The organism is Natronococcus sp. A-GB7, assembly GCF_029688865.1.
Taxonomy (GTDB): domain Archaea; phylum Halobacteriota; class Halobacteria; order Halobacteriales; family Natrialbaceae; genus Natronococcus.
Genome location: NZ_JARUKV010000018.1, coordinates 1 through 55,605, shown reverse-complemented (window position 1 = coordinate 55,605; position 55,605 = coordinate 1). Strand labels below are relative to the sequence as shown.

The 55,605-nt window shown below is 65.4% G+C and carries 56 protein-coding genes and 1 tRNA gene (1 of these 57 only partly in view); 27 read left to right on the top strand and 30 right to left on the bottom strand.

What is annotated here, in order from left to right:
• Positions 1-406, top strand: the 3' portion of a protein-coding gene (locus QA609_RS16180; RefSeq protein WP_278303642.1) for a hypothetical protein. Its footprint begins 245 nt before the window's first position; 406 of the gene's 651 nt are visible here — the last part of the coding sequence; its start codon lies off the left edge, out of view; it ends in the stop codon at positions 404-406.
• A 275-nt stretch (positions 407-681) separates the two neighbouring features.
• On the opposite strand, the gene QA609_RS16175 is transcribed toward QA609_RS16180, so the two are convergent.
• Positions 682-1,230 carry a tRNA (cytidine(56)-2'-O)-methyltransferase gene (locus QA609_RS16175; RefSeq protein WP_278303640.1) on the bottom strand — a complete coding sequence of 183 codons (549 nt, stop codon included), beginning with the start codon at positions 1,228-1,230 and terminating at the stop codon, positions 682-684.
• A gap of 103 nt (positions 1,231-1,333) precedes the next feature.
• On the opposite strand from QA609_RS16175, the gene QA609_RS16170 reads away from it, so the two are divergent.
• The gene (locus tag QA609_RS16170) at positions 1,334-1,549 is read left to right on the top strand and encodes a hypothetical protein (protein WP_278303639.1); all 216 of its coding nucleotides are present in this window, start codon (positions 1,334-1,336) and stop codon (positions 1,547-1,549) included.
• A 38-nt stretch (positions 1,550-1,587) separates the two neighbouring features.
• Here the strand turns inward: QA609_RS16170 and QA609_RS16165 are convergent, their stop codons facing one another.
• From QA609_RS16165 to QA609_RS16125, 9 genes are all read right to left on the bottom strand, one after another.
• Positions 1,588-2,043, bottom strand: coding sequence for a universal stress protein (locus QA609_RS16165; protein WP_278303637.1), 456 nt, complete (start codon positions 2,041-2,043; stop codon positions 1,588-1,590).
• 2 nt (positions 2,044-2,045) lie between these two features.
• Complete coding sequence (locus QA609_RS16160; RefSeq protein WP_278303636.1) at positions 2,046-3,710, bottom strand: cation acetate symporter; 1,665 nt, start codon at positions 3,708-3,710, stop codon at positions 2,046-2,048.
• Positions 3,707-4,114, bottom strand: a complete 408-nt coding sequence (locus QA609_RS16155) for a DUF4212 domain-containing protein (RefSeq protein ID WP_278303635.1) — start codon at positions 4,112-4,114, stop codon at positions 3,707-3,709. Before QA609_RS16155 ends, QA609_RS16160 begins: the two co-directional genes overlap by 4 nt.
• Positions 4,115-4,169: 55 nt before the next feature.
• Positions 4,170-6,140 carry an acetate--CoA ligase gene (gene acs / locus QA609_RS16150; RefSeq protein ID WP_278303634.1) on the bottom strand — a complete coding sequence of 657 codons (1,971 nt, stop codon included), beginning with the start codon at positions 6,138-6,140 and terminating at the stop codon, positions 4,170-4,172.
• Between the two features lie 260 nt (positions 6,141-6,400).
• Complete coding sequence (locus QA609_RS16145) at positions 6,401-8,659, bottom strand: bacterio-opsin activator domain-containing protein (RefSeq protein ID WP_278303633.1); 2,259 nt, start codon at positions 8,657-8,659, stop codon at positions 6,401-6,403.
• 128 nt (positions 8,660-8,787) lie between these two features.
• Entirely contained in the window at positions 8,788-10,764 is a 1,977-nt protein-coding gene (acs, locus tag QA609_RS16140) for an acetate--CoA ligase (protein ID WP_278303632.1), read from the bottom strand.
• 97 nt (positions 10,765-10,861) lie between these two features.
• Positions 10,862-11,350: a universal stress protein gene (locus QA609_RS16135; RefSeq protein WP_278303631.1), complete on the bottom strand. Its 489-nt coding sequence runs from the start codon at positions 11,348-11,350 to the stop codon at positions 10,862-10,864.
• Between the two features lie 540 nt (positions 11,351-11,890).
• Positions 11,891-12,352 carry a MaoC/PaaZ C-terminal domain-containing protein gene (locus QA609_RS16130; protein ID WP_278303630.1) on the bottom strand — a complete coding sequence of 154 codons (462 nt, stop codon included), beginning with the start codon at positions 12,350-12,352 and terminating at the stop codon, positions 11,891-11,893.
• A gap of 108 nt (positions 12,353-12,460) precedes the next feature.
• Positions 12,461-13,099, bottom strand: a complete 639-nt coding sequence (locus tag QA609_RS16125; protein WP_278303629.1) for a helix-turn-helix domain-containing protein — start codon at positions 13,097-13,099, stop codon at positions 12,461-12,463.
• 93 nt (positions 13,100-13,192) lie between these two features.
• Between QA609_RS16125 and paaA the strand changes: the two genes are divergently transcribed.
• The 7 genes from paaA to QA609_RS16090 all read left to right on the top strand — a co-directional run bounded on the left by paaA (position 13,193) and on the right by QA609_RS16090 (position 17,734).
• Positions 13,193-14,134: a 1,2-phenylacetyl-CoA epoxidase subunit PaaA gene (gene paaA, locus QA609_RS16120; RefSeq protein WP_278303628.1), complete on the top strand. Its 942-nt coding sequence runs from the start codon at positions 13,193-13,195 to the stop codon at positions 14,132-14,134.
• 2 nt (positions 14,135-14,136) lie between these two features.
• Complete coding sequence (paaB, locus tag QA609_RS16115) at positions 14,137-14,454, top strand: 1,2-phenylacetyl-CoA epoxidase subunit PaaB (RefSeq protein ID WP_278303627.1); 318 nt, start codon at positions 14,137-14,139, stop codon at positions 14,452-14,454.
• A complete protein-coding gene (gene paaC, locus QA609_RS16110; RefSeq protein WP_278303626.1) occupies positions 14,454-15,308 on the top strand; it encodes a 1,2-phenylacetyl-CoA epoxidase subunit PaaC in 855 nt (284 codons plus the stop codon). The genes paaB and paaC overlap by 1 nt, the downstream gene beginning before the upstream one ends.
• Positions 15,305-15,724 (top strand): 1,2-phenylacetyl-CoA epoxidase subunit PaaD, encoded by a 420-nt coding sequence (gene paaD, locus QA609_RS16105; RefSeq protein WP_278303625.1) that lies wholly within the window; start codon positions 15,305-15,307, stop codon positions 15,722-15,724. Before paaC ends, paaD begins: the two co-directional genes overlap by 4 nt.
• Positions 15,721-15,891, top strand: a complete 171-nt coding sequence (gene paaE, locus QA609_RS16100; RefSeq protein ID WP_005556097.1) for a 1,2-phenylacetyl-CoA epoxidase subunit PaaE — start codon at positions 15,721-15,723, stop codon at positions 15,889-15,891. The genes paaD and paaE overlap by 4 nt, the downstream gene beginning before the upstream one ends.
• Before the next feature lie 106 nt (positions 15,892-15,997).
• Positions 15,998-17,281, top strand: coding sequence for a phenylacetate--CoA ligase PaaK (gene paaK, locus QA609_RS16095; protein WP_278303624.1), 1,284 nt, complete (start codon positions 15,998-16,000; stop codon positions 17,279-17,281).
• A gap of 66 nt (positions 17,282-17,347) precedes the next feature.
• Positions 17,348-17,734 carry a PaaI family thioesterase gene (locus QA609_RS16090; RefSeq protein WP_278303623.1) on the top strand — a complete coding sequence of 129 codons (387 nt, stop codon included), beginning with the start codon at positions 17,348-17,350 and terminating at the stop codon, positions 17,732-17,734.
• A gap of 27 nt (positions 17,735-17,761) precedes the next feature.
• Here QA609_RS16090 and QA609_RS16085 read toward each other — a convergent pair whose 3' ends face one another.
• Complete coding sequence (locus QA609_RS16085; RefSeq protein ID WP_278303622.1) at positions 17,762-18,769, bottom strand: LLM class flavin-dependent oxidoreductase; 1,008 nt, start codon at positions 18,767-18,769, stop codon at positions 17,762-17,764.
• Positions 18,770-18,925: 156 nt separating this feature from the next.
• Positions 18,926-20,200, bottom strand: a complete 1,275-nt coding sequence (locus QA609_RS16080) for a M24 family metallopeptidase (RefSeq protein WP_278303621.1) — start codon at positions 20,198-20,200, stop codon at positions 18,926-18,928.
• A 97-nt stretch (positions 20,201-20,297) separates the two neighbouring features.
• Between QA609_RS16080 and QA609_RS16075 the strand changes: the two genes are divergently transcribed.
• Complete coding sequence (locus QA609_RS16075) at positions 20,298-20,501, top strand: hypothetical protein (protein WP_278303620.1); 204 nt, start codon at positions 20,298-20,300, stop codon at positions 20,499-20,501.
• Positions 20,502-20,512: 11 nt separating this feature from the next.
• Here the strand turns inward: QA609_RS16075 and QA609_RS16070 are convergent, their stop codons facing one another.
• The 4 genes from QA609_RS16070 to QA609_RS16055 form a co-directional block, all read right to left on the bottom strand.
• Positions 20,513-22,540 (bottom strand): primary-amine oxidase, encoded by a 2,028-nt coding sequence (locus QA609_RS16070; RefSeq protein ID WP_278303619.1) that lies wholly within the window; start codon positions 22,538-22,540, stop codon positions 20,513-20,515.
• A 135-nt stretch (positions 22,541-22,675) separates the two neighbouring features.
• Positions 22,676-23,644 (bottom strand): NAD(P)-dependent oxidoreductase, encoded by a 969-nt coding sequence (locus QA609_RS16065; RefSeq protein ID WP_278303618.1) that lies wholly within the window; start codon positions 23,642-23,644, stop codon positions 22,676-22,678.
• Positions 23,645-23,699: 55 nt separating this feature from the next.
• Entirely contained in the window at positions 23,700-25,397 is a 1,698-nt protein-coding gene (locus tag QA609_RS16060; protein ID WP_278303617.1) for a thiamine pyrophosphate-binding protein, read from the bottom strand.
• Positions 25,394-25,714: an EthD family reductase gene (locus QA609_RS16055; protein ID WP_278303616.1), complete on the bottom strand. Its 321-nt coding sequence runs from the start codon at positions 25,712-25,714 to the stop codon at positions 25,394-25,396. The genes QA609_RS16060 and QA609_RS16055 overlap by 4 nt, the downstream gene beginning before the upstream one ends.
• A 118-nt stretch (positions 25,715-25,832) precedes the next feature.
• Here QA609_RS16055 and QA609_RS16050 point away from each other — a divergent pair, with 118 nt between their 5' ends.
• The 4 genes from QA609_RS16050 to QA609_RS16035 all read left to right on the top strand — a co-directional run bounded on the left by QA609_RS16050 (position 25,833) and on the right by QA609_RS16035 (position 28,514).
• Positions 25,833-26,300 carry a VOC family protein gene (locus QA609_RS16050; RefSeq protein WP_278303615.1) on the top strand — a complete coding sequence of 156 codons (468 nt, stop codon included), beginning with the start codon at positions 25,833-25,835 and terminating at the stop codon, positions 26,298-26,300.
• A gap of 63 nt (positions 26,301-26,363) precedes the next feature.
• Positions 26,364-27,086: an EthD domain-containing protein gene (locus QA609_RS16045; protein WP_278303614.1), complete on the top strand. Its 723-nt coding sequence runs from the start codon at positions 26,364-26,366 to the stop codon at positions 27,084-27,086.
• A gap of 5 nt (positions 27,087-27,091) precedes the next feature.
• Entirely contained in the window at positions 27,092-27,685 is a 594-nt protein-coding gene (locus QA609_RS16040; RefSeq protein ID WP_278303613.1) for an HD domain-containing protein, read from the top strand.
• A gap of 61 nt (positions 27,686-27,746) precedes the next feature.
• Entirely contained in the window at positions 27,747-28,514 is a 768-nt protein-coding gene (locus tag QA609_RS16035) for an IclR family transcriptional regulator (RefSeq protein ID WP_278303612.1), read from the top strand.
• A 580-nt stretch (positions 28,515-29,094) separates the two neighbouring features.
• Here the strand turns inward: QA609_RS16035 and gfo6 are convergent.
• From gfo6 to QA609_RS15990, 9 genes are all read right to left on the bottom strand, one after another.
• Entirely contained in the window at positions 29,095-30,165 is a 1,071-nt protein-coding gene (gfo6, locus tag QA609_RS16030) for a D-xylose 1-dehydrogenase Gfo6 (protein ID WP_278303611.1), read from the bottom strand.
• Positions 30,166-30,200: 35 nt separating this feature from the next.
• A complete protein-coding gene (locus QA609_RS16025) occupies positions 30,201-30,629 on the bottom strand; it encodes a universal stress protein (protein WP_278303610.1) in 429 nt (142 codons plus the stop codon).
• A gap of 47 nt (positions 30,630-30,676) precedes the next feature.
• The gene (locus tag QA609_RS16020; protein WP_278303609.1) at positions 30,677-31,642 is read right to left on the bottom strand and encodes a hypothetical protein; all 966 of its coding nucleotides are present in this window, start codon (positions 31,640-31,642) and stop codon (positions 30,677-30,679) included.
• A gap of 47 nt (positions 31,643-31,689) precedes the next feature.
• Positions 31,690-32,439, bottom strand: coding sequence for a hypothetical protein (locus tag QA609_RS16015; RefSeq protein WP_278303608.1), 750 nt, complete (start codon positions 32,437-32,439; stop codon positions 31,690-31,692).
• A gap of 45 nt (positions 32,440-32,484) precedes the next feature.
• Positions 32,485-32,895 carry a hypothetical protein gene (locus tag QA609_RS16010; protein WP_278303607.1) on the bottom strand — a complete coding sequence of 137 codons (411 nt, stop codon included), beginning with the start codon at positions 32,893-32,895 and terminating at the stop codon, positions 32,485-32,487.
• Between the two features lie 2 nt (positions 32,896-32,897).
• Positions 32,898-33,959 (bottom strand): hypothetical protein, encoded by a 1,062-nt coding sequence (locus tag QA609_RS16005; RefSeq protein WP_278303606.1) that lies wholly within the window; start codon positions 33,957-33,959, stop codon positions 32,898-32,900.
• A gap of 117 nt (positions 33,960-34,076) precedes the next feature.
• Positions 34,077-35,387, bottom strand: a complete 1,311-nt coding sequence (locus QA609_RS16000; RefSeq protein ID WP_278303605.1) for a PQQ-binding-like beta-propeller repeat protein — start codon at positions 35,385-35,387, stop codon at positions 34,077-34,079.
• 381 nt (positions 35,388-35,768) lie between these two features.
• Entirely contained in the window at positions 35,769-36,695 is a 927-nt protein-coding gene (locus QA609_RS15995; protein WP_278303604.1) for a glycosyltransferase, read from the bottom strand.
• 64 nt (positions 36,696-36,759) lie between these two features.
• Positions 36,760-38,076: a cobyrinic acid a,c-diamide synthase gene (locus QA609_RS15990; RefSeq protein WP_278303603.1), complete on the bottom strand. Its 1,317-nt coding sequence runs from the start codon at positions 38,074-38,076 to the stop codon at positions 36,760-36,762.
• A gap of 530 nt (positions 38,077-38,606) precedes the next feature.
• Here QA609_RS15990 and QA609_RS15985 point away from each other — a divergent pair.
• From QA609_RS15985 to QA609_RS15960, 6 genes are all read left to right on the top strand, one after another.
• On the top strand, positions 38,607-39,836 hold the full coding sequence (locus QA609_RS15985; protein ID WP_278303602.1) for a transposase: 1,230 nt from the start codon (positions 38,607-38,609) through the stop codon (positions 39,834-39,836).
• A gap of 49 nt (positions 39,837-39,885) precedes the next feature.
• Complete coding sequence (locus tag QA609_RS15980; RefSeq protein WP_278303601.1) at positions 39,886-40,050, top strand: hypothetical protein; 165 nt, start codon at positions 39,886-39,888, stop codon at positions 40,048-40,050.
• Between the two features lie 84 nt (positions 40,051-40,134).
• The gene (locus QA609_RS15975) at positions 40,135-40,365 is read left to right on the top strand and encodes a hypothetical protein (RefSeq protein WP_278303600.1); all 231 of its coding nucleotides are present in this window, start codon (positions 40,135-40,137) and stop codon (positions 40,363-40,365) included.
• Between the two features lie 135 nt (positions 40,366-40,500).
• The gene (locus QA609_RS15970) at positions 40,501-42,084 is read left to right on the top strand and encodes a solute carrier family 23 protein (RefSeq protein WP_278303599.1); all 1,584 of its coding nucleotides are present in this window, start codon (positions 40,501-40,503) and stop codon (positions 42,082-42,084) included.
• Between the two features lie 134 nt (positions 42,085-42,218).
• Positions 42,219-43,046 (top strand): alpha/beta hydrolase, encoded by an 828-nt coding sequence (locus QA609_RS15965; protein ID WP_278303598.1) that lies wholly within the window; start codon positions 42,219-42,221, stop codon positions 43,044-43,046.
• A gap of 89 nt (positions 43,047-43,135) precedes the next feature.
• On the top strand, positions 43,136-43,759 hold the full coding sequence (locus QA609_RS15960; protein WP_278303597.1) for a MaoC family dehydratase: 624 nt from the start codon (positions 43,136-43,138) through the stop codon (positions 43,757-43,759).
• Positions 43,760-43,783: 24 nt separating this feature from the next.
• Here QA609_RS15960 and QA609_RS15955 read toward each other — a convergent pair whose 3' ends face one another.
• Positions 43,784-44,419: a hypothetical protein gene (locus QA609_RS15955; protein ID WP_278303596.1), complete on the bottom strand. Its 636-nt coding sequence runs from the start codon at positions 44,417-44,419 to the stop codon at positions 43,784-43,786.
• A gap of 109 nt (positions 44,420-44,528) precedes the next feature.
• Positions 44,529-45,587, bottom strand: coding sequence for a Gfo/Idh/MocA family oxidoreductase (locus QA609_RS15950; RefSeq protein ID WP_278303595.1), 1,059 nt, complete (start codon positions 45,585-45,587; stop codon positions 44,529-44,531).
• Between the two features lie 1,101 nt (positions 45,588-46,688).
• Between QA609_RS15950 and QA609_RS15945 the strand changes: the two genes are divergently transcribed.
• Together QA609_RS15945 and QA609_RS15940 are read left to right on the top strand one after the other, a co-directional pair.
• Positions 46,689-49,547, top strand: a complete 2,859-nt coding sequence (locus tag QA609_RS15945) for a M14 family zinc carboxypeptidase (protein ID WP_278303594.1) — start codon at positions 46,689-46,691, stop codon at positions 49,545-49,547.
• Positions 49,548-49,743: 196 nt separating this feature from the next.
• On the top strand, positions 49,744-50,934 hold the full coding sequence (locus tag QA609_RS15940) for a M14 family zinc carboxypeptidase (protein ID WP_278303593.1): 1,191 nt from the start codon (positions 49,744-49,746) through the stop codon (positions 50,932-50,934).
• Between the two features lie 430 nt (positions 50,935-51,364).
• On the opposite strand, the gene QA609_RS15935 is transcribed toward QA609_RS15940, so the two are convergent.
• Positions 51,365-51,439, bottom strand: a tRNA-Arg gene (locus QA609_RS15935).
• A gap of 139 nt (positions 51,440-51,578) precedes the next feature.
• On the opposite strand from QA609_RS15935, the gene QA609_RS15930 reads away from it, so the two are divergent.
• The 5 genes from QA609_RS15930 to QA609_RS15910 all read left to right on the top strand — a co-directional run bounded on the left by QA609_RS15930 (position 51,579) and on the right by QA609_RS15910 (position 54,127).
• Complete coding sequence (locus tag QA609_RS15930; protein WP_278303592.1) at positions 51,579-51,770, top strand: hypothetical protein; 192 nt, start codon at positions 51,579-51,581, stop codon at positions 51,768-51,770.
• A gap of 41 nt (positions 51,771-51,811) precedes the next feature.
• Positions 51,812-52,663: a geranylgeranylglycerol-phosphate geranylgeranyltransferase gene (locus QA609_RS15925; protein WP_278303591.1), complete on the top strand. Its 852-nt coding sequence runs from the start codon at positions 51,812-51,814 to the stop codon at positions 52,661-52,663.
• Positions 52,664-52,781: 118 nt separating this feature from the next.
• The gene (locus QA609_RS15920; RefSeq protein WP_278303590.1) at positions 52,782-53,393 is read left to right on the top strand and encodes an ATPase domain-containing protein; all 612 of its coding nucleotides are present in this window, start codon (positions 52,782-52,784) and stop codon (positions 53,391-53,393) included.
• Positions 53,394-53,435: 42 nt separating this feature from the next.
• Positions 53,436-53,846: a CoA-binding protein gene (locus tag QA609_RS15915; protein ID WP_278303589.1), complete on the top strand. Its 411-nt coding sequence runs from the start codon at positions 53,436-53,438 to the stop codon at positions 53,844-53,846.
• Between the two features lie 101 nt (positions 53,847-53,947).
• On the top strand, positions 53,948-54,127 hold the full coding sequence (locus QA609_RS15910) for a hypothetical protein (protein ID WP_278303588.1): 180 nt from the start codon (positions 53,948-53,950) through the stop codon (positions 54,125-54,127).
• A gap of 18 nt (positions 54,128-54,145) precedes the next feature.
• On the opposite strand, the gene QA609_RS15905 is transcribed toward QA609_RS15910, so the two are convergent.
• The gene (locus QA609_RS15905; RefSeq protein ID WP_278303587.1) at positions 54,146-55,126 is read right to left on the bottom strand and encodes a PLP-dependent cysteine synthase family protein; all 981 of its coding nucleotides are present in this window, start codon (positions 55,124-55,126) and stop codon (positions 54,146-54,148) included.
• Between the two features lie 100 nt (positions 55,127-55,226).
• Positions 55,227-55,547 carry a DUF5798 family protein gene (locus QA609_RS15900; protein WP_278303586.1) on the bottom strand — a complete coding sequence of 107 codons (321 nt, stop codon included), beginning with the start codon at positions 55,545-55,547 and terminating at the stop codon, positions 55,227-55,229.
• Positions 55,548-55,605: the final 58 nt, after the last annotated feature.

Genomic DNA, 55,605 nt, shown 5'->3' with positions numbered 1-55,605 from the left:
CGGCGACGGCTCGGCTGTCCTCGGCGTCCTCGCCGTCGTCGCCGCGTGGCTCTGTCTCGACTCGCTGTACGACCTCCGGCTCGGGGTCGACCGCTCGAGCGAGCCCGACGACGATATTTCGGAAGACGAGTACTACCTCGTCTCGGCCCACGGCTGGGCGGTCCTCCGGGAGCTTCGGGAAGCCGACGGGCCGCTGTCGCGCGCCGAACTGCAGGACCGAACGGGGCTGCCCGACGAGGACTTCGAGCGCGTTCTCGAGACAGTCGGCGACTCGGGGCCGATCGAGCGGGTCGGGACGGGGTACGCCCTCGACGAGTCCGAGACCGGAACGGCGGCGATAGTACGGATGGTCGGTAGCCGTCTCCTTCGGCCCCTCCGACTGCTCCGTCCGGCCGTTCCCCGTTAATATCATCCACGGCCCGGAGGCGTGGTATTGCGCGTTTTCGCTGTAGAATCGCCGTATTCGCTGGCCTGCAAGTCCAGACGACCTCCTCGAGCAACGATGTCGTTCCGCGGCCGTGCCGCGAGCGTAGTGGATTATATTACGCTACGTCTCGGAGAAAACATATACCGTTCCGGTAGAGACAGCGACCGCATGGACGACGCTCGGAAGGGACTCATCGCGGGACTGCTCGGAATTCTCGGCTCCGTACTAACGATCCTCTGGGGGAGTGGGATCGTTTAGCCGTCCTCGAGCGACTGGACGCGCTTACCCGTCTCCATCGGGATCACCTCGCGGTCGGCGTCCTCCCACTCGCGCTCGAGTTCGCGGCCCTCGAACAGCCGATCGAGAAACACGGCGAGACCTGCTACCTCGGAGTGGGGCTGATTGGTGACGCCGACGTTCCAGTCGGCGGCCTCGTAGACGTCGAACGGGACCTTCTCGGAGCCGACGACGACGAGCAGCGGCTTCCGGTCGTCCTCCCGGGACGAACGGATCTCGTCTTCGACGTCCTGGATCCGCTCGCCGTACATCGTGAGGTGGACGACCCGTCCCTCCCAGTCGCGGATCAGTGCCTGGGGCGAATCGGTCAGTTCGGCCTCGAAAGGGCCGCCGAAGCGGTCGGTGATGTCGTCGACGGTCTCGAGAGACTGGCCGGCGTTGTCGGGGATCCAGACGCGGTCGGCTCCGAGCGCGCGCGCGGTCAGCCCGACGTGGGTCGTCATCCGCTCGTCCCGGCCGGGGCGGTGGCCGAGTCGGAGGACGGCGACCTCGGGTGTCTCGTTCATATCGCAGTTCAGTCCCGGCCGGGGTTAGGGGGTTTCGCTTCGCCAGCGAGAGTCGAGGGGACAGCGGCAGGCTTTTCGACGCGCCGACGGAACCGTCCACCCGATGACGAACTTCGGCGAGTGGCTCGAGAACGCGCGCGAACAGCGGTGGGGGATCTTCGTCGACCTGGTCTTTGCCATCAGCTGGGTGACGATGGTCGAGATCATCTTCCGGGTCCTCGAGGGACCGACCTGGGCGTACTACATGTTCATGCTCGCGGGGATCGTCGCGTACTTCGGGTTCGTCACGAGCCTCGAGATGGCCTCAAACGAACGGTAAGAGCGGCGAAAACGAAGCGTGGCGGAACCGCTGGCGAGTCAGTCCTCCCTGTCGACGACCAACACCGGAATCTTCGTCGAGCGCAGCGTCCGTTCGGCGACGCTGCCGAGCAGGGCACGCCTGACGCCGCTACGGCCGGCCGACCCCATGACGATCAGGTCGACGTCGTTGTCCGCCGCGTAGCTACTGATCTGTTTGTGGGGCTGTCCGGCGACGACCGCCTCGGTGACGGAAATGTCGTGGGCCTCGGCTTTCGCCGCGACGACGCCCGTCGCCTCGTTGGCTCGCTGCTCGAGTTCGGGCATGTCGCCGAACTTCCCCTGCCGGATGCGGTCGACCTGCTCGGTGCCGAGACTGACGTCGATCGCGCTGGTGTCGACGACGTACAGCGCGTGGACGTCGGCGTCGTACTTCTCGGCGAGATCGATCGCGTGTTCAACCGCGTACTCGGCGGTGTCGCTGCCGTCGGTCGGAACGAGTATCGTATCGTACATGGTTAGTCGTCTGCGGGGGTGCCGCCGTCAGCGGCGGCGTCTTCGGCCGATTCCATCTGGCTCATCGGTTCGGGACTGTGACACTGTCGCACGAGTCGCTTGACGTGCTGTGGCGGTTCGTCGGTGACCAGCGAGACGACGATGATCACGGTGAACACGACCGGTACGCCGACGAGCGCCGAGGAGGTTCCCGGTAGCCACGTCGCGACTGCGGGAATCGCCGCCTCATCGACGCCGGTGTACATCGGGACGACGGTGTCGTTGACGATCGCGCCGAACGAGAGCGCGATACCGGTAAGCATCCCGGCCAGTGCGCCCTCACGGGTCGTGTTCTCCCACCAGAGTCCGAGGAAGAACACGGGGAAGAAGACGGTGCCGGCGATCGCGAACGACATCGCGACGAGTTCGCCGATCAGCGCCGGCGGGTTCAGCCCGATCAGCGCCACGAGGATCCCGATCCCGATAATCGTCGATCGGCCGACGATCAGCTGTTCGCGCTGGGTCGCGTCATCCTTGTAGAGGTTCGTGTAGATGTCGTGTGCGGCCGCCGAGGAGGCCGTAATGAACAGTCCCGCGGTCGTCGCCAGTGCGGCTGCGACCGCACCTGCGGCGACCAGCCCGACCAGCCACGTCGGCAGGTCGGCGAGCTGGGCCGTCAGGACGACGAGCGCGTCGGCCTCGACGCCGAGCATCTGGGCGAACCCGTCGCCGCCGCTGACCTCGCGGTCGTAGAGCAGACCGCCGAAGGCCGCGTAGGTGGCCGTCCCCCAGTACAGTATGCAGATGAAGAACAGCCCCCAGACGGTCGACCAGCGGGCCGTCCGCTCGTTGTCAACCGTGTAGAACCGCACCAGGACGTGGGGGAGCCCACAGGTGCCGACGATCAGGCTGAACGCGAGCGCGATCCAGCCGTAGTAGCCGGCCGCGGCGAACGGCTCGACGAACTGGGCCTCGATGCTCGCGGCCTCGGCGACCTGGGGTCCGGCCTCGAGGTAGGGCAGAGCGGTCGACCATCCCTCGGTCCAGCCGACGGCGTACAGGCCGAGCGTGAACGCGATAATGAGGATGGTGTACTGGATCGCCATGTTCTTCGTCGTGCCGAGCATTCCCGAGAGGGCGACGTAGGCGATGGTGACGGCCATCAGCCCGATGACGCCGGCTTCGTAGGAGATGCCGAAGATGTACTGGGCCATCAGCCCCATTCCGCTCGCCTGACCGATCGCGTAGGTGAACGCGATCGCGAGGGTGGTGAAGGCCGCGATTCCGCGCGCCCAGTCGGAGTAGAACCGGTCGCCGACGAAGTCGGGCGCGGTGTACTTCCCGAACCGGCGGAACTGCGCGGCCAGGAAGATCAGCAGGATGAAATAGCCCGTCGTCCAGCCGACGACGTACGCCAGCCCGAAGTAGCCCGAGAGGGCGACCAGCGACGCGACGCCGAGGTAGGAGGCGGCGCTCATCCAGTTGGCGCCGATCGCCATCCCGTTCTCGATCGAGCCGATCGAACGGCCGGCAACCCACAACTCGTCGACCGCGGCGACGCGGAAGAAGTAACCGACGCCGAGGAACAACACCAGCATCGCGGCGACGGTAAGCGCCGGGATCAGCTTGAAATCACCGACGTCCAGCGCCGTCTCCTGCATGACGATGGGGTCGATCGCTTCGATCATTCGTTACCTCCGTCGGCGGCGACGGTGCCGGAGTCGGTCTCCTCTTCGGTCTCGTGGGAGATGCCGTACTTCGTGTCGAGTCGGTCACGCTGCATCGCGTAGCCGACCGACAGCAACAGCGCCCCCAGCGGCGTGAAGATCGCCGCCAGGAAGAAGTGCAGCGGGAAGCCGTTGAGGATCGTCGTCTCGGTCATCAGCTCCGGCGCCAGGAAGGTTGCGGTCGTCGGGCCGAAGACGACGAGGATCCAGGCGAGAAACGACAGCCAGATCACCTTCAGATGGTCCCGCATGAACGGCGTCGCCGGTTTGAAGATGTTTATCTCCTTGTCGAGGTACGTCTCGGTCTTGACCCCACCGTCGGTTTCGACGGGGTCGTCCGTATCTTGAGTGGTATTCTCTGTCATATTAACGCATCACGTGTCGTAGTTGGTGAGTGGTTTCGAAAGGAAGCCAGGACGCCTAGTCCTGTACCTGCTCTGCGATCTCGTCGACGACCTCGGGGTTGCGAAGCGTCGACGTGTTACCGAGTTCGTTTCCGCTCGCGATGTCCTCGAGCAGCCGCCGCATGATCTTGCCCGAGCGGGTCTTCGGAAGCTCGGGCGTGAAGACGACCGACTCGGGTTTCGCGATCGGACCGATGGCGTCGACGACGCCCTCGACGATCTGCTCGGAGAGTTCGTCGTCGCCCTCGTAGCCGTCCTCGGTGATGACGTAAGCGTAGACGGCCTCGCCTTTCACGTCGTGGTCGCCGCCGACGACGGCGGCCTCGGCGACGCCCTCGACGCCGACGATCGCGCTCTCGATCTCCATCGTCCCCAGCCGGTGGCCGGAGACGTTGATGACGTCGTCGACCCGACCGAGGACGGTGATGTAGTCGTCCTCGTCGATCTTCGCGCCGTCCTCGGGGAAGTACACCCACTCGTCGGCATCGGGGTCGGAGTACTCCTCCCAGTACTCCTCGATGAACCGATCGTCGTTCTGATACAGCGTTCGGAGCATCCCGGGCCAGGGCTTCTGAACGGTGAGGTAGCCGGCCTCGCCGGCGCTGACCTCCTCGCCCTGTGCGTCGACGATCCGTGCGTCGACGCCGGGCAGTCCCGGACCGGCGGAGCCGGGCTTCATGTCGTTGACGCCCGGCAGCGTGGTGATCATGTGGCCGCCGGTTTCGGTCTGCCACCAGGTGTCGACGATCGGACACTCCTCGCCACCGATGTGCTTGTAGTACCACTTCCAGGCCCGCGGGTTGATCGGTTCGCCGACCGTTCCCAGCAGGCGCAGCGAGGAGAGGTCGTGCTTCTCGGGGTACTCCTTGCCCCACTTCATAAACGCTCGGATCGCCGTCGGCGCCGTGTAGAAGACGTCGACCTCGTTCTTCTCGATGATCTCCCAGAATCGGTCTTTCTCCGGGTAATCGGGGGTTCCCTCGTACATCACCGTCGTCGTCCCCAGCGCGAGGGGGCCGTAAACGATGTAGGAGTGGCCCGTAATCCAGCCGATGTCGGCCGAACACCAGTAGGTGTCGCCGGGCTCTAAGTCGAGTACCGCCTGGGAGCTCCAGGCCGTGTACGCCAGGTAGCCCGCGGTCGTGTGTTTGACCCCCTTTGGCTGGCCCGTCGTCCCCGAGGTGTACATCAGGAACAGCATGTCCTCGGCGTCGCGGGTGACCGGCTCGACGGTCTCGCCGCGGTTCTCGTCGACGAGTTCCTCGTAGTCGTGCTGGCCGTCCTCGAGTTCGTGATCCAGATCGTCGCCGAGGCGGTCGACGACGACGGTCGTCGTCTCGTGGTCGACGTCCTCGAGCCCCTCGTTCGTTTTCGAGATGTGATCGAGCGCGTCGCCGCGACGGTAGTAGCCGTCGGCCGTAACGAGGTACTCGCTGTCCGCGGAGTTCATCCGCGTCGCGAGCGCGTCGGCGGAGAACCCGGCGAAGACGACCGAGTGTGGCGCGCCGATCCGGGCGCAGGCCAGCATCGCGACCGTCAGCTCCGGAATCATCGGCATGTACAGCGTGACGACGTCGTCCTCCTCGACGCCGAGGTCACGGAACGTCGCGGCGACGGCCTGAACCTCCTCCAAGAGTTCCTCGTAGCTGTAGGAGCGGGTCTCGCCCAGCTCACCCTCCCACTCGACGGCGGTTCGGTCACCGTCGCCCGACTCGACGTGCCGGTCGATGCAGTTGTAGGAGGCGTTGAGTTTGCCGCCGCCGAACCACTCGTAAAACGGCGCGTCGCCCTCGTCGAGGACGGTGTCGTACTCCTGCTCCCAGGAGAGCAGGTCGGCTGCCCCCTCCCAACACTCCGGCCAGTTCTCCTCGAACTCCTCGTAGATCCCCTCGTCCGTTACGTTCGCCTGCTCGACGAACGATTCGGGCGGCTCGAAGGTATCCTGCTCCTCGAGCCGCGCCTCCAGACTGACGTCGTCCTGTGACATGGTACAACCACTCAGTATACAACAGCCATAGTAAAGCCCGCCTCTAGTTGTACAAAACGAGCCCCGAATTCCGGGGATATTAGTGACAGTCGGCTAACCGGTCGGGCCGATATCGACCGGAAATCGCGAACGTTACCGCCCCGCGATCGGTCGCGCGACGGCGACCGCGAGCCACACCGTCGACGGGTCGGTAGCGGGCGACGGCCGACGCTAAAGGCCTAGGTTCCTGCCGTGAGCCCGTTCGTCGATCGTCGACTCGACTACTCCTCGCCCGACGGGTCGTCGAAGAACGTCCGCAACAGCTCGTGTTGGCCCTTCCGGAGGTGACTGTGCAGCGTCGGGGAGGAGACGCCCATCGCGTCGGCGATCTCCTCGGCCGTGCTCTCGCGGGGCCAGTCGTAGTACCCCCCGGAGTAGGCGGCCCGAAGCGCGGCCTCCTGACGGTCGGTCAGTCGCTCCTCGAGTCCCTCTCGGAACTCCCGTCCGGTCTGAACCGGACGTTCGGTCTCGCGTTTTCCGGCCAGTTCGGAGTCGGGAAACGCCGATCGCAGCCCGGCGACGATCGTCCGAAGGTCGGCGTCGGCCGCACACTCGGCCGTGATCGTCGCGACACCCTCCTCGAAGCGCGCTTCGCAGACGGTGACGCCGTACTCGGTCAGCGTCAGCGTCGGCGAGGAGCCCTCGACGACGAACTCGAGCCGATAGGCGTCCTTGTAGGTCTCGATCAGCCGACAGTCGCTGATTCCCGGATCCGCCTCGGCGCGCTCGAAGACCTCCGCCGGCGACGCGCCCTCGAGGCGGACGTAGTACAGCTGCGTCGAGTCCGACAGCGGGACCAGCGAGTCGAGCTGGAACTGACAGTCGAGCCGTCGCGTCGTCTCGACGAAAAAGGACCCCTCGTCCCGACAGACGAACTCGAGTTCGACCACGCGATCCGACAGCAGGAGGTTCCGCCGGCGGATCGCTGCGATCGCGTACCCGATCTGGCGCCCGACCGTCTCGAGCCACGCTCGTTCGGCCTCGCCGAACGCTTCCGGTCGTTCGGTCGCGACCGACAGCCGCCCGTACACCGTGTCGCCGTACCACAGCGGAACGGCCGCGACGCAGCCCTGGAACTTCCCGGCGTCGGTCTCGAGCGTCGCCTCGACGTTCGTCACGACCGAAACCGACCGGGCGTCGGCCGTCTCCGCGATACCGACGGGCGACTCGTCGCCCCCCGAGAGCGTGGCCGCGGAGTCCGCTCCGTCACCACGGGAGTGGGGATCCCGATCCGGAGCCGAGGGACGCGGCTCGCTCCAGTCATCGGGAACGAGCCGATCGACGCGATCGGCCTCGAGGCCGCTGGCCGTTCGCCAGTTTCCGTGTCGATCCGAGTGGGTCGTCCGATCGATCCAGGCGACGTCGTAGGTGCGCCCCTCGGCGAGGGCCTGACAGGTGACGCTTTCGACCTCCTCGTGGCTCGTCGCCTCGAGCAACGCGTCCGTCAGCGCCCGGTGGCGGGTGGCGACGTCGTACACCTGCTCGAGGGTCTCGCGGTCCGAGCGAACCTCCTCGAGGCGTTCGTGGTACTCCGAGACGTCGTAGACCAGCAGCGCGAACCCCTGCAGCCGGTGGCGATCGTCACGCAGCGGCGTGACGATCTCGGCCGCGCGAAACCGGCTCCCGTCCCTGCGGACGCGCCAGCCCTCGGCCTCGTAGCCCGACTCCTCGAGGGCACGAGTCAGCGTCTGATCGGGCCGACCCCGCTCGACTGCCTCCGCGGCGTACAGCGTCGAGACGTGGGTGCCGACGATCTCGCCCGCACGGTAGCCAAACACCGACTCGGCGCTCCGGTTCCAGCGATCGACGTAGCCGTCGGCGTCGAGGCGAACCAGCGCGCAACGATCGCTCGCCGCGAGCAGCGATCGAACGACGCTGCCGTCGCTTACCGAGGCTCTGTTCCTGGATCGGTCGGTCGAGCCCGCTTCGACCGCGGCGAACTCGTCGACGATCTCCGCGTCTGTCGGGCTCGGCAGGTAGGACTCGAGGGCCTCGAAGCTTCCCCAGCCGCCGACCCGTTTGACGACCAGCGGGTTGATTCCGTGGTCGGCCAGCGCGGTCTCGAGGAAGTACCGCCGGAGGTCGTCCGTCGAAACTCCCTCGAGTGCCGGCTCGTCGAATCGCTCGCCTGCCCGCTCGGCGACCTCGGCGACGAGCATCTGCAGCCGCCGCGTCGAGACCGAAAACACCGGCTCGTCGCTCGAGAGTCCGTTGCTCCGGGCGTATCGCCGCAGTTCTCGCTCGATCCCGGTCGGCAGGTACGCGACTCGCGACTCGGAGAGGCGGAGGAGATACCGGGGCGGATCGGTCCGCACCTGGTCGATGGCGTCGGTCGTCACCCGCGTCAGTTCGGTCGGACGGAGACCGACCTCCCCGCAACAGCGGACGACCAGCGCCTCCCGGTAGGTTTCGGCGGCGTCGAGAAGCGTCTCGTACTGCTCGCGGGAGACGGCGGCGGGCTCTGGCTCCTCGAGACTCACACTTCGGGTATTTTGATTCCGCGAAAATAACTGTATCGGCACCACCCGAGTAGGCGCTCGTTACCTGTTCGATAGACGAACAGATGCGGGCTGAAAACGTTTCGTAGACGTCGGGTTCGCGAAGCGTACTACTCGGTCTGTACCTCGGTCTGGATCTCCCCGACGATCTCGGGGTTGCGAAGCGCGCTCGTATCGCCCAGCTGGTTGCCGTTCGCGACGTCCTCGAGCAGGCGACGCATGATTTTTCCCGAGCGCGTTTTAGGGAGTTCGGGCGTGAATACCACTGACTCCGGGGTAGCGATCGGACCGATCGAGGACTCGATGTTCTCGACGATCCGGTCACGGAGGTCGCCGTCTGGATCGCAGTCGGCTTCCGTGCTGACGTAGGCGTAGACTTCGGTCCCGTCGGCCTTGCTCGAGCGGCCGACGACGGCGGCCTCGACGACTCCGTCGACGCCGGTGATCGCCCCCTCGATCTCCATCGTGCTCAGCCGCCGTCCGGCGACGTTGATGACGTCGTCGACCCGACCCATGACGGTGATGTACCCGTTCTCGTCGACCGTCGCCGCGTCACCGCTGAAGTACCACCACCGGTCGTCGTCCGGGTCGGAGAACTGGCTCCAGTACTCCGAACGATACCGCTCGTCGCCGTCGTACAGGGTGCGGACCATCCCGGGCCACGGACGGGCGATGATGAGATAGCCCGTCTCGCCGGGATCGACGCGGTCGCCCTCGGCGTCGACGACGCGGGCGTCGATCCCGGGCAGGGAGGGGCCAGCCGAGCCGGGTTTCATCTCGTCGACGCCGGGCAGCGTCGAGACGGTGATCGCGCCGGTCTCGGTCTGCCACCAGGTGTCGACGATCGGCGCCTCGCCGCCGCCGATGTGGTCCCGGTACCAGTTCCACGGGCGGGCGCTGATCGCCTCGCCGACGGTGCCAAGTAGGCGCAGCGACGAGAGGTCGTGTTTCGCGGGGTACTCCTCGCCCCACTTCATGAACGCGCGAATCGCTGTCGGCGCCGTATAGAAGACGTCGACCGCGTTCCGGTCGACGATCTCCCAGAGCCGATCCCGATCCGGATAGTCGGGCGTCCCCTCGTACATGATCGTCGTCGTCCCCAGCGCGAGCGGGCCGTAGACGATGTAGGAGTGGCCCGTGATCCAGCCGATGTCGGCCGCACACCAGTAGGTGTCCTCGGGTTTGACGTCGAGGACCGCCCGCGAGGTCCAGGCGACGTGGGCGAGGTAGCCGCCCGTCGTGTGGACGACGCCCTTGGGTTCGCCCGTCGTCCCCGAGGTGTACATCAGGAACAGCATGTCCTCGGCGTCTCGGGTAACCGGCTCGACGGTCTCGCCGGCGTGGGCCGCGACCAGTTCGTCGTAGTCGTGCTCTCGCTCGCCGAGCACGTGCGGAAGGTCCTCGCCGAGGCGGTCGACGACGACGGTCTCGACGTCCTGCTCGAGGGAAATCAGCGCGTTATCTGCCTTGCTCTTCTGGTTGAACGCATCACCCCGGCGGTAGTAGCCGTCACAGGTCACCAGGAACTCGCTGTCGGCCGCGTCCATTCGGGTCGCGAGCGCGTCCGCGGACAGCCCGGCGAAGACGACCGAGTGGGGCGCGCCGATCCGCGCACAGGCAAGCATCGCGATCGGTAACTCGGGGATCATCGGCAGGTACAGCGTGACGATGTCGTCCTCCTCGACCCCGAGATCCAGCAGCGTCGCCGCGAACTCGTTTACCGCCGTCGCCAGATCCTGGTAGGTGTAGGTCTCGCGCTCGCCGCGCTTTCCCTCCCACCGGATCGCCGCGTGGGTCTTCCGTCCGGCCTCGAGATGCCGATCCAGACAGTTGTACGAGGCGTTGAGCGTCCCGCCCGAGAACCACTCGTAGAAGGGGGCGTCGTCGTCCTCGAGGACGGTGTCGTACTCTCGCTCCCAGGAAAGCAGATTAGCTGCCCGCTCCCAGCACTCGGGCCACTCCGTCTCGAACGCCTCGTAGACGGCCTCGTCCGTCACGTTCGCCTGCTCGACGAACGACGCGGGCGGGTCGTGGGATGGTCCCGCCGGCACCGACGCGTCGGCGTCCCACCCGTTGCGGTCGACCATGTCTTAGTTGACCCGAGGTCGTTCAGTCGAATAAACGTTCCTCCGGTCGCCGCCCTCGAGCCGATCCCACTCGCCCTCGGGACGGTCGACGCGAACGCTACGAGCGTACGGAGTCGACGTCCTCGATGTCGCCGACCTCGGAGTCGGAGTGACGGACGACGTAGACGTCGTACCGGTGGTCGTTCGCGACGGGACTGCCGACGCTCGACTGCGGAGAGATCACCGAGCCCGCGTTCTCCGAGCCGATGAAGACGACGCTGGCACCGATCTCGCCGGCGATCCGCTTGATCTCGCGGACGACGTTCGTCGTCGCCGTCGCGGTCGGTTCGTCGGAGGTGACGCGCTCGACGCGAAACGTCGCTTCCGGATCGACGTCTGCGACGCGCCGTTGCATCCCCGAGGCGATCGTCTCGGGGTCGAACGGTTCACCCTCTCCGATCCAGCCCCGATCTCGAGCGTACTCCTCGTCGTCGGGAACGACCGTCAGGGCGACCACATCTTCCTCGAGGAGATCGCCGAACGTCGAAGCGCGCTCGAGTGCCTTCCTCGCGAGCACCGATCCGTCGAACGGAACGAGCAGTGACATTACGCCTATCCACACTGAGGGCGGAGGTAAATGTTCGGACTCGAACAGTCCGGGCTACATCGGCGAACGTACTCGTCAGACGACACCGAGCGAAAGCTACCGCACCATCGAGCAAATTCCCAACATATCAGAAAAATATATGTATAAGTTCAATTGTCGGATACAGAGCTTCTCTCCGACGGTCTTCTCGGCCAGATCGACGGGAGACAGCGCTCAGATCCGAAACAGGAACTGAAAATGCAAAAAGAACGTCGCACGGCTATAGTCCGACGTCACGATTATCGGTAGATGGCATATAAACCGTCTGAGGAGCCTGAGTAGGACACTCACGATTTTGGAACGATTTCAATCAGTTTTTTTATATTTACTAGGTAATCTCAGATCAATATACTACCATTCTTTCGGTAGTGTTGTCATAGGACGGATCTTTAGTGACAGTATCGTTCGGACCGATTGCCGAGACACCGTTCCGGCGTAACCGCGACTGTGCTGCGGTCACGCCGGTACGTCGGTACAGCGAACCGTCTCGGACGAAACGCCTCACCCCCTGGTTTTGATCAGGAACTTCATATCGCCCTGGAAAACCACAGTTCCGTCCTGATTGGTCATCTCGGTGTCGAGGACGACCAGTCCGGCGTCGTCGCGGCTCCCGGCGTCTTTGGTTTCGGTGACTTCGATCTCGAGCGAAAGCGTGTCGCCGATGTGGACCGGGTTCGGGAGATCCATATAGTTCATTCCGAGGAACGCGAACGCGGTCCGCTCGACGATACCGGTTCGGTAGACGAACCCGGTCGCCTGGACGAACGTCATCGGACCGTGGGCGATCCGCTCGCCGAACGCGCTGTCCTCGGCATACTCCTTGTTCGTGTGTAGTTCCGTCCAGTCGCCGGCCAGCGCCGAGTGCATGACGAAGTCGGCCTCCGTTACCGTGCGTCCGACGCTTTGGAACGTCTGTCCTTCCTCGAAGTCCTCGAAGTGATGTGGCTCGTAGCTGTACGCCATGTGACACGCATCAAAACCACAGCATAAATAGTTTACTTCGAGATCCGCCCGACGGAACCGGACGTTTCCGGGCGAGTCGAAGCTGTCGACGCCGGGCTCTCGAGTTCGTTAGGAGAACATTTGCTCGAACAGCGTCGCCTCGGCACGGCGAAGTCGCTCGAGAAACGCCGACTTGCTAATCCCGAGCGCCGCCGCGACGTCCTCGGAGCTGGCTTCCCGCGGAATCCGGAAGTAGCCCGCCTCGAGGGCCGCCCGAAGACACTCCTCCTGGGCCGGCGTCAGCTCCCACCGCCGGGCCGGCGACTCGGTGGTCTCGGCCTCGAGCGGGGAAACGCGCTCGAGTCTGACGCCGACGGTCTCGCCGGCGGCCTCCATAACGCCCTTGAGGACGTCGCGGCCGACAACCGCACCGAAGATCGTCGCCGCACCGTCGCGGTACTGCAGCGTTTCGACGATGAGGCCGCCGTCGATCAGTCGCCGGATCACGCACGGGTGCTTCGAGAGGCACCGATACCGGGATCGACCGTCGGTTCTCGAGACGTGCAGGTGCGAAATTCGATCGTCGTCGTCGAGCAGTCGGGTCAGTCGGTCGCTCGTCGGCGCGCTGAACTGCAGAAGGTCGTAGCCGTCGCTGCGTCGCTGTGGAGGTCGTGCGTCGATCTGAACGCCGGTCGACTCGGTCGCCTCCGCGAGCGGACAGTCGTCGTTGCGAACTCGGAACTCGACGGTCAGGCACTCTTCGATCACGGCGAACCTGTTCGGATCGTAGATGTCGTATGATTTAAAACCCCCGTATGTGGCGGTCAACTGCTAAGAACGTATCTATCGTGGTTTATAACCATGGATCTGGACACAGTCAAAACACGTGCGGGGCCGCGGGAGTTCAGCCCCGCAGACGACCTTCCGCAGGAGTACCGGGAGGCTGCGACGCGGATGATCGAGTTCCACGCCAACAGCGAGATCATGGGCGCGTACTTAGAGCGGCCGTTTATTCGCCAGGCGCCGAGCATCGACCGGAAGCTGGCGTTCTCGGCGAAGGTCCAGGACGAGATCGGCCACGGGCAACTGCTGTACCGTGCCGCCGAGTCGCTGGGCGTCAAGACTCGCGAGGAGATGCTCGAGGACCTCGCGAACGGGGACGGCAAGTTCCTCAACTGCTTTCACTACCCGCTGAAGAGCTGGGTCGAGATTCCGATGATCTCGTTTTTCGTCGACGGCGCCGCGATGCGCCGGCAGGCGACGCTTCGCCGGACCAGCTGGGAGCCATACGCCCACGCGATGGACAAGGTCTGCTTCGAGGAGGGTTTTCACGTCAAACATGGCGAGGACATCCTCAAGGAGCTCATGACCGGCTCGCGTAAGGAACAGGAAATGACCCAGGAAGCCTTCGAGGAGTGGTGGCCCCGCATCATCCAGTTCTTCGGGCCCACCGACGACAAGAGCACCCACCACGACTTCGCTGCTTCTGTCGGACTCAAACAGCAGTCCAACGACGAACTCCGGGACGCCTTCCTCGACCAGTACATTCCCAAAGCTCGCAAACACGGCCTCGAGATTCCCGACGAACCGCGCATTCGCGAGCGCGACGACGGCACCTACGCCGTCGAGGAGGGTGATCTGGACTGGGACGAGTTCTTCACGATCGCGAAGAACGACTACGAGCCCGGTCTCGGCCAGATCAACGGCCGCAAGCAGGCACAGGACGCGGTCCAGTGGGTCCGCGACACGATCGAAGGCGACGCAACCACCGCCGGCGGCCACGCGCCGCAGGCGGCCGACTGACCATGATCTGGGAAGTGTTCCGCCAGGAGAAGACGGGAGGGTACCACGCCCACTGCGGCAACGTTCACGCGCCCGACCGCGAGATGGCAAAGCAGTTCGCCGCGATCCAGCACGGCCGCCGGAAGCCGACGAACAGCCTCTGGGTCGTTCCCCGCGAGGAGATCGGCGAGATCGACACCGAGGACGTCGCCTTCGGCGGGACGACCGACAAGAGCTACCGGTGGGCGACGGCCTACAACACGACCGGCGAGGACGCCGTCGAGGTCGTCGAGAGCGAGGACGAACAGGCGACCGCCGAGCGCCAGCGGGGTGACGACTGATGAGCCTCGAGAGCCCAACCGAGCTTGACGCCCGCGAGCGCGACGCCCTCGAGACGCTGCTGAAGCGCCTCGCGGACGACGAGTTCGTGCTGGCCGAGCGCTACACCGAGTGGCAGGTTCAGGCACCCAGCCTCGAGTCGGACCTCGCGCTGGCGAACAACGCCCAGGACGAGCTCGGCCACGCGCGGCTGTGGTACGACGTCCTCGAGGACCTCGGCTTCGAGGAGCAGGAGCTGATCTACGAGCGCGATCCCGCCGATTTCCGCCACACCACGCTCGTCGAACGTTCCTTCGAGGAGGGCGACTGGGCCGACGCCGTGCTGCGATCGTACCTCTACGACGCCGCCGAGGAGCTCCGGCTCGAAGCCCTCGAGGACTCGGCGTACCCGAAGATCGCCGACCGCGTTGGCAAGATCCAGAGCGAGGAGGCCTACCACTTAGAGCACGCCCAGAACTGGGTCGAACGGCTCGCCGAGGGTGAGGAGGGCCACGAGCGCCTGCAGGACGCCCTCGATCGGCTGTTCCCACACGCCCTCACCCTCTTCGAACCGGTCGATCGGGAGGTCGAACGCGATATCGTCGACCTGGGGCTTCGCGACGCAACCCTCGAGGAGCTGGGCGAAGAGTGGCTCTCGATCGTCGTCCCCTACCTCGAGTCCCTCGAGCTCGAACTGCCGGTCAGCGCGCAGGTCGACGACGACACCTTCGAGATCACCGAAGAGATGCTCCCCGAGGAGCGCGGCCGGGACGGGAGTCACACCGACGCGTGGTTCGACCTTCACGACGAGCTGACCCACACGTACCGCGACCTCGGGCGCAGCGAGACTACCAAAATCATGGAGAAACCGGAATGAGCAGCGAGATACCGGATCCGGACGCGGACGCGACGCCGTGTGCGTACACGGAGTACCGAGAGGGCGAGGGCGCAGAGGAACTGCCGGCGACCGGCGAGGACGCCACGGGCGTCGAGGCCGACGTCTGGGAGGCCCTCTACGGGATCGAGGACCCCGAGATGCCGATCAGCATCGTCGACCTCGGGCTGATCTACGGCGTGACCGTCGAGGACGGACGCGCGGTCGTCGACATGACGCTGACCTACTCGGGCTGTCCGGCCAGGGACATGCTCACCGAACAGGTTCAGGAGACGGCAGCCGACGTCGGGGGCGTCGAGGACGCCGAGGTGCGCCTCGTCTGGAGCCCCGAGTGGACGATCGAGATGGTGACCGAGCAGGGGAAAACGGACCTCCGGGAGTTCGGACTGAGCATATGAGACGGAGCCGAGACCCGAGCGTCACGACCAGCGGCGAGGACGCGGGCGCGGAGTGTCCGTACTGCGAGTCGACCGACACCGTCCGCGAACACCCGAAGGGGCCGTCGCTCTGTCGGTCGATGCACTACTGCAACGCCTGCGAGCAGCCGTTCGAGAAGTTCGAGTAGTCGAGCCGACGTTCGTTTTTTCCAGCCGTCGACCGCGAGCGAACGCGCCCGTCGGCGACCGGGGATCAAAACTTTGGTACTCGGTGTCGTGGGTTCGGGACGAGCCATGGCAGGTACCACCGAGCGAGCCGCTCGCGAGGAGCGCCGGGAGCTGCAGTCCGAGCGGCTCCGCGACACCGTCGCTCACGCCTACGAGAACGTCCCGTTCTACTGTGAGCGGCTCGACGAGGCCGGAGTCTCGCCCGAGGACGTCCAGTCGGTCGACGACCTCGAGCGGCTGCCGTTCACGACGAAGGAGGATTTCCGCGACGAGTATCCGGACGGCCTCTTCGCCGTCGACGGCGACGAACTCCTGCGTATCCACGCCTCGTCGGGCACGACTGGCAAACCCAAGATCGTCGGCTACACCGAGCGCGACCTCGAGCTGTGGGACGAGGTGATGGCTCGGTCGCTGGAAGCCGCGGGGATCGAATCGGGAGACACCGTCCAGAACGCCTACGGCTACGGCCTCTTCACCGGCGGCCTGGGGTTCCACGGCGGTGCCGAGGCCCTCGGCGCGACGGTGATCCCGTCGGGAAGCGGGAACACCCAGCGACAGGTCGAACTCGCCCGCGACCTCGAGAGCGACGCCATCGCCTGTACCCCCTCGTACGCGCTGTACTTCGCCGAGACCGCCCGCGAGATGGGTGTCGATCCCCGCGAGCTGCCGCTCTCGACGGTGCTCTACGGCGCCGAACCCTGTACGGAGCCGATGCGCGAGGCGATCGAGGAGCACCTCGGTGCGATCGGGATCGAGAACTACGGGCTCTCGGAGCTGATCGGTCCGGGCGTCGCCGTCGAGTGTCGCGAGGCCCAGAACGGGATGCACGTCTGGGAGGATCACTTCTACCCCGAGGTCGTCGATCCGAAGACGGGCGAGACCCTCCCCGAGGGCGAGGAGGGCGAGCTGGTGTTGACCTCACTGTCGAAGGAAGCCCTGCCCGTCCTCCGGTATCGGACCGGTGATCTCACGTCGCTCACGTTCGACGAGTGTGCGTGCGGTCGGACGACTGTCCGGATGGGCAGCGTCACGGGCCGGGCTGACGACCGACTCATCGTCCGTGGGGCCAACCTGTACCCGAGCCAGATCGAGGACGTCGTCCTCGAGTTCGACGCGGTGGCGCCGTACTACCGGATCGACCTCTCCCGCGAGGACGAACTGGATCGGCTGGCGCTGACCGTCGAGCTGACGGAGGGGTTCGACGGCGACCGCGAGGCGCTCCGGGAGGCGGTCCTCGAGCGGCTGCGGAACGTCCTCTCCATCCGACCCGACGTCCTCGAACTGGTCGAGTACGGAACGATCGAGCGGACGGAGGTAGGGAAGGTCAAGCGCGTCTACGATCACCGCTGACGCGCTCGATCCGGGGATCGCGAGCGGTCTGCTACTTTTATTAGGATTCGTACGGCACCGTGTTGCATGGATATCGAAGCGTTCTTCGAGGGGATGCCCTTTGCGTCCCTGCTGGGAATCGAGATCACGGAGTGTGCCGACGGCTACGCCGAGGGACGTCTCGAGATGCGCGAGGAGCTCTCCTGGAACGAGGACGAACTGATGGCCCACGGCGGCGTCACGTTCACGCTAGCCGACACCGTCGGCGGCGCGGCGCTAGTCTCGCTGGTCGACCAGCCCGTCCCGACGATCGACATGCGTATCGACTACCTCAGCGCGGGGACGGGCGATCTCTACGCCGAGGCCGACGTGGTGCGCTGTGGCAGCGACGTCGGGACCGTCGACGTCGAGGTCTACACGGCAGAGGAGGATACACTGATCGCCGACGCTCGAGGCGTCTACAAAACCGGTTAGTTCTGTTCGACCGCGATTCGACTCGAGTTACCGGAGTTCGGGTGCGACCTCGTCGCCGAGCCGATGGACACAGTCGACCGTCTCCTCGGTGTCGACGCCGGGGTAATACGTCCGAAGGATGAAGTGGACGTCGTCGCCCAGCGCCTCGCGGTAGGTCTCGAGTTCGTCGGCGACCTGCTCGGGCGTGCCGAAGATGGCCTGCTCCTTCAGTTCCCCCTTGCGCTCCTCGTCGAGTTCGTCGACCGACTCGCCCGAGAAGATCTCCGCGTAGCGGCGCTGGAGGTAGAAGTAGCCGTCGCGCATCGCCTCCCAGGCCGCCTCGCGGGAGTCGCCGACCCAGCCGTGCTGGAGGACGTAGATCGTGAACTCTTCCTCGAGTCCCTCCGCCTCGCGAACGGTCCGGATGTCCGCGACGCGTTTCTCGACGCCCTCGAGCGAGAGTGCGGACGGGGCACACCAGCCGTCACCGACTCTGGCCGCGCGCCTGACGGCGGGTTTGGCCGCGCCCCCGAGCATAACCGGCACGTCCCCACCGACGGGCTTCGGCGTGATCGAGACGTCCGTCGGCACGTCGTGGAAGTCGGCGTCGTACTCGAGGTCACCCTCGCTCCAGGCGCCTCGCAGAAACGGAACGAGATCCGCGAGCCGTTCGGCGCGTTCCTCGCGCGGAACGTCGAAGACGTCGAACTCCCGCGGGTTCGAACCGATGGCGAGCCCGAGCGTGAGCCGTCCGCTCGAGAGCAGGTCGACGGTTGCCGAATCTTCGGCGAGCCGGATCGGGTCGTACAGCGGCCCGAGCGCGACGCAGCTGCCGATCTCGAGGTCGTCGCTCTCGGCGGCCATCGCCCCCAGCGTCGGCATCGTCCCTGAAAGGTAGCCGTCTTCCTCGAAGTGGTGTTCGGACACCCACGCGCTGTCCAGGCCCGCGTCCTCGATCTCGCGAGTCAGCCGCAGAACCTCGTCGTACAGTGCGCTGGGCTCGCGGTCGTCGCCGGGCCGCCGCTGGGCGGTAAAGAGGCCAGTCCCGAGTTTCATACTCACCGTATCACCGGGACTCGGTATAATTGTTAGCGAACCAGCTAGTGATGGTATTCCAGTTCGATGTGAGTCACTCTCCGCCGTTGAGCGAGTTGTCGAAACGAGCGACGCATACTACCCCGAGTACAGAGGCAGGCAGACGTTACAGCGCGTTCAGTAGTCGATAACGGTGATCTCCTCGACGGGCCACTGGCTCAGGATCTCGACGCCGTCCGATCGAACGACGACCATCTCCTCGACGCGGACGCCCTGCCGGCCCGCGGGCTCCTGGGTCTCGACGGCCATCGTCATCCCCTCCTCGATCTCGATGGGGTGGTCCGGCGAGAGCCCCCGCCAGATCAGCGGGACCTCGTACAGCTGCAGGCCGAGCCCGTGGGCCCAGTGGTTGGTCGTCAGCTGCCAGTGTTCCTCGGCGTCGTAGTAGTCGGCGTGCTCGCCCTCCATATCGGGGAAGCCCTGTGCGATCTCGTCGGTCGTCGCACCGGGTTCGATCCGCTCGAGGACGTCGTAGAGGTTGTCCCGGGCTGTCTCGTAGGCCCGTTTCTGCTCCTCGGTCGGCTCGCCCATCGAGAAGGTGCGGTAGTAGCAGGATCGATAGCCCAGATAGCCGATGTTGTAGAAGTCGGCGTAGACGAGGTCGCCGGGCCGGATCGCCCGGTCGGTCGTGTTGGCCTGGTGTTTCGGCCAGGTGTTCGGCCCGGAGGTGAGGTATCCTCCGCCGACGAAGGCGCCGTGGCGCCAGAGTTCTTGCACGGCTTCGCCCCAGACCTCGTTCTCGCGCTTTCCGGGCCTCGCGGACTCTTTGATCCGCTGGAAGCCGGCCTCGCAGATCGCCGCGACCTGGCGCAGGCACTCGATCTCCTCGGTGGTCTTGATCTTCCGGGCGTCTTCCATCACCGACTGCGCAGTTTCGGGGTCGGTCTCGAGGCCGCGGTCCTCGAGAGCCTCGAGCAGTCCCCGGTTGCCGACATCGACGCCGAGTTTCTCGTCGGCGACGCCGTACTCCTCCATGGCCTCGTGGACCGTCTCGGCCATCGTCGACAGCAGGAACCGTCGCGCCGACGCGCTGCCGGAGGCGCGAGGCACGTTGCCGAGTCCGGGACAGGCGTACCGGATGTCGTGGAGCCAGGGGCAGTTCGCCTGCTGGTTGCTCGCGTGGTCGGCAGTGTCCCAGTGGACGACGTCGCCGTCCTCGGTGAGCAGGGTGTAGTGGTCGGCGCCACTGCCGCCGGTCATCGCCAGCCCGGTCACGTACCGGATGTTCGGATCCGAGAGGAGCAACATTGCGCCGAGGTCGGTCTCCTGCAGCCGGGAGAGCGCCCGCTCCTTGCGCTCCTCGCGCAGCCGCTGGGTGTCGATCCGTTCCTCCCAGTCGACGGCCTGGGTGCCCAGCGTTCCCTCCATGTAGTCGCGGTCGTGGAACGTCATGGGGTGACGTATCAGGGGAATCTACTAAATCGTACCGCTGTCGGGTGGCTGGGAAGCGATGCCACGGTATAAGGGCCCTGACGTGGTACGGCACCACATGCCAGTTCCCGGATACGACCCGGAAGACATCGACGACGCCCTCGAGTCGCTCCTCGAGGACGACGAGATCGAAGACTATCTGGACGAGGAACAGCTCGAGGCGTACCGAAACGGCGGCGAGGACCTGGTCGACCTGCTTGAGGGTGACGAGGTCCGTCGTATCCTGGATCGGAAGGAGGGGTCGATCGACGCCCCCGACTGAGTCACGATGAGTCAGTCGTCGTCCGCGTCGGCCGAGCAACCCTCGCCGTGGCCCGGGACGTCCTGGCCCTCGATCGCGTGCTGAGGCGGGACGTCGATCGCCGGGCTCTCCTCGAAGAAGTTGACCGGTTGCAGCTTGAAGCTGTAGACCTGCACCGGGAGGATCGGCCAGTCCTCGGGCCGCGTGACGTGGTTCACCCCGAGCGTATACCACAGGACGAGGTCCTCCGCCTCGAGGTCACGGTCCGCCGCGGTCCACGCCGGGAGCCCCGCGCCGCCGGGATGCTGGTTCGGGTACCGACCCGACGGATACCGTTCGTCCTCGCGGAAGGGCGTTGCCCACAGGTGGTACTTAATGAACCCGGAGCGTTTCATCACGCTCGAGTCGGGCTGGACCGCCGCCTCGACGTTGCCGCCGGGCATCAGTCGGTAGCCGGTCGGTTTGTCGAGCCGGTTCGTCTCCTCGGGGTTGACGACCTGCCAGTAGCGTCCCTTCAGCGGGTCGATCAGCTCCTTCGCCACCTCCTCGCTCGCCAGTTTCTCGCGGCTCGCGTAGAAGGCGTTCCCGCCGGGGTTGTGGGTGCGGTCGTCGGCCTCGCCCATCGGATCGAGACCACCCGGGCCAGCGGGAACCTGCTGGTTCTCGACACGGTACAGCGAGTTCGGGCCGTCGTCGACGTTCACGTCCAGCCGGAAGTTGAAGAAGTGCTGGTGGATCGGGCCGTTGAGCTGCGGGGCGACGAGTTCGCCGTACCCCGACGGGTCCTCGTCCGGACCGACGGCGGAGACGCTGTCGATTCCAGTCAGCCGGACCTCGACCTCCATCGAGGCGTCCTGGTAGAAGTACCAGTTGAAGATGTAGTCGTAGTTGCCCACGGCGGCGACGAAGGAGACGACCAGCCGCCGGCGCCTGCGGACCTCGTCGCTTCCGGTTCGCCAGTCGCTTCGCTCCCAGAGCGTGCCGTTGTCCTCCTCGTGGAGACAGATCGCGTTCTCGAGGACGTTCGCCTCGCCCCCGGCGGTGTTCATGACGGCGTCCCAGTAGTGCATGTGGCCGAGGCAGTCACAGCCGTTGGTCAGCGACTTCGTGAGGCGACCGATGTTGTACTCGCCGACGTCCATCGCGTTCTTGAACCGGTCGTTGATGTCCGTCGTCCCGTACGGCACGGACATCTCGGCACACGACGCGCGGTCGATGATCGAGCGCACCTCGCCGTCGTCCTCGTAGCCGACGTCGTACAGGACGAGCCCCTCGCGCTGGGTCCAGCCGACGCGCATGTGCCACCCCTGCCACTCGAGCTTCTGGCCCTCGACGCTCCAGCTCGGCCCGTCCGGCTGGTCGACGTTGTACGCGGTCAGGTCCTCGCGCAGGTCGACATCGTCCTCGCGGTAGGCCATCCCCTCGGGCGGGAGCGGGTCGTCCTCGTCCGGTGAACCGTAGTCGACGACTTTCACGACTTCCATTCGGTCGAGGTCGACGAAGGTGTGGACGCCGGTCACCGGCCTGGCGTACCCCTCGTCGCCGTCGTCCTCGCTCGGCCGGAGGAAGGTGAGTCCGTGTGCTAACCGTTTCGAGCGATCGACGTCCTCGGGGACGAACTCGTGGCCGACCGACCACGGGTCGACCATCGCCCGATCGGTGTTCTCGATCGCGCGGCGCTCGAGGGCCGCCTGCCACTCCGCGTTCCCCTTGACCGTCTCCTCGCAGGCGATGAACTCCTCGATCGCGATCGAGGGCTGGGCACCCTCGACGTGCTCCCAGGAGACGACGGCGTCCTCGTCCAGCGAGACGACCGCTTCGATCGTCCTCCGCTCGGCACCGTCCCTGATGACGATCCGCGCTCGGCGGTCCGGAGCGTCGCCGCCGTCGTCGTACGCCGCGAGCGCGTCCTTCGTCGGCTCCGCCAGTTCGATCTTGATACAGAGACTCGAGTCGCCGAGCTCCAGTTCGTTCGTCAGAATCCCGTAAGCCGACTCGATCTCGTCCGGTGAGAGCGGGTCGAGCGGGTGATCCGCCGCTGGCGTGTGTTCGAGTGCCATGGTCCTGGCACGACGACTACCAATAAATAGGTTGCAGGCGACTGCCAGTCCTCGATTACCGTGCGGGATCGGGGCGGTCGTCACGGGCAGCCGTGGACCCCGGTTCGAAGACGTCGGGAGCAGCCGGCCGAGCGACTACACGGGCTCGAGTCCCGCCTCCTCCCGGAGGACGTTGATGTACTTCCGGAAGCCCGACTCGAGGTCGTAGGCGGGTTCGTAGCCCAGATCTTCCTGAGCCTTGGTCATATCGAGGTTCTGCGTCCACGGGAGTTCGCCGTCATCGGAGACCTCGAGATCGGCGTCGGGAACGATCGATTCGACGGTTTCGGCCGCCTCCCGAACCGTCGCCAGCACGCCGCGGACGTTGTAGATGCGCTGGGTCAGCTCCGACTCCGGAGTGAAGGCCGCCTTCCGGAACGCCTGGGCGATGTCCTCGACGTGTTGCCAGTCGATCGCCTGGTCGCCGTACTCGACGCTGTAGGACTCGCCGAGTGCAGGTTTCTCGATGATGTTCGCGAGGAACGCCGATCCGCCGGTCTCGCGGTAGGGGCCGTAGGCGACCGTCGGACGGAGCGCGACGTGGTCGAGGTCGTAGTCCTCGTGGTAGACCCGCGCCTGGTGTTCGTTGTACTCCTTGGTCGCGCCGTAGAGCGTATCCGGATACAGGAGTTCGTCCTCGTCGACCCACTCGGCGTCGTAGTTGTGCGGCGGAGCGTACGCCGCCGCCGAGGACGCCCACGCGACGCGCTCGACCTGATCGTCGAGGATGCGGGCGGCCTCGAGGACGTTGTTCGTCCCCACGATGTTCACGTCGGCCGCGCTCCGGGGGTTCTCCCGGGCGGTCGTCGTCAGCAGTGCGGCGAGGTGGACGACGTGGGTCGCCCCTGTCTCCCTGACCGCGCGGATCACGTCCGTCGGCTCGGAGACGTCGCCGCGTCGCACCGCGGCGTCGTCAGCGACGCCGAGTTTCTCGAGGATCTCCGTGTCGGTCGAAAGGTCGTAGGCCACGACGTCGTGGCCGTGCTCGAGCAGATCCTGTACCACGTAGGAACCGATGAAGCCGGTTCCGCCAGTTACCAGCACGGTCGCGTTGTCGTCGGTCATGTGTTCGAGGTATGTCGATAGTTCACGTATAGGTTGGTGGTCGTCCGGGCCGGTGCTACTCGTGGAGTCCGCCGACCGACTCGTAGAACGAGGAGGAAAGTTCCTCGGCCATCTCCTCCTCACGATCGATCCGGACGTCGATGACGTGCGGGGTGTCCGCGTCCTTCGCCTCCGCGAGCGCGGTGGCGAATTCGTCGGGTTCGGTCACCCGGCACCCGACCGCGCCGAACGCCTCGGCGACTTTCACGAAGTCGGTGTCGTGGAACTCGACGCCCGCGATGTCGCCCTCGTCGTGTTGCATCTGGCGGACCATCCCGAGGCTGGTGTCGTTCAGCACGACGAACGTCGGCGCGACGCCGTACTCGACGGCCGTCTCGACGCTGTTCATCGTCATCGAGAACCCGCCGTCGCCCGCAACGGCGATCACGTCTTTCCCGGTGGTGAGCGCCGCTGACACCGCGGCCGGGTTCGCCCACCCCATTCCACCGACGCCGCCGCTGCCGAAGTAGGTGCGGACGGCTGGCGTCTGGAGGTAGTACAGCAGCCAGAACCGGTTGTTCCCGGAGTCGGCAGTAACGATCGTCTCCTCGTCGACGACGCGTTGAATCTCCTTGGCCGCGCGCTGGGGTTTGATCGGGGCCGCGTCGTCCTCGCACTCGGGCGCGGTGAACCACTCCCGGGCCTCGGCCGCCCGCTCGAGCGCCCACCCGTTCTCCCCGCTCCCGGCGTCGGCGAGCGCCTCCAGAGTCGCCTTCGCGTCGCCGATCAGGCCGACGTCGGCGGGGTAGACCCAGCCGGCGTTGCGAGCGTCGACGTCGGCGTGGACGATCGTCTGCTCCTCCGGACGGATAAAATCGGGCGCCTGCCAGTTGGTGTCCATCGGGTTCAGCCGACAGCCGACCACGAGCAACGTGTCGGCCTCGCTGACGACCCGGTTGGCGCCCTCGTGGCCGAACGATCCCATGACGCCTGCGGCGCGGTCGTCGGTCTCCGGGTACGTCGACTTCCCCAGGTAGGAGGTGACGACGGCACAGTCGTAGGCGTCGGCGACCGCGGCGAGCTCGTCGTACGCTCTCGCTGCGTGGATCCCGTTGCCCGCGACGATCACGGGCCTGGCCGCGTCCTCGAGCGCCTCGACTGCCCTCGCGACGTCTTCGGGGGTCGGTGCGGCGTCCCAGGTCCGGACCTGTCCGGTCGCCTCCCACGCGGGCGGGGTCGGGTCGTCGGGTACTACGTCGGTGATCGCCCCTCCGTCTAGGACGACCGCGGTGGGACCGGGCCGGCCGGCGACGGCGTGTTTGAACGCCAGTTGCGTGCTCCGGAGCGTCTCGATCGGCGTCCGGGGGAACCACCACTCCTTTGCGACGCCGTCGAGGATCTTCGGGAGGCTGAACCCGCCGTAATCGCCCCGGGCCTGCTGGTAGGGCGCCAACGTCGAGTACTCGCCTCGTTCGGAGGCCTCGGTGAGCACGACCATCGGCGAGGAGCCGAGCCGTGCCTCCAGCTGTCCCATCAGCCCCAGGCTCCCGATCCACGGCCCCTGCCCCGTGAGCACTCCCGGGTTCCCGGTGAGTCGGCCGTACGCCTCGGCCATGACGCTGGCCTCGCGCTCGTCACGGGGTCGGACGAGGTCGATCTCCGACTCCGGCAGGTGCTCGAGCAGTTCGATCGCGCGCCCACCGGGGTAACCGAAGACGTACTCGACGCCCAGTTCCTCGAGGGTGTCGACGAGTGCGGCGGCGGTGGTCGTCATCCCTCGTCGACGTGGACCGTCTCCTCGACGATCATGCGCTCGCCGGCGTCGAAGTCGACGTAGTCGGCGGCGTCGGCTATGACCGCTTGGCCCGTTTCGGAGTCGAAGGCGTGCTCGAGCGCAGCCATGTCCTCGAAGGCGAGCTCGAGCACGCCGTCGTACTCGACGGCGTCGGGGTTCGTCGGAACGGACGTGGTGTAGCGCTTCAGCCCGGGCAGGTCGCGCGCGAGGTCGGCATGGTCGCCCTGCCACCACTCGACGAACTCCTCGTGGCTGTACTCGTCCTTCCGGACCAGAAACTCGACCTGTTTGAGCATCTACCTACGCTGTCGGGTGCTCCCGACTTTGTTCTATCGGTGTGACGTGTTGCCCTCGGGCGCGATACCTGCCTGCATCTCCCAAACAGCTATGTGAGATCCGCGGACTCTCGGAACTATGTCCGAGATGCCAGCGGTACGCGTCGACCACGTCGGGATCGCCGTCGAGTCGATCGAGGAGGCCGAGGAGCTGCTGTTCGCGCTCGGCTGCGAGAAGATCCACGAGGAGCGAAGCGAGTACGGGTCGTTCACCTGGGCGACGTACGTGTTAGGGGGTGCTTCACGACTCGAGCTCATCGCCCCGCAGGAGGGATCGGAGTCGTTTCTGACCGAGTTTCTCGAGCGAAACGGTCCCGGCCTTCACCACGTCACGCTCGAGGCCGCGGATCTCGATCGGGCCGTCGCCGCGCTCGAGAAGCGGGGCGTCACCGTCGTCGACCGCGCCGAGTTCGAACACTGGACGGAGGCGTTTCTCCCGCCGAGTAACCCGACCGGCGCCCTGTTTCAGTTGATGGAGTACCACGACGGCTACGCCGAGACGCGGGCGGCGGGCGAGCGGCTGTTCGTGGGCGGCGGTCGGCTCTGAGAAGGTCCGGGAAGCGGTCATGGGCCTCATGGTTTATTATCCTATACCGAAAACCACCGTTCGATGTACAAGCACGTCGCCCTCCTCGTCCGCCAGGAGGGGATGAGCCACGAGGAGTTCGTCGACTACTGGCAGACCGAGCACACCCCGATCGCCCGCGAGATCGACGGCGTCGTGCGCTACCAGCAGGTCCTCCCCACGGAGCCCGATCACGCCGAGTTCGACGGGATCGCCGAGCTCTACTTCGAGGACCTCGAGAAACTACACGACGCGCTCGGCAGTGAGGGGTCGCGGGACTACGACCCCGACCGCGGAAAAGCAAAGGAAGCCCGCGAGGACGTCGACAACTTCCTCGCGATCGACGAACGTCCTCGGTTCATCGGCGAAGAGATCGTCCAGAAGGACGAGGTCGACGGCGATACGGACGGGCTCTACAAGCACTCCGCGTTCCTCGTCCGTCAGGAGGGAATGAGCCACGAGGAGTTCGTCGACTACTGGCAGACGAACCACACGCCGATCGCCCGCGAGATCGACGGCGTCGTCAAGTACAACACCGTCCTTCCGACCGACCCCGACAACGCCGAGTTCGACGGCGTCGCCGAGCTCTACTTCGAGGATCTCGAGAAACTGTACGACGCGCTCGGCAGCGAGGGATCGCGCGACTACGACCCCGAGAAGGGGAAGGCAAAGGAGGCCCGCGAGGACGTCGACAACTTCCTCGCGATCGACGAGCGTCCGCGGTTCATCGGTCGGGAGCGACTCGTCAAACGCGAGGGCGAGCGCTGATCGCGATGACCGATTCCGACTTCGATCGGCAGGTCCGCGAGGCGTATCCCGAACTCGAGGAGATCGAGGACGCCGACCTCCGCGAGCGCGTCGTCGAGGCGTGGGTACTCGGCCTGGAGCGCGGTGGCTGGCGCGACGTCGAGGACGTCCCCTACGCCTGGAACATCCAGGAGGTCACGAACGTCGAACACGTCCGGGGAGTCACGCGCATCGCGCTCGAGAGCGCCCGCGAGCAGCGGGAGTTCCACGGCGCCGACCCGGACGTCGACACGGTCGCCGCCGCGTGTCTCCTCCACGACGTCGGGAAGTGCTACGAGTATCCCGACCACGTCGACGACGCCCTGCTCGAGGAGCCCGATCCGCGGTACGTCAGCGAGGAGATTCCCCACTCCATCTCGGGGTACGCGCTGGCCCACGAGGTCGGCTGTCCGCTCGCCGTCCAGCGAGCGATCCCCCACTTCCTCGGCGAAGTCCCGAAACGGACGCTCGAAGCGGAACTCGTCAAGAGCGCGAACTCGGCGTCCTCGAACGCGATCACGCAGGCGACGATGGGAATCACGCTCCAGGAGTGGGTCGAGGAGTACTCCCAGACCACGTGAGCGAGCGGACCGTTCGAATAGCGGGAACAAACCTTTTGTCGGCACGCTCACCAGTACTAGTATGGAAACCGAACCGGGGTACAGACCGGTCGAGACCGTCGAGACGGCCCTCGAGATCGTCGCCCTGCTCAAACGCCGGGATCGAGCCGGCGTGACAGCGATCGCGGACGAACTCGGAATCGCGAAGAGCACCGCGTCCCGCCACGCCCGAACGCTCGAGGACCGGGGCGTCGTCGTCCGGGAGGACGGGGCCTACCGGCTCGGAACGTGGTTTCTCGACTACGGGACCTACGTTCGGAATCGGCGACCCGTCTTCGAGGCGGCGAAGCCGAAGGTCGACGAACTCGCCGCGGAGACCGACGAGAAGGTCTGGTGCGTGATCGAGGAGCACGGCGTCGGCGTCCACATCTACGGCGCCGAGGGGCGCCACTCGGTTCGGACTCACGCTCGAGTCGGCAGGCGAACCCCGCTACACCAGTTCGCCGCGGGAAAGGCGATCCTCGCGCACCTGCCCGAGGAGCGGATCGAGACGATCCTCGAGGAACACGGGCTCGAGGCGGCGACCGACAAGACGATCACCGACCGATCGACGCTCCGGGACCGCCTCGAGACGGTCCGCGAGCGGGGGTACGCGATCAACCGCGAGGAGTCGGTTCGCGGGGTCTACGCCGTCGGTGCGCCGATCCGATCCGACTCCGGCGACGCCGTCGCGGCGATCAGCGTCGCCGGTCCCGCCAACCGGCTCCGCGGCGAGGTGTTGACCGAGGAGCTACCGGGGCTCCTGCTCGGTGCGACCAACGAGATCGAGGTCAACCTCGCTCACTCCTGACTCGGAGATGTTCGAACTGCTCGAACGGCGTGCGCTCGAGCGATCCATCATCCCGACGATCAGCGAAAGTAATTACGAACATACTTCTGTAATATCCGTTTTTACAGGACGGTGCGCATCCGACCGCGAAGCGGCCGCTCCTCACTGTTCCGATAGTTCGAACGAGAGCCGTATCGGCATCTCGGAGGTCGACGTACTGCTCGGCTCGTCGGCTGGTAGAGTTCGCATAATAATCTGTATTTGTCCCACTATTATACAACACCTTACGAGCGGTATTGCCTGCTCTCCATCCACAGACGACGGAGACGTATAGTTATTCTTTCCGAGAGGTACGAGTCGATCGACGGATCACCACGTTCTACACACGATCCATACATCCACGTTTGGCGCATCTTCGTACCTTTCGTTCCGATTCGGTGGTTCTCTGGTTACCCCGGATAAGTAATCATGGTTCTAATAATACGCTCGTACCGATCCAAACGCTGTCGACGGTCGGTCGAAAGTAGATCAGCAGTATTTTATTAATATCACAATATTATCCACGGTAGCAGCCGACTCGAGCGATCGACAGTCGACGCGTTCAGAGCTCCACCGGCTGCCCTTCGTCGGCGGCCCGGTGTATCGCCTCGATGATACGCATATCCGCGAGACCGTGACGACCGTCGGGGTAGATCTCGCCGTCGGTCAGCACGCGGTCCGCGAAGTAGTCGAACACCTCCCGAACCTCCCGCTGGGCGTCGAACGCCCCGTGTTCGATCTCGACGGAGACGTCGCCGCGGGAGCATTTCAGGGTCGCCTCGCCGTGAAACGCCGGATCGAGCTCGATCGTCCCCTCGGTTCCGGTGAGTTTTAGATGAGTATCCTCGTGGGCGCGCTGGCTCGAGGTCGTGATCACGTGGACGTCGTCCTCGAGCAACAGCGCGGAGGAGGCGCGTTCGTCGGGCACGTCGTCGAACGCCTCGTGGTGGGAGGTCATCTGCGAGGAAACCCGGACGGGCTCTCGTCGGAGCAGGTATCGTGTCGTGTTGATCGAGTAGATGCCCAGATCCATCACGGAGGTTCCGTACCCAGAGAGATCCGAATCGAGGCGCCACTGGTCGTGGTCCGGGTTCATTTCGAGCAGGGGCTGACCGTTCGCACCGTAGACCGAGACGGGCTCGCCGATGAAACCCGAGTCGACGAGCTCCCTCGCCCGACGCACCGCGGGTTCGGTCTGCATGCGGTAGGCGATCATCAGGGGGACGTCACCGTCCTCGCAGGCCTCGACCAGCCGTTCGGCCCGCTCGACGGTCGCCTCCATCGGCTTCTCGCAGAGAACCGCCTTCCCGAGGTCGGCTGCCGTCTCGGCGTACTCGAGGTGGAAGGCGTTCGGCGTGCCGATGTACACGCCGTCGTAGGCGTCGCTCGCCACGCCGTCGTGGTACTGGTCGTAGCTGATGCCGCGTTCGACGTCGTTCTCCTCGGCGAGCCGCTCGGCCTTCTCGGTTGAACTGCTCACAAGTACCGAGACCTCGCCGAGATCCGAGTTCTCGATCGCCGGAATCGCGACGTCGACCGTCCACCAGCCGAGTCCGATCAGCGCGTACCGGACGGTGCCCTCGTCCGTCGTCTGCCAGTCCCGCTCGTCGTAGCCGTCGATCCAGTCGTGCATCTGCAAAAAGGTACTCGGAGGAGGAATAAAACTCCTCACCCGTCGCCGACGACGAGTACCGGTCGCGTCGCGAGCCTGACGACGGCGTCGACGGTGCTCCCGAGCAGGGCTCCCCTGAAATCCGATCGTCCGCGGCTGCCGACGACGATCGCGTCGACACCGCAGTCGTCGGCGTAGGTGACGATCTCCTCGTGTGGGACCCCGACCCGAACGGCCGTCTCGACCGGAACGTCGGCCGCTTCGGCCCGCTCCTCGAGGGTTGCGAGCGACGTCTCGGACCGCTCCCGGAGGTGGCGTTCGACCTCGTCCGGATCGACGATGGCGTTGTCGTACTCGGTTCGGGTCTCGAGGACGGCGACGCCGTACAGCGTCGCCTCGAGTCGGTCCGCGAGATCGATCGCGTGTTCGACGGCTACCGACGCCGTCTCGCTGCCGTCGGTCGCGACGAGGATCGAGTCGTACATACCGGATCTACGCGAACCAGCGACAAAGAGCTACGGACCGTGAACGGCTACCGGTTTCGCTTCGGCATCGTCGAGTGGCGCTTGACCGCGTTCATGTCCGCCCGCTCGTTTGGTGGTGGCGCCATCGTCGAGTGCCGAGACGATTCGCTCGAGCCGAGTCCGTCGTCGCCGGAGCCCAGCAGGCCGTCGTCATCGTCGTCATCGTCATCGTCATCGTCATCGTCCTCGTCTTCGTCGTCGTCGGAGTCCAGGAGTCCGTCGTCTTCATCCTCGTCATCCTCGTCTCCGTCGTCGTCCTCGGAATCCAGAAGATCGCCCGCGGACTCGAGGAGACCGTCCTCTTCGTCCTCCTCGTCCTCGTCCGACCCGTCGTCGGCAGCCGCCGCCAGCTGCTCCCGAACCGACTCGAGGTCCGCGCCGAACTCCTCGACCGACGAACCGACGGCGTCCCGGAGACGCTCCTCGAGTTCGTCGGTCGCACCCTCGTCGTCCCCGTCTTCGTCGTCAGTTGCTTCCTCGTCGTCCGCGGCTTCCTCCTCGTCCTCTGACTCGTCTTCAGCTGTCTCGTCGTCTTCAGCCGCCCCGTCGTCTTCGTCCTCCGACTCGTCCTCGGTATCGCCCTGCTCATCCGCTTCGTCGTCGCCATCGCTGTCGCCCTCCTCGGTTGCCTCGCGGAGCCCGTCGATCGCGGTCCCGAGCTCGCCCTCCTCCTCGCGGTCGCCAAGTTTCGCGAGCCGGACCAGCCGCCGGAGCTCCTCGACGCGTTCGGGCTCGCCCTTGGTGATCGCCTCGGGGACGGTCTCGGGTTCGGTTCCATCCTCGAGCGTGCCCAGCCCGACCGCCTCGAGCAGCTCGCGGGGGTCGGTCGACTCGAGGAGATCGGCTGCCTCCTCGGAGAGCTCGAGCAGCTCGCTGTCGGCGCCGTCGTCGTCGTCCGGAACGGCGAGTGCCCCGCTCTCGGTGCTGGCCTCGTCGAGAATCTCCGCAATACGATCGTAGAGTTCGTCGGTCATGGTTCTGGATCGGGATTAGGTGGAAGCCCCGGTCGATACCGGTGGGACTACGACGAGTCGTCGCCGTCGGATTCCTCGTCGGCGACCGCCTCGATGATCTCGCCGGTCATCTCCTCGCGGCTGAGGTTCGCCTTGACGCCGACGTCCTTGGCGACCGACTGCAGATCCTGGTACGACATCACGCCGAGGAAGTCCTCGAGGGTCTCGCGTCGCAGGTTCTCGAGTTCCTCGACCGACGGCTCCTCCGGGGCCTCGTCCTCGCCGTCGTCTTCGTCGGCAGCGTCCTTGTCGCTTTCGTCGTCCTCGGCTTCGTCGGCTTCTTCGGCTTCCTCGGCTTCCTCGTCCTCGTCGCTCTCGTCCTCGGTTTCGTCGGCTTCGGACTCCTCGTCCTCCGCCTCCGTCGTCTCCTCGTCCTCAGTTTCGTCGGCTTCGGACTCCTCGTCCTCCGCCTCGTCGCCGGTGAGCGCACCGGTCGCCGACGAGAGGGCGTCCTGGCCGACGACGCAGGTGATCGCATCGCGGATCGCCGTCCGGATCGCGGCCACCAGATCCGAGACGAGCTCGCGGAGGCTCTTTCCGTTCTCGATCCCCTCTCGGAGGGTTTCCTGGATATCGCGACCGATCGTCGCGCCGAGTTCGCGACCGAGCTGTTCGCCGAACTGTCTGCCGACGGCCGCACCGACCTCGCCGCCGTCGAGGTTGTCCTCGAGGTTGCCGTCGCCGAGCAGATCGGAAACGTCGACCTGTTCGGTAACCTCGTCGGTAACCATCTGCTTCAGCCCGGAGTCCTCACTCATCGCGCTCACCTCGAGTGGGTCGTAGCGGAGAACTCGGTGTCACGGCTACTCCCCTCCGTCCTCTGAGTCGTCTTCACTCTCCTCGTCTTCGTCGCCGTCTTCGGCCGATTCTTCGTCCTCGTCAGCGGCGTCCTCCTCGTCGTCCTCCGTTTCGTCGTCCTCGGATTCTTCGCCCTCGTCACCGCCTTCGGTCGTCTCTTCGTCTTCGTCCTCGTCGTCCTCACCAGCACTGAGCAGCTCTTCGACGACGAGGTCGCCGATCGTGCGCCCGACCTGCTCGCCGATCTTGCGACCGATGATCGCGCCGATCAACCCACCCAGCGTCTCGCCGATGGGTTCGTCCTCGCTGATCTCGTCTTCCCACTGGGTTCCCTCGATGAGCTCCTCGAGCTCGAGGTTCTCGGTGATCTTGTCGTAGTCGATCTGTTCCGTCAGCGACTGGGATTCCTCACTCATTGTTATGCGCTCGCCTCCGCCTCGCCTTCCTGTTCGTTCGATTCCTCGTCGCCCTCGAGCTGGTCGATCAGCGCCTGGAGGATCTCACGGACGACAGTGGCGATGAACTCCTCGACGGGCAGGTCCGGAATCAGCCCGCGCAGGCTGTCGGTCATCGTTTCGATGGCCGAGGAGATCCGACCCTGTGCGTCCTCGTCCTGGCCTTCGTCGTCCTCGTCACCTCCGGCATCCTCCTCGTCGCCCTCGTCGTCGCCGCCGAGCAGTTCGCTGACGAACTCCCGCGGTCTACTCACGAGCGACATCAGCGCCTCCTGGGAGCGATCGACGATCGACGAGAGTGCCTCCGCCGGGCGCGAGAGCAGATCCTGGACGCCGCCAAGCAGTTCCTGGGAGCCGTCGAGCAGCCCGGCCACGGCGGACAGCAGGTTGCCGAGCAGGTTCCCCTCTCCCGGCCGGGCCGAAAGGTTGAGCACGACGGGGTCGAGGTTGACCTCGAGTCCGAGCAGGTCGAGGAACAGTCCGTCGAGGTCGAGGTGGAGGACGTTCGTCGCGTCGTCGTCCTCGTAGGAGTCTTCGGCGCCCTGTTCGTGGCCGACTGGCTGTTCTTCGTCTTCCGCGTCTTCCTCCTCTTCCGCTTCTTCTTCCTCTTCCTCGTCTTCGTCCTCTTCGTCTTCTTCGTCCTCTTCGTCTTCTTCAGCTTCTTCTTCCTCTTCGTCTTCCTCGTCTTCGTCCTCTTCGGCTTCTTCTTCCTCTTCGTCTTCCTCGTCTTCGTCCTCTTCGGCTTCTTCTTCCTCTTCGTCTTCCTCGTCTTCGTCCTCTTCGGCTTCTTCTTCCTCTTCGTCCTCTTCGTCTTCTGCGTCTTCCTCCTCTTCTTCTTCGTCTTCGTCCTCTTCAGCCTCTTCTTCCTCCTCTTCCTCTTCGTCTGGCAGTTCGTCCTCGCCACCGTCGGTCATCACTCGTCGCGGTTCACCCTTGTCGTCGGCCAGCATCGAACGGAGACCGGCGTCCTCGAGTCCGGAGTCCGTACGGTCTTCCGAGTCGTCGTGCTCTCTCGTCTCTGTCATTATCTGGAAACACAGACGAGAGTGTCCATTGTGGGGGTTTGCCTTGCGTATGCGATTTCTGTCTCAGTTACAGTGAAACGAAATGTGTGCGGCGGTCCTCGTGTCCCTACAGCGGATTCACTCTCGAGGAGCGACCGATCCGACGGCGAGAGCGTACTCGCCGCGTGTCCGTCCGTCGTCGTGGTAGGTCACCGGTTCCTCGATCGCGGCAACCGTTCCGTCCTCGATCGCTGCGGCGGTAGCGATCCCCTCGAGTCGCTCGTGCTCGAGCGGGCCGGACTCGAGATCGAATCGACGAACGGCGTGGGCGTCGGGATCCCGATCCCGGAAGTTCTGCGCGCAGGGGACGACGATTCGAGAACCGTCGGTCGCGAGGCCGTGGACGAACCCGCGTACGGAGTCGTCCCACAGCGGCCGCCCGTCCTCGCCGAAGACGGCGATCCGGTGTTCGTTCGGGTGACGGCCCGCCGTCTCGCGGCTCTCCGCGGCGTAGGTGTTCCCCGTGAGAAACGCCACCCGCCCGCCGTTCGCGTAGGCGTGGTTCGGATAGGCGTACAGCCGTTCGCCGTCGATCTCCGTCTCGGTCGCGAGATCGACCCGCCAGCGCTCGGCGCCGCCCGACTCGAGCAGGTAGCCGCGCTTGTCGCCGTGGCTCGCGACCGCGAGGCACCCGTCGTCGAAGGAGACGTCACCGACGCGGCGGTCGCCCTCGGTGCCGGGGTCCCAGGTCCAGGCGAGGTCACCGGTATCGGTTTCGAGAACCACCAGGCCGTTGTCGTGCTCTCCCTGACAGCGGTTGTAGCCGACGGCCAGGCGCTCTCCCGACTCGTTCAATTCGAGCACGATCGGCGAGGCGTCGGTGTCGTACCGCCAGCGGACCGTTCCCCCGGAATCGAACGCGAGAACCGTACTCTCCCACCGCCGGGTCTCGCCGTCGCGCTCGTAGCGACGGGTCGCCGCGTACAGTCTGTCGCCGTCGGTCTCGAGGGCGACGACGTACGGCTGGGCGAAGACGCTCTCCCGAACCGGTTCGCCGACGTCGTCGGCGGCCTCGTACCGCCAGCGGCAGTCGCCCGTCTCGAGGTCGTAGGTCGCAATCGTTCCCATCTCCCCGCGTCCGGCGACGACCGCGTCCGCACGGTCGCCGTCGTCGCCCGTTCCTCCATCGCCGCCCTCGAGCGTCGCGATACCGACCGCGTGGTCGGGATGCTCGACGGACCACCGGGTCTCGAGCGAGTCGGCCTCGAAGGCCGTGACGGTACCGTCCCACCGCCCGGCGACGACGACTCCGTCGGTCGCGTGAACCGACGAGCGTCTCCACATGTGCCGACTGCGGGCGCTCTCGATCTCGCCGAGCGAACGGCGTCGGAACGCCGACCCTCGCCCGTCGCCGTCCCCTTCGTCGCGTTCTGCGTCAGCCTTCGTCATACTTACTCCGCGACGGAAACCGCCCCACGATGCGAGTCGTGGGTCGCTCGACCGACGATTCCTCCCTCGAGCGGTCGGTCGCGCGTGAGAGCGCACTCGGCGAAGCGATCCTCGAAGGTGGGCACGGACGTCCGTCCAGCGACGGGCAGAGCCGACGACGGCGACGGCCCCGGTCTCCGATCGTGTGACTGCGCGTTGGGTAGCATCACCCGGGGATGACCGCCGAGGCCACTAAAACAATTCTGTTTGATGTATGGAAACTGAAGTTGGCGAAGTGTGGTCGTCGTACGGAACGGTCGGGCCGAACGCCGAGCGACGGCTACCGGTCGACCGAGGACCGCCGTGAGTGTCGCCCCGAAAACCTCACGCATCGGCGTCGGATCACTCGTGGTCGGCCTCGACCGCGACGTCGAACTTGCTGCGCCACCGATAGCGCCTCCCACCCCAGACGAACGACCGACGAGCCAGGCCGTAGCACAGCAGTGGAAGCGCCGCCAGCGCCACGGGGTAGGCTGCGAGAAACGTCCAGCGCCGGATCCCGAAGGCGGCGTAGACACCGGCCATCAGGGCCGTCGTCAGGAGGAAGGCCGGAAGCGGGAACAGTACGCAAGCCGCGGTTAACGCGGCTCCGATCGCTCCCTGGGCGGCGAGTCCCGCCGGATCGTGGTAACGAACGATCTGGACGAACCGCGCCTGGTTCTCGAGCGTCTCGCGGATCGAGCCGCCGATCTCGACGCGTCGGGTTCGCGCGACAGTCGTAAACTCGACGTGTTCCATCAGGAGCCCATCGTCGCTGATCGTTCGCCGAAGATCGGCGAGAAAGGCCGCCTCGTCCTCGAGATCACCGCGCTCGAAGACGAGGGCGCCGGCCCACGGGATGTTCGCGAGGAAGACGGCGAGCGTTCCGCTGATCACATGGGTGGGCTCGAGTACGGCGGCGAGGGGATCCCGCCCGACGAACACGGGCACCTCGGCGGTCGGCCCCTGCCGGTCGTAGTCGGCACGGAGCCCCTCGAGCCAGTCGGGCGGGTGGTAGAAGTCGTCGTCGGTCCAGACGATCCGTTCCGTTTCTGCGGCCTCCATTCCGGCCGCGATCGCGTTGGCCTTTCCGGAACAGCCCTTCGGCTCGCCGGCGACGATCAGTCTGACGCCGGAGTACTCTTCGGCGCGTTCGGCGACCGACTCGCAGGGATCGTCGCAGACGACGAGGAGTTCGTCTCCCGGTCGAAGCTGGGCGGCGACCTGCTCGCAGGCGTCGTTCCACCCCGTCGTCGGCAGGACGACGGTCGTCGGCGTTGCCGCTTCCATAGCTCGCCATTCGCGTCGATTGTCATCAAACGACGGGATCGATCCGAGACCGCTCGCTCGGCACTCATCCGTCGAGACGCTCGAGGAACCGATCGAACGCCCCGCTCTCGGGATGAACGTGGGCGTAGGTGCCAAGCGAGTCGTACTCGAGGAGGCCGTCGCGGTCGCCGTCGATACCGTCGCCCCGGACCGTCTCGAACGCGAAGCGGGCGTCGCCCTCGACGTCGGCACTCGAGTAGTGGAACTCGTGGCCACGGATCGACTCGCCCGCCGTCGCGGTGAGCGTGCCGTCGACAGCCTCGAGTTCGACGTGGTCGAGCGCCTGGTAGCGGTCGTGCATCGTCACGTCCGCGGGCAGGATCCCCGCCATCTCGCCGCGCTCACCGTCGGCGGTCGTCAGCGACCGTGACATGGCCATCAGCCCACCGCACTCGCCGAGGACGGGGAGGCCCTCGCTCGCGCGCTCGCCGAGCTCGGCGAGGGTGCCGCCCGCTTCGAGCTCCTCGACGTGGAGTTCGGGGTAGCCCCCGGGAAGGTAGACGCCGTCGCAGTCGGGCACCGGGTCGCCCGCGACCGGCGAGAACGTCACGAGGTCGGCGCGCTCGCGGAACCGCTCGATCGTCGCGGGGTACCGAAAGCAGAAGGCCGCGTCGCTGGCGACGGCGACGTGGGCGTCGACGGGAGTCGCCCCCTCGTCGGCCCCTGCCTCCCCCTCGAGCGCGACGGGTTCGCTCGCCACCGCCGCCAGCCGCTCGGCCTCGAGGGGCTCGGCGGCCTCCCGCAGCGCCTCGCGGGGCAGCGCTGCCTCCGCGCCCATCTCGAGGCCCAGGTGACGGTCGGGAATCTCGAGGTCGGGGTTCGGCGGGATCCGTCCGAAGTACTCGAGTTCCTCGGGCAGCGCGTCTCGAATGCCCTGCTCGTGGCGACCGCCGTGGGCCCGCTGGGCGACGATCCCGGCGACCTCGACGTCGCGGCCGATTCGATCGGCGTACTCGCGAAAGCCGAGGGCCGTTGCGGCGACGCTTTCCATCCCCGCACTGGCGTCGACGACGAGCACGACGGGGAGGTCGAGCGCCTCGGCGACCATCGCCGTGCTCGAGCCGTCGCCGTCGTACAGCCCCATGACGCCCTCGACGACGCAGACGTCGCCCTCGCCGCGGTAGTAGTTCCGACGGAGTCCGTCCTCGCCACAGAGCCACAGGTCGAGCGTGCGGGAGGGCCGTCCCGCGATCGCCTCGTGGTGGCTCGGATCGATGAAGTCCGGCCCCGCCTTCGCGGGCTGGACGGCGTAGCCGGCATCCTCGAGTGTCTGGATTACCGACAGCGTCGCGACGGTCTTGCCGACGCCGGAGCTGACGCCGCCGAGGACGAACCCCCTCATCGCGGCTCCCCCGCACGGGGCGCCGTCCGCACGCTTCGGTTCATTGTGGTTGCGTTAGCACAATCGGACTTGAATCCGTCGGTGCAGCCGACGACGGCGTCCCGTTCGGAGAACAGCGGTCGTCGCCCCGTCGGGGACTCGAGGGGCTGTCGCGCCCGGTCGAGGGTAAGACGCGCTCGATTGGGACCGAAACCCGCTCGAGCGAGCGAGCATCGCCGACGAAGTTAACTGTATTCAGGCGCTAAGTCCCCTTCCTCAAGGAGCAACACAGGGAGCGAAGCGACCGAGTAGCGCAGTAGGGAGGGGATACAGCGCCGTCATCGTCCCCCAAACACTCCGCGACGATCGGCCCACAGGCCCACGCAATCACAACTCTTATTTGTGTAGTTTGTGTATGATGTGTTGTGGCGACTCGCAAAAACATCTCCATCCGCGATGACCAAGAGGAGTGGATTCAGGACAATCACCTGAACCTTTCCTCGTTCGTTCAAGAGAAATTGGACGAACTTATCGAGGAACGAGAGTCATAGATGCACTACAACTACAAGTATCGACTCGACCCACCGGAAGCCCTCACCGAGACGCTTCTGCATCATGTCGATACTTGTAGGCAACTCTATAATCACGTCCTCTACAAACTCAACGAAGCAGACGAGATTCCAGCACGTTACAAGGTACAGGGAACGATCCCCGCCCTCAAATCGTGGTGGAGTGACCTGAACGATGTTCACTCGAAAGTGTTGCAGATGGTCGTCAAGCGCGTCTACGACAATCTCTCCACGCTCAAAGCACAGAAGGAGAACGGACGCGCCGTAGGGATGCTCAAGTGGAAACCACCTCGGGAGTATCGCTCGCTCACCTACAACCAGTCCGGCTTCAAACTCAAGAATACGAGTGGTCGGCCTATGCTGTGGTTGAGCAAAATCGGTGAGATTCCGATTCACCTCCATCGAGACATCCCCGAGAACGCGAGCATCAAACAGGTCACGGTCAAACAGGAACCCACGGGCGAGTGGTTCGCTACCTTCGGTATCGACGTCGATAAAGACACTCCCGAGAAGCCGGAGAATCCAGTGCGAGTCGTCGGAATTGACGTTGGTATCCTGAAGTACGCACATGATATGGACGGAACCGCTGTCGAGTCGCCAGACTTCTCCGACGAGCGCGAACGATTGGAACGCGCACAGCGCAACCTCTCACGGAAGGCACACGGCTCGAACAACTGGGAACAACAGCGCAAGACGGTCGCCCGACGCCACGCCGACCTGAAACGTAAACGTCGAGATTTCCTCCACAAGTTGTCGAACTACTACGCCCGCGAGTACGACTTGGTGGCCGTCGAGGACTTGGACGCGAAAGGGCTGGTCGAACTACCGGGCAACTCTCGAAACCGTGCCGGAGCCTCGTGGGGAACGTTCCTCCGAATGCTCGAATACAAGTGTGAACGCGAAGGAACACTTTTCGTCGCCGTCGACCCTCGAGGCACGACCAAAGAGTGTGCGTCGTGCGGAACGGGGACGGACAAACCGCTGTGGGTCCGCGAACACTCGTGCCCCTCGTGTGGATTTGAAGCGAACAGAGACGCGAATGCGTCGTGGAACATCCTTTCTCGCGGTCTCGAAGAAGTAGGAGTGGGACACTCCGAATCAACGCCTGTGGAGACTGCGCTCCCTTCGGATACACCTGTATCTGCAAAGCGCGTCGTGGAGACAGGAAGCCCCACCCTCAAGGAGCGAACCGCGTCAGCGGTGAGCGAGTAGGGTGGGGTAGTTCACCAGGCACACGGCCCTACGTTCGCCGCTGGTCCCCATGACCGAAGAGAACGAACAACCGACCGAGCACCACCTTCGAGAGGCGATTCGACACCGCAGCGAGGCACAGGACGGCGACCTTCGCAAGACGAACGCCACCGTCATCGAGGACGTCTCGGACACCGTCTCGACGGTCCTTCGCGAGCAGGAGCGAGACGAGTAGCGGAGCCGTCCGACCACTCGGTCCGAGATCTGCCGTCCGCACGGCAACCACAGCGTTATGAGGATTCTTCTCCAGGGCTACGGTATGAGTGACGAAAGCCTAGCAACCGGTTCGACGCCGAACTGTCACCGACGCGGCTGCGAGGAACCCGCGGCGTTCGTCGTCCTCGAGCGCTACCAGGAGGAGACCGGGAAGGGCGCGGTCGAGGCCGAGGCGGCCCTCTGTCGGGATCACACCGACGAGGAGAGTCCGGCGAACCTCGGCGGGGCGTACGACGACTACGTGTTCCGGGTCGAACCGATCGCCGAGGAGTAAGCGAGGGGAGCCGACGAGCGACGCCACGGTCGCCACGCTGAACGGCGTCTCGCACTCGAGGAGGGTCGCGAACTCCGGGCCGGGACGGATCAGTACGCATTTGAGCGGGCTCTCTCCTTATGCTATCAGAGAGGGATGACGGGGGACGATACGACTGGCAGGGAGGAAGCCGAGGGGATCGAGTACGGGATCGAGGACCGGCCGCCGCTGGGCGAGTCGACGGTGCTCGGGATCCAGCACTACCTGACGATGGTCGGAGCCAACATCGCGGTGCCGCTGATTCTGGCCGACGCGATGGGGATGCCCGGCGACGTCACGGCCCAGTTCATCGGCACGTTCTTCGTCGTCTCGGGGATCGCGACGCTGGCCCAGACGACCTTCGGGAACCGGTATCCGATCGTTCAGGGCGCACCGTTTTCGATGCTCGCACCCGCACTGGCGATCATCGCCGTCGTGACGGCGGGCGGCGTCCAGGGCCAGCCCGACTGGCAGGCCGCACTGGTCCAGCTCCAGGGCGCGATCATCGTCGCCGCGGCGGTCCAGGTCGCGATGGGGTACTTCGGACTGGTGGGCAAACTCCGCCGATTCCTCTCACCGGTCGTCATCGCGCCGACGATCGCCCTGATCGGCCTGGCGCTGTTCGACGCCGGCCAGATCACCGGTACCGACCAGAGCTGGCTGCTACTCGGGCTCACGCTGGGGCTGATCCTGCTGTTCTCGCAGTATCTCGAGCTCAGACACCGGGCGTTCAGACTGTATCCGGTCCTGCTGGCGATCGGGATCGCCTGGATCGCCGCCGCGGTCCTCTCGGTTGCGGGCGTCTTCGGCGGGGGTCACCCGGGTCACGTCCCGCTCGGAGACGTTACCAACGTCGAACCCCTGTTGCCGATCCACCCGCTGCAGTGGGGCGTTCCGGAGTTCACGACCGCGTTCGTCGTCGGGATGTTCGCCGGCGTCCTCGCCTCGATCGTCGAGAGCATCGGCGACTACTATGCCGTTGCGAACCTGACCGGTTCGGCAGCGCCGAGCGAGCGACGGATCAACCACGGGATCGGGATGGAGGGGCTGATGAACGTCTTCTCGGGCGTGATGGGGACGGGCGGGTCGACCTCCTACTCCGAGAACATCGGTGCGATCGGACTCACTGGCGTCGCCTCGCGGTACGTCGTCCAGATCGGCGCCGCGGTTATGCTGGTCGCCGGCTTCATCGGCTACTTCGGCCAGCTGATCGCGACCATCCCCGACCCGATCGTCGGCGGCCTGTTCGTCGCGATGTTCGCCCAGATCGTCGCCGTCGGGATCTCGAATCTGAAACACGTCGACCTCGATTCCTCGAGGAACGTGTTCGTCGTCGGCTTCGCGCTGTTCGTCGGCCTGGCGGTGCCGGAGTACATGGCCAACTTCGCCGATCCGATCGCGTTCCGAGAGGCGATCGAGCTGGCGGCGACGATCGCACCGCTGGTCGAGGCCGAGCCGATCGCCGGCACCGCGGTTGCGGTCTGGATCGAGGCGATCGCCCAGGCGCTTGCGGACTCGGTGTTCATCATCGGCTCGACGGGGATGGCCGTCGGCGGGCTAGCCGCGCTCGTCCTCGACAACACGATCCCCGGCACCCGCGAGGAACGCGGGCTGGCCCAATGGGAGCGACTCACCGAGGACGAGTCGGAGTTCGACTCCGCCTGGGACCGCTGGATCGGCTCGAGCCGAGACGGCGACTGAGACGGACTCTCGTCGTTAGTTCCGAAGACCACGAGCCGTCCTGCGGTCACCCCGGGTAATCGGGACAACAGACCGCCCGGGTGGGCCGCGAACGCCAGCCGGGGATCTATTACCGAGCGGTCCCAGACGGAGGTATGGCAGAACTCTCGCTTGACGATGGCTCGCTCTGGTACGACGCGCGCGGCGACGGCTCGCCGCTTGTTTTCGTCCACGGCGGCTGGCAGAACGGTCGCGCCTGGGGTCCCCAGGTCGACCGGTTCGAATCGACACACCAACCCGTCACCCTCGACGTGCGCGGCCACGGGAACACGGGCGCGACCGACGCCGACGAGTACTCGATCGATCTCTTCACCGACGATCTCGAGGAGCTGCTCGACCACCTCGCACTCGAGAACCCGGTGCTGTGTGGCCTCTCGCTGGGGTCGATGGTCGTCCAGAACTACCTCGGTCGCCACCCCGACCGCGCGGCGGGGGCGATCCTCGGCGGGGCCGTCAGATCGATGCCGCCCGTCGAGCTACCGATGGGGGCGAAATCGTTCCTGTCGCCGATGCCTGCCCTGTCCGCGTCGCTGTCGATGACCGGGCCCGAGGCGACGTTTCGGTCGATGCTGACCTCGATCCAGGCGACGACGGGCCAGCGGTGGCTCTCGGTCGATCCCGAGGTCCGATCGATGGCGATGGACGCCGTCGGTGAGGTCGACGACGAGGAGTACCGGAAGATCTTCGACGCGCTCTACCGGTTCGACCCGCCCGAACTGAGCCACGTCGAGACGCCGACGCTGGTCGTCCACGGTGACCAGGAGGCGCCGCCCGTGAAACGACAGGGTCGGACGATCGCCGGCGAGGTCGACGACGGCGCGTGGCTCGAGCTGGCCGACTCCGGCCACCTCGTCAACCAGGACCGCCCGACGGCGTTCAACGAGGCCGTAACCCAGTTCCTCGAGCGACGAGTGCACGTCTAAGACGGTCACGGATCGATGGAGGTAGCGATGTCATCAAGAGGATGCGACTCCTACTCATAGTCGATCACGATCGGTTCCAGCTACTACCTATGAGTTCGAACACGATACCAACGGACGCCGCCGACATCGTACCGGGCCCCGAACGCTGGGCGACGATCTCACAGCACGTGCTCAACAGCTACGCCGAGGCGAACAGCGCGATGCTGGCCGCGATGGGGCTGCAGTCCTCGAGCGAGGCGACCAGGGTCGACCCGACGGTTCCGGAGGTCACCTACGGGGACGTCGACTGGACGACCGAACGCTCGACGGACAGCCTCGAGGAGCTCTCGGTCGGCGACGCCGTCCGGTTTACCAAATCGGTCGAGGACGCGGACGTCGCCGCCTTCGCCCAGGTCTCGGGCGACACGAACCGACTCCACCTCGAGAACGATTTCGCCGAGGACACCCGCTTTGGCGGCTCGATCGTCCACGGCACGCTCGTCGCCGGCGCCATCAGCGCGGCCCTCGCGCGGTTTCCGGGGCTGACGGTGTATCTCTCCCAGGACCTCGAGTTCCAGGGTCCCGTCGAGATCGGCTCGACGATCATCGCCGACTGCGAGATCATCGAGGAACTCGGTGGGGACCGGTACCGACTGCGGACGACCGTCGACTCCGAGGGCGAGCGCGTGGTCGACGGCGAGGCCGTCGTCCTGATCGAGGACGCGCCCGAGTGAGGTGGATCGGCGACCGGGAGCTGCTTACTCCTCGCCGTCGAAGACGCCGTACACCATCGCGCCCGACTCGGGATCCTCGAGATCCTCCTCGAGGCCGACCTCGATCACTCGAGTCCAGGTTCCTTCCGCGGGCGCGTTCCACACCTCGTCGATACAGTAGCAGTTGAGCACCAGCCCGCTGTCGATATCGTAGGGCTCCCCCTCGGGTTGGTGAGCGTCGAAAGCCACGTCCTCGTCGCCCCGGACGACCAGCGCCATCGTCCGGGTTTCCCCCGGCGCCAGCTCGAGGGCGTACAGCGTGATCTCGTCGGTGTCGAGGGTCGGCAGCTCCTCGACCGGATCGGCGACGAGGTCGACGTCCTCGAGTTCCTGGGTGTCGTACTGCTCGGTATCGCTGATCTCGGCGTCCGGATTCGGCTCGTACAGCTCGCTCGTCATCGGGAGGTTCTCGTCGGCGAACCCAACCCCCAGCGTCACCGCGTCGTCGGGGGCTTCGGACTGCTCGGCGACCGTCTCACGGAGGGCGTTCATATCGAGTTCCTCGAGCTGTGGGTGGGAATCGTCGTCCTCTGTGTCCGCACAGCCGGCCGCGCCGACGACGAGCGCGCCCGCCGCCGTCTGAAGGAATCGGCGTCGCTCGAGATCGGGGATCCGTTCCATACCTCCACCCGCGGCTCGCCGTATTTAGGGATTGAGATACCCCACGTCGCTCGCTTTCAACTCGGCGAGGGGTCGGTGCTCGAGCGCCTCGGCTTCTCCGCGAGCGGCACTACCGAGAGGTGTCGTCGGGGGCGACGGCGACGAACGAGCCGTCGCCTCGGGCGGACTCGTAGGCCGCCTCGGTGACGGCCGTCACCCGCAGGCCGTCGAGCGCGGTCGCGGGCGGTTCGCTCCCGGTCCTGATCGCCTCGACGAACGCATCGGCTTTCGTCTGTCTGCCCTCGGTCCGCAGCCGAGGCCGGTACTCGCCGCTGTCCGCGTCGACCTCGACGTACTCGCTCGACTCCCAGTCCCGGCTGTCGAGGGCGACGGCACCCTCTCGGTCCCACATTCGGACGTGTTCGCGCATGCACGGCACCTCGCCGGACATCGAGAACGACGCCGTCGCACCGTTCGTGAATCGGATCGTGACGGTCGCGCGACCGTCGACGCGTCGCTCGTCGTCGACGAAGTTCATGCTCGCCGAGACCGCTTCGGGGGTGAGCCCGGTACTCCAGAGGACGCAGTCGAGCAGGTGGCTTCCGGTATCGTACAGGTAGCCGCCGCCGGAGAGATCCGGATCCCGTCGCCACGTCCCCTCGAAGCGGTCGACCCAGTCCTGCCCGACCTCGGCCGTGATCCAGCTCGGCTCGCGTCCCTCCGTCGCCCACAGCTCGCGGGCCCTGCGAAACGCCTCGTAGAGGTGGCGCTGGTAGCCGACCATCAACACCTCCTCGCGCTCGCGGTCGAGCTCGACGAGTTCCCGCGCCCGCTCGAGATCGGTCGTCAGCGGTTTGTCACAGAGCACGTGAAGGTCGCGGTCGATCGCCGCGAGCACCTGCTCGTAGTGAAGCGTATGCGGCGTTCCGATCAGTACGGCGTCGAGAGGTTCGGCCTCGAGCATCGTCTCGTACTCCGTGTACCGGGCGTCGGTGTCGACACCCAGCTCGGCGCCGGCCTCCTCGAGGACGGTCTCGTCGACGTCGGCGAGCGCGGCGACGCGAGCGCCGTCGTGCTCGCGGAACTGCCCGCCGACCGTCGTTCCGATGAATCCGCCGCCGACGACGCCGACTCGAAGCGGCTCGGTCGTGTCGGGAGTATCGATCTGTTCCTCGCTTCCGGTAGTCATGGTCCGTACTGGACGCGGGACAGTCAATACGTGTTGTCGTTGCGGCAGTACCGAGCGGGGGTTTGGTTCTCGTCCTGCGGAACAACGGCGTTCGGGGTACCGACTCGTCCAACCGATACTCTCTTTGGACTGTTCTATCAGAACAAGTTCAAATATATTAATAAAGCTGACTTACTATCTGAATAGAGCAGAGTAATGAGAGTGCCTACCAAGACTAACACCGATCCTCTCCTGACTGCCAACCTACGAGTTCTGGAAACGGACAACGCGTATCTCGAGGCGACGGCCGACGACAACCCCGTGCACGCCGCACTCGAGCCCGTCCGAACGGCACCAGCCGGTCGGTTCCTGTCGCCGTCCGACTGATCGCAGTAAAATTCGGCTCGGTTCGAATCGAGAGCGGTTCGACGGTCGCAGTTAACCAATGACCACCCGCTAAGTCACTCAACTATTGGTTAAGCGAACGTGGTGAATTGGTCAGAGTTGAGTGACGGCCCGATCAGAGTAATCCCGCGTCGTTCGCCTTCCCATCCCCACCTGCTCCAGGTGAACAAGCGCCCGCACCGAAGTTGATTCACGCTCTCCTGGGCTCAGTTGGGTTGACGTAATCACCGCGTGTTGTGACGTTTTTCGCGGCGCCTTCGGTGTCCTTCTACCGTGAGCTCATCGGTGTGGCCGATGACTCGATAGGCGGAGATCAGGGATCTGATACGCCAGATATCCCGGGTGTAGGTAATTTCGAGTTCACCGGATGAGTGGCCGAAGATGAAACAGCGGCGGACGTTCCTGCGGGACCGCTAACCGAACTCGGAGATGGTGACGAAATTGCGTCAAACGTTCCTTTTGACTGGCTACAACCAGATCCTGTACGAAACAGACGTGGTCCCGAACGGGAGTCTATTCGTCGAGGGTGTCGGCTGTTTCCGATAAGTGTCTTCTTTCGCGTAGCAGCTGTGTAGGTTTTGAAGGATTTGATCAACAACCTACTGGGTTCTTTGATAATAAATACTTTGTTCAGTGGCAGTATTTGAGAGTCTCAATCATGACTTTATTACACTCTTTAGAAGATGAATATGTGGGCCGCACCCACAGGAATCACCAATGAGCAGTGACCACCATCACTCTGGAAGTGTAGAATCGGAAAGCGATCGAGAGCGGTACACCTATGAGGAGGCTGCCGAACTCGGCGAGAGCGCATTCGAGGGCGGCGCTGTAGATCGGCGCACGTTCCTCTCGGTCGCCGCCGCGACCGGCGCGGCGCTCGCGCTACCGAACGCGGTTGCTGCGGAGGTCGAGCACCCCGCGCTGACCGATCGAGCCGCGTTCGTCGTCAATGCCACGCCGGACGACTACGAGGTGCCAGTCGTCATCGAGTTCGATGCGGCAGCCGGCGTCCCGGAGGACTTCGAGGCGGAGTACACTGACCCGGACTGGGACGTCGACGACCAGACTGCCCCACCGACCGCGGTGACACGAAGCGAGCCGACGCCGGCGGCCCACGCCCGCCTCGACGCCGACGAACTCGGATCGGTACTCGACGAGTTCGATGACTACGTCGAAGCGGTCGCTTACTCCATGGGTGCCAATCCGTGGTGGCATCTAGAGGACCCCTACGCCGACGGCGTCTTCCCGCCGGTCGAGGAGTCTCGGGACTGGCTCTCGTTCGAGGAATCCGTTCAGGGCATCAGGTACCTGGAAGCGGAGGTCGCTCCCGACCGGATCGACTTCTACTCGATCGGAGAGTCTCCCGGCTGGAACAACCAGTTCACCGGCGAGGACCCGGACCCGAACGACGTCTACGTCACGGAGGTCACGAACGACGTCGACGACGAGGCCTCGTTCGCCGAGAAGGAGAAGGTGGTGTACTCGCTCAACATCCACGGCGACGAGCGAGCCGGCACCGAGGCCGGCTGTCGCATCATCGAGGACATCGCCTACGGCGAGGCTCCCGAGTTCGAAGAACTCCTAGACGACGTCGTCCTCCTCTTCCTGTTTACGAACCCGGACGGATGGGTCTCGCGCAAGCCCGAAACCGAGATCCCGTGGGTGGCCGACCACAACTGGAACTTCCAGCGGGGGAGCGGGTCGGGTCTCGACACGAATCGGCAGTATCCGACAATGGGTTGGACGGATCCGTCGTTCTGGCCCGCGGAACCCGTGGACACGCCCGACGTTCGCCCCGACGATCCCGACGGTCGGGGCTACCACGAGATGGTTCCCGACTCGCTGGCCATCGTCGAGCACTTCCGCGACTACGACAACGTGGAGTTCCTCTGTGACTACCACGGGATGTACACCGCCGATCACATGGTGTTCAACCTCGAGACGAACGCTCCGTTCACCCACGACAAGACTCATGATCTAGACGAGGTGAGCATCCAGATCGGCGAGGCGATGGCCGACGAGTGGGGCTCGGTCGACGCCGAACCGCTCGCGTCCGACATCATGGCGGCCGGTGAAACCGAGTACGGAGCCCCATTCCTCCCCGAGGGCGACAGCTACGATGGCCTGCTCGACTGGGGGACGATCTACGACTCGCTCGCCTACCAGGTCACGGGCGCGTTCCTCGGGTGGGCCGGTCAGCCCGAGGAGTTCGGCGGCCTCGGTGCGGTCACCGTCGCCCCGGAGGTCATCATCTCGAATCACTTCGGGTCGGCCATCAAACAGTGGAAGCCCTACTGGACCCGTCACTACGAGACCGCCTACCGACTCTCGATGCGCGAGTACGCCCGAATGACTGCCGCGGAGACCGACGCAACCGTGGCGACCGACGGACAGGACACTGCCTACGTTAGCTCGGACGAGCTGACGCGCCGGTCTGCGGACCTCCCCCACACCGACGAGAGCCCCGGCCAGGGTCAGGGTCCCGGGCAGGACCGGGCAACCGAGGTGCGACGGCGCCACGAGACCGTCCAGCCCGGCCCCGACGGCAGATCGAGCGTCAACACGTCCTCCGGCGAGTCGACACATTCGCTGTTCGTACACTTCCAGGGACTCTCGAACGCCACCCAGGGGACGGTTCGGCTCGTCAATCCCGGCGGGAACGTTGTCAAGGAGATCGATCTCGCGGATCGGGACGTCCGCAGGCACGACTTCGAGGACTGGTTCGTCCGCCGTCCCGAGACAGGCGACTGGAACGTCGAGATCGATACCGACGCCGACGTCGACGTCCAGACGACCCTCATCGAGTCGGAGGGGGCCCCCGATCCCAGAGACACCCTGGGCTACGAACAGACCGAGTACGTCGTCAACCCGATGCAGTTCTTCGAGGACCTCGGGCCGTTCGTCGAGGACGGCGACGTGAACGGGCTGCGCGTCCACGACGTCCGGAACGGACGCCTGCTCCGGGGCCAGTCCGGCCAGCGCCACTACGACAAGCTGGTCGTCTCCCACGACGACGGGGCCGACGACGACCGCTACATCTCGGCCATCGAGGCGTTCGTCGAGGCCGGGGGCGACCTCGTGTTGACCGACAGCGGCGTCAACCTGCTCGGGGCCCTCGACGTCGGTGACGCCGCCGATATCGACGGCGATGACGTAAGCGACATCGAGGTCAACTTCGCCAACCTCGAGGATCGAGAGTTCGACCACGACCTCCTCGCGGGGATCCGTCCCCGGCAACAGGAGATCTGGAAGGGATCGCAGCTCGGCTACACGACGGGCGTTGACCAGCCTGCGACCGTCGTCGACGAGGACGCCTTCCGAGAGGCGAGCGGCGAGGTCGCCGGAACGATCGGCGGGGAGGGCGTCGGCGCCGGCCGGCTCGCCGCCGGCGACGCCGAGATCACCGTCATCGGAAGCGTGCTCCCGCCGGCTCAGCAGACCGAGCTCCACCCCTTCGGCATGGCCGACTATGCCGTCTCGTTCATGGGTCACACGTTGCTCTGTAACGCCCTCGGGTTCCAACAGCGCCGGTACGTCGATGGCGAACTGGTCGGGACGTACGGGGAGGTTCGGTAGGACCCCGGTTTCGAGGATCTATCAACCGGCGGCGATCGGGGGACGCCCACGAGGGATTGTGTTGGTCTCCTCAGACAGCTCGTCGCCGATTCTTTGGCGTACGACTGGACATTAGTATGTAGTAGAAACTGTAATAGATATTTCTGAGAAGCCCCATAAACTATTTGACACTAGTTGATGATTTATCGAGTGTATCATGAAGCGACGGCACGTACTCAGGACTGCTAGTGGAATCGCTGCGGCAGGCGTCCTCGGCACGACTATCACCGGAACGGCGGCGGCAGACTGTGACGTGGTCACGCCGAACGGTCCCTTCCCTCCAGAGACTGCCAGGGAGAACTACGAGGCGTTCACTTCGAACGAGAGGCTCTACGACCGGCTCCACCGGCTCGAGAACCGGACGAACGTTGAGTACGAGGAACTCGGCGAGACCTGGCAGGGGCGACCGATCCCGTACGCGAAGGTGGGTAGCGGCGACTTCCACGTCTTTCATACCAATCAGCAACACGGCGACGAGCAGCCGGCCACCGAGGCCGCGCTCCGAGTGCTGCGAGACCTCGGCAACGGCCAGGGTCGCTCCGACATTCTGGACGAGTTAACGATCCACTTCCTCGTTCGACACAACCCGGACGGCTGGGCGCCCGCCGACGACAATGAGACCCCCACACGTGAGAACAAGCGACCGGACGACGTCTGTCACGACGGCCCCTACTTCGGACGGAACCAGTGCGGGCCGGCCGACCCGAACCGCCAGCATTACTTCCAGTTCGACGAGGAGACCCTGGCCGAGGTCGACCCGGACGCCTTCGACCCCGAGATCGGCATCCCGGACGAGAACCCTTCGCCGGAGACCCAGGCAATGATCGACAAGGTCGAAGAGGTCGACGCTGACCTCATCGTCGACTGGCATACGCAGTTCACCTACCACGACCAGAACTGCGACATGGTCAACGTCTCGCTGGCCTGGCCGTTCAACCCGCACGCGCCCGACGACGCAGTCGACCTCTCGAAGCAGGTCGCCGGCGCGTTTTGGGATGGCGTCCAGGGCCGCGCGAACGGCAACGCCTCCATTTTCCCCGGCGGCACGACGGCGAACATCTGCCGCAATGCGTACGGGGTAGCCGGTCGGGGCAGCGTCCTAGTCGAACAGCGCGGCCAGGCACCACAGTTGAACAACGCCTCCAACGGGCGCATCATCCGCCACTCACTGAACATGTACGAGCGGCTTCACGAAGAGGCCGCCAGCGGGGATCTAACCGAGCGAGATCCGGACTACGCCGACGGGCTCTGGGATGTCGGTCGGAACTGGTTCTGGCGAGACCTCCCCTCGGCGGACCTAGACGAAGAGGTCGAGGAGTACTGGGAAGAACATCTGAATTCACACTAGTCCCGCCGCGGAGACAGAACGGTTTGGACTCTTTTCCAGAGACGGTCGCCGAGTGATACTGTGCCTAATTGCCTCCAGAATTTCAACGAGGATAAGTTCTGTTCTATAGCGGACAGTATCTGATCGCACTTCGATGTCTTCACTGATGGAAAGGAATATAAATAAAAGTGAATTACGTCGATGTTTATGGCTGGCCTCGAGTACGAAAACATCAATCTTAGAGAGATATCACAGCGAATCTCGAGGGGATTTCTGTATCGACTGAACGTTTCACCAGCGTTATATTGCTGCGCCGAGTGGTTTGCTCCAGCAAATCCCATGACAGAGGCGACCCCCATCACGCGACGTGATGGACTCTTGCGCGCTGCGGCCGGCTTGTTTATAAGGAAGTCGACGCTGTCGTGTGACTCCTAGGCGTTACGCGGCAGGATGGGCGCTGCAGGATTTGAACCCGCGGCAGCTTGGTCCGAAGCCAAGTACTCTGTCCAGACTGAGCTAAGCGCCCTCACTCCTTCGTTTCCGTCGGTTCCGTATAAGTCACTCGATTTCACCCAACCTCGAGACGGGCCGCCACACCTGTGGTCGTTCTCACCGCGTGGCAATCGCCTCGAGCCCTCTTTATGCCTCGAGACCAAACCCCACGTATGACGGTACGCGAGCGGCCCGAATCCAGTGCCGACGAGGAATCGTCCGAGGGGCGTCCCCTCGAGCTGTGTGGCGACGACGAGGCGAACGTCTGGATGGCGGTCCCGCTCGACACCGACGAGGGCGAGCGGGCCGGGGCCTGGCTCTCGGTCGCCGACGCGGATCTCTGTGATCTCGAGGAGTGGCGGTAGAGATCGGACCGTTTATCCTCGCCGCCTGAGCAGAGTCGGGCATGACTGCGGGGGAGACGGTTCGTGGGTTGCTCGAGCTGACGCGACCGGTGAACGTGATCGCCGCCAGCGTGCTGACGTTCATCGGCGCGTTCGTCGCCGGCGGAGTGACAACCCACTCGTTCGAGGTGGCGGCCGCCGTTGCAGCGACGGGGCTGGCGGTCGGTGCGGGGAACGCGATCAACGACTACTTCGATCGGGAGATCGATCGGATCAACCAGCCCGAGCGGGCGATCCCACGGGGTGCGGTGAGTCCTCGCGGAGCGCTCGCGTTCAGCGTCGTGCTGTTCGTTGGCGCGATCGGGCTGGCGCTGGTGCTTCCGCGGCTGGCGATCGCGATCGCCGCGATCAACCTCCTCGCGCTGGTGGCGTACACGGAGCTGTTCAAGGGGTTGCCGGGGCTGGGTAACGCCCTGGTCGCCTACCTCGTCGGGAGCACGTTCCTGTTCGGAGCCGCGGCCGTCGGCGAGGTCGGCCCCGCCGCCGTACTGTTCGTCCTCGCGGGCGTCGCCACGCTGACCCGCGAGATCATCAAGGACGTCGAGGACCTCGAGGGCGACCGCGAGGAGGGGCTGAACACGCTGCCGATCGCGATCGGCGAGCGACCCGCGCTGGCGGTCGCGACGGCGCTGCTGGTTGCAGCCGTGCTCGCGAGCCCACTGCCGTACGCCCTCGGCGAGTTCGGAGTCGCCTACCTGGCCCTCGTGGTGCCGGCGAACGCGATCATGCTGTACGCGGCCTACGAGAGCTTCGACGATCCGACGGCCGGCCAGTCCCGTCTCAAGTACGGGATGTTCCTCGCGGCCGTCGCCTTCATCGTCGGCCGCGCGCTCGAGGGCGGTGCGGTCGCCTGAGGCGGCCGAACCGAACACGTCAATCACAAGACCTATGGACGCGTTGGTGCATCGTTTTAGCAGACGCTTCGATCCCGAGTTAGAACGGGGTACAACGCTCGTTGAGGAAACACCAGGTATGTACGATCTCGCTGCCGTCGGTCCGGACGTCGAAGTCGGCCCCGGAACGAACGTGCTCGTGTCGGGACCGCCGCTAACCGGGAAGCGCGGGCTCGCGATCGACCTGCTCGAGAACGGCGCGGCTCGCGGCGAGGGATCGATCGTGGTGACGACGAAGGATAGCGCCGAGACGATCCTGCCGAACTTCCCCGAAGACGCCGACGTCGGAATCGTCGACTGCGTGACCGAACAGCGCGGCGTCGGGGCCGTCGAGGACGATCTCCGCGTCAAGTACACCGCCTCCCCGGTGGACATGACCGGGATCGGGATCAAACTCTCCGAGTTCCTCCAGGAGTTCTACGACGAGCGCGGGCTCGAGCGGAACCGCGTGCTCATCTCCTCGGTCTCGACGCTGCTGATGTACGCGGATCTCCAGACCGTGTTCCGGTTTCTCCACGTCTTCACCGGTCGCATTCAGAGCGCCAGCGCCCTGGGTATCACCGTCATCGACTCGACCGCCCACGACGAGCAGACGATGAACACGCTCAAGCAGCTGTTCGACGGCCTCATCAGGGTCCGCGAGGGGGACGACGGCGAGCCGGAGGTCAGCACGACCGGGCTCGGAACCTGAACGCGCCACGCAACGTTTAGGGCCGGCGACTCTACGTCGGGTATGCCAGTATCCGAATCCGACCGAATCCGCGAGGCCCTCGAAAGCGAGACGGTCGCCGTCGTCGGCTGCTCGAGCACGCCCGGCAAGGCCGCCCACGACGTTCCCCGATACCTTCTCGAGCAGGGGTACGACGTGGTTCCCGTCAACCCGAACGCCGAGGAGATCTTCGATCGGTCTGCGGCCGACACGCTGTCGGACGTCGACCGGGAGATCGAGGTCGTCTGTGTCTTCCGGCCCAGCGAGGAGGTCGCCGGTATCGTCGACGAGGTCCTCGAGCGCGAGGACGTCGAGACGGTCTGGACCCAGCTAGGGATCCGCGACGACGAGGCGGCCGAACGCGTCGAGGGGAGCGGTCGAGCCGTCGTCCAGGATCAGTGTATGAAGGTACAACACCAGCGGCTCCTCGCCTGATCTCGCCACAGTTCCGTCGTCTCGGGAGCGACGCTATTAGCGCCCGCAGAAACCCCCAACCACCGACAAAGACTTACCGGCCAGAGGAATACGGAAACACAATGTGTGACCGGTCCGGGGACTGTTCGAACGAAGGGACCTGCCAGCTCGTGCTCAGGAACGAGCGGACGGGGATGGAGATGGTGGAGTACCACTGCAAAGCACATCTCGTCGTTCGGGTGTGGGAAGCCGAACAGGACGAGACCTTAGACGTCATCGACGCGAAGAAACTCTACCAATAACGGCTAGCGGCGGCGTCGTCACGACGTCCACTCCTCGAACGAGCGGTAGATCCCCTTCGAGAGGTAGCGCTCGCTCGAGTCCGGAAACACCGTGACGACGGTGTCGTGTGGAGTCTCGAGGTCGCCGTCGGCGATCGCCTGGGCGACCCGTTTCGCCGCGACGCTGGCCGCGCCGGCGCTCGAGGCTACCAGGTGGCCTTCCTCGCGGGCGAGACGGGCGAGCTCCTCGTGGGATGCCCGATCGGGGATCGCGTGGACCGCGTCGACCAGCTCCGGATCGAACAGCTCGTTGGTCGAGGGGTCGTGGGTACCGATCCCCTCGGTCTTGTACTCGCCTTCTTCGCGGTCGTCCTCGAGGAGTTCGCCGTACACCGACCCCTCGGGTTCGACGGCGGCAACGTGAGTCGACTCGTCGCGCTCGAGGGCGTAGCGGGCCAGCCCCATCAGCGTCCCGGCCGTGCCACAGCCCGCGACGACGGCACCGACCTCGTCGTCGAGGGCCTCGTAGATCTCCGGGGCGGTCGTCTCGTAGTGAGCCTCGGTGTTCAGCGGGTTCGAGAACTGCTGGGGGACGACGGCGTCGTCGAGTTCGGCGGCGAGTTCGTGGGCGCGGTCGATCGCCCCGCCCATCCCGTCGTCGGTCGGCGTGTTGATCACTTCCGCACCGAGGGCGGCCATCAGCTGCTGTTTCTCGACGCTGAAGCGCTCGGGGACGACGAACATCGCGTCGAGGCCGAGCTGCTGGGCGGCGATTGCCAGGCCGATTCCCGTGTTGCCGGCGGTGGGTTCGATCACCGTTCCGCCGGCCGGCAGGTCTCCGCGCTCGAGCATTCGCTCGAGCATGTAGCGGCCGATTCGGTCCTTGACGCTCGCGCCGGGGTTGAACGATTCGAGCTTGGCGTAGATCTGCACGTCGCCCGGCGACTCCTGGAGGCGAACGAGCGGCGTCCGACCGATCGTCTCCAGCACCGAGTCCACCGGTCGCTCGTGGGTCGTCATCGTGCTGGCAAATGTTGCCCCTGTTGTTAGGTTTTGCTATCCCGAGGGCCCGGTCGCGGCGCTGTGTCGGAGATTTCCTCCGGCAGAAAAGCGGTCGGCGTTACTCGGCGGTCGTCTCCTCGCGTCGGCGCTTTCCGCCGGCTCCCTCGCTCGTGTCGTCCTCGGCCTCGAGTTCGGCCTGATCGATCGCGGCGTCCGCGAGGATCTCCTCCCCGTCGATCCCCTGCTCCTCGGCCATCGCGAGCAGTAGTTCGCGCTGCTCGGTCAGCTGGTGGTCCATCCGGTTGACGGTGTCGTGGGTGTCGTCGACCTCCTCTTCCAGGTTCGTGATTCGCTGCTGGAGCTCCTGTACCTGCTTGTACATCGCTTCCGCACGCTCGGACAGTCCCTGAATCTTCTTTGCGGTGCTTCCAAGTCCCATGGTCGATGCTTGGGGACGCTCCCAATTGGTCCTTTTCACTAGCCAGTCCGATGTTTGC

Coding starts and splice junctions, on each gene's coding strand:
- QA609_RS16080 (WP_278303621.1), bottom strand. CDS start 20,200: ATGACGTTCCACGACCGCGACTACATGGAGGGAACGCTGGGCACCCAG.
- QA609_RS16015 (WP_278303608.1), bottom strand. CDS start 32,439: ATGAGTGAGGACTCCGGGCTGAAGCAGATGGTTACCGACGAGGTTACC.
- QA609_RS16085 (WP_278303622.1), bottom strand. CDS start 18,769: ATGAAACTCGGGACTGGCCTCTTTACCGCCCAGCGGCGGCCCGGCGAC.
- QA609_RS15925 (WP_278303591.1), top strand. CDS start 51,812: ATGACTGCGGGGGAGACGGTTCGTGGGTTGCTCGAGCTGACGCGACCG.
- QA609_RS16035 (WP_278303612.1), top strand. CDS start 27,747: ATGGAAACCGAACCGGGGTACAGACCGGTCGAGACCGTCGAGACGGCC.
- QA609_RS15955 (WP_278303596.1), bottom strand. CDS start 44,419: ATGGAACGGATCCCCGATCTCGAGCGACGCCGATTCCTTCAGACGGCG.
- QA609_RS16065 (WP_278303618.1), bottom strand. CDS start 23,644: ATGACCGACGACAACGCGACCGTGCTGGTAACTGGCGGAACCGGCTTC.
- QA609_RS16020 (WP_278303609.1), bottom strand. CDS start 31,642: ATGACCGACGAACTCTACGATCGTATTGCGGAGATTCTCGACGAGGCC.
- paaK (WP_278303624.1), top strand. CDS start 15,998: ATGGCAGGTACCACCGAGCGAGCCGCTCGCGAGGAGCGCCGGGAGCTG.
- QA609_RS15980 (WP_278303601.1), top strand. CDS start 39,886: ATGACCGAAGAGAACGAACAACCGACCGAGCACCACCTTCGAGAGGCG.
- QA609_RS16045 (WP_278303614.1), top strand. CDS start 26,364: ATGTACAAGCACGTCGCCCTCCTCGTCCGCCAGGAGGGGATGAGCCAC.
- QA609_RS16000 (WP_278303605.1), bottom strand. CDS start 35,387: ATGACGAAGGCTGACGCAGAACGCGACGAAGGGGACGGCGACGGGCGA.
- QA609_RS15915 (WP_278303589.1), top strand. CDS start 53,436: ATGCCAGTATCCGAATCCGACCGAATCCGCGAGGCCCTCGAAAGCGAG.
- paaB (WP_278303627.1), top strand. CDS start 14,137: ATGATCTGGGAAGTGTTCCGCCAGGAGAAGACGGGAGGGTACCACGCC.
- paaC (WP_278303626.1), top strand. CDS start 14,454: ATGAGCCTCGAGAGCCCAACCGAGCTTGACGCCCGCGAGCGCGACGCC.
- paaD (WP_278303625.1), top strand. CDS start 15,305: ATGAGCAGCGAGATACCGGATCCGGACGCGGACGCGACGCCGTGTGCG.
- paaE (WP_005556097.1), top strand. CDS start 15,721: ATGAGACGGAGCCGAGACCCGAGCGTCACGACCAGCGGCGAGGACGCG.
- gfo6 (WP_278303611.1), bottom strand. CDS start 30,165: ATGCACGACTGGATCGACGGCTACGACGAGCGGGACTGGCAGACGACG.
- QA609_RS16055 (WP_278303616.1), bottom strand. CDS start 25,714: ATGCTCAAACAGGTCGAGTTTCTGGTCCGGAAGGACGAGTACAGCCAC.
- QA609_RS15960 (WP_278303597.1), top strand. CDS start 43,136: ATGAGTTCGAACACGATACCAACGGACGCCGCCGACATCGTACCGGGC.
- QA609_RS15975 (WP_278303600.1), top strand. CDS start 40,135: ATGAGTGACGAAAGCCTAGCAACCGGTTCGACGCCGAACTGTCACCGA.
- QA609_RS16025 (WP_278303610.1), bottom strand. CDS start 30,629: ATGTACGACTCGATCCTCGTCGCGACCGACGGCAGCGAGACGGCGTCG.
- QA609_RS15930 (WP_278303592.1), top strand. CDS start 51,579: ATGACGGTACGCGAGCGGCCCGAATCCAGTGCCGACGAGGAATCGTCC.
- QA609_RS15985 (WP_278303602.1), top strand. CDS start 38,607: ATGCACTACAACTACAAGTATCGACTCGACCCACCGGAAGCCCTCACC.
- QA609_RS15910 (WP_278303588.1), top strand. CDS start 53,948: ATGTGTGACCGGTCCGGGGACTGTTCGAACGAAGGGACCTGCCAGCTC.
- acs (WP_278303632.1), bottom strand. CDS start 10,764: ATGGTCGACCGCAACGGGTGGGACGCCGACGCGTCGGTGCCGGCGGGA.
- QA609_RS15990 (WP_278303603.1), bottom strand. CDS start 38,076: ATGAGGGGGTTCGTCCTCGGCGGCGTCAGCTCCGGCGTCGGCAAGACC.
- QA609_RS16160 (WP_278303636.1), bottom strand. CDS start 3,710: ATGATCGAAGCGATCGACCCCATCGTCATGCAGGAGACGGCGCTGGAC.
- QA609_RS16050 (WP_278303615.1), top strand. CDS start 25,833: ATGTCCGAGATGCCAGCGGTACGCGTCGACCACGTCGGGATCGCCGTC.
- paaA (WP_278303628.1), top strand. CDS start 13,193: ATGGATCTGGACACAGTCAAAACACGTGCGGGGCCGCGGGAGTTCAGC.
- QA609_RS16005 (WP_278303606.1), bottom strand. CDS start 33,959: ATGACAGAGACGAGAGAGCACGACGACTCGGAAGACCGTACGGACTCC.
- QA609_RS15940 (WP_278303593.1), top strand. CDS start 49,744: ATGAAGCGACGGCACGTACTCAGGACTGCTAGTGGAATCGCTGCGGCA.
- QA609_RS15920 (WP_278303590.1), top strand. CDS start 52,782: ATGTACGATCTCGCTGCCGTCGGTCCGGACGTCGAAGTCGGCCCCGGA.
- QA609_RS16165 (WP_278303637.1), bottom strand. CDS start 2,043: ATGTACGATACGATACTCGTTCCGACCGACGGCAGCGACACCGCCGAG.
- acs (WP_278303634.1), bottom strand. CDS start 6,140: ATGTCACAGGACGACGTCAGTCTGGAGGCGCGGCTCGAGGAGCAGGAT.
- QA609_RS16060 (WP_278303617.1), bottom strand. CDS start 25,397: ATGACGACCACCGCCGCCGCACTCGTCGACACCCTCGAGGAACTGGGC.
- QA609_RS15900 (WP_278303586.1), bottom strand. CDS start 55,547: ATGGGACTTGGAAGCACCGCAAAGAAGATTCAGGGACTGTCCGAGCGT.
- QA609_RS16040 (WP_278303613.1), top strand. CDS start 27,092: ATGACCGATTCCGACTTCGATCGGCAGGTCCGCGAGGCGTATCCCGAA.
- QA609_RS16135 (WP_278303631.1), bottom strand. CDS start 11,350: ATGTCACTGCTCGTTCCGTTCGACGGATCGGTGCTCGCGAGGAAGGCA.
- QA609_RS15965 (WP_278303598.1), top strand. CDS start 42,219: ATGGCAGAACTCTCGCTTGACGATGGCTCGCTCTGGTACGACGCGCGC.
- QA609_RS15950 (WP_278303595.1), bottom strand. CDS start 45,587: ATGACTACCGGAAGCGAGGAACAGATCGATACTCCCGACACGACCGAG.
- QA609_RS16090 (WP_278303623.1), top strand. CDS start 17,348: ATGGATATCGAAGCGTTCTTCGAGGGGATGCCCTTTGCGTCCCTGCTG.
- QA609_RS15945 (WP_278303594.1), top strand. CDS start 46,689: ATGAGCAGTGACCACCATCACTCTGGAAGTGTAGAATCGGAAAGCGAT.
- QA609_RS16075 (WP_278303620.1), top strand. CDS start 20,298: ATGCCAGTTCCCGGATACGACCCGGAAGACATCGACGACGCCCTCGAG.
- QA609_RS15905 (WP_278303587.1), bottom strand. CDS start 55,126: ATGACGACCCACGAGCGACCGGTGGACTCGGTGCTGGAGACGATCGGT.
- QA609_RS16130 (WP_278303630.1), bottom strand. CDS start 12,352: ATGGCGTACAGCTACGAGCCACATCACTTCGAGGACTTCGAGGAAGGA.
- QA609_RS16010 (WP_278303607.1), bottom strand. CDS start 32,895: ATGAGTGAGGAATCCCAGTCGCTGACGGAACAGATCGACTACGACAAG.
- QA609_RS15970 (WP_278303599.1), top strand. CDS start 40,501: ATGACGGGGGACGATACGACTGGCAGGGAGGAAGCCGAGGGGATCGAG.
- QA609_RS15995 (WP_278303604.1), bottom strand. CDS start 36,695: ATGGAAGCGGCAACGCCGACGACCGTCGTCCTGCCGACGACGGGGTGG.
- QA609_RS16070 (WP_278303619.1), bottom strand. CDS start 22,540: ATGGCACTCGAACACACGCCAGCGGCGGATCACCCGCTCGACCCGCTC.
- QA609_RS16170 (WP_278303639.1), top strand. CDS start 1,334: ATGACGAACTTCGGCGAGTGGCTCGAGAACGCGCGCGAACAGCGGTGG.
- QA609_RS16175 (WP_278303640.1), bottom strand. CDS start 1,230: ATGAACGAGACACCCGAGGTCGCCGTCCTCCGACTCGGCCACCGCCCC.
- QA609_RS16155 (WP_278303635.1), bottom strand. CDS start 4,114: ATGACAGAGAATACCACTCAAGATACGGACGACCCCGTCGAAACCGAC.